Consider the following 57,671-nt stretch of genomic DNA (forward strand, 5'->3'; position numbering starts at 1 on the left):
GAACCAATCAATCCAAGTCCAATAAAAGCAACTTTTTTAAATAAAGGTTGTGACATAACGATTTTGAACTACCTATTTCACAACGACATCAAAGCACAGCAATCGGATATGAACCCAGTACACGTACTTCTTTAACCAGTGGGCGAATATCTTCAATCGCCGCTTTAACATTGTCCTGTTCCACATGACCTTCAAGATCAATGAAGAATACATAAGCCCATTTTTCAGGTAATGCTGGACGGGTTTCAATACTGGTCAAACTAATGTTGTGTTTTGCAAATGGTGCAAGAATTTCCAATAAAGCCCCTGCACGGTCATGTGCTGAAATCAGTAATGAGGTTTTATCATTGCCACTTTGTGGTACTTTTTCACGACCAATGACCAAGAATCGTGTGGTATTTTCAGGATTATCTTCAATATTGCCGTGGAGAACCTCTAAGTCGTAAATACTTGCAGCCACATCAGATGCAATTGCTGCTGAATGCCATTCATTGCGTATACGGCGAGCAGCCTCTGCATTTGAGCTTAAAGCTACACGTTCTACACCCGGATAATGTGCATCCAACCACTTACGACATTGCGCAAGGGTTTGTTGATGTGCATAAATTTGTTTAATACTGTCTTTACGGGTATTTGAAGAAATCAGGAATTGGTGATGAATACGCAATTCAACTTCACCAATCACATTTAAATGTGATGCTTTAAAACAGTCTAAAGTATGGTTGACTACACCTTCAGATGAGTTTTCAACTGGAACTAAACCATAATGTGCACTGCCCGCTTCAACTTCACGGAACACTTCATCGATCGTTGGTAGTGGACGAACCACAGCATCCTGACCAAAATGTTTTAATACAGCAGAATGGGTATAAGTACCGACTGGACCTAAAAATGCAATACTTTGTGGTGCTTCAAGTGCCAAACATGCAGACATAATTTCACGGAATAAACGTGCCATGGTTTGATCTGACAATGGCCCTTCATTGCGCTCCATAACTTGACGTAAAACCTGTGCTTCACGTTCAGGACGATAAAATAACGGATTCTCTTCTGCTGCAAATTTTGCTTTAGCAACTGATTCGGCCAGTTTTGCACGGCGATTGATAAGTTGTTGGATTTGCTGATCTACAGAGTCAATATCTTCACGGATTTGAGCAAGATCTAGAGAAGTCGTTTTTTGATCATCGTTGATCATTGTTATGTCGCCCTTTAAAGTCGAGAATTACGAGAAGTCTATGTTTTAGACCACTGACAGTATAACAATAGTTCAGTTTAATTTGTTGGGCAATAGTGCATTTTTCAATGTTTCACTTCCAACTTATATATTGAATAAAATGTCATCACTTTATAAATTTTCTGACCACAAAATGAATTACAAAGCAGCTATAGAATTTTAAACATTGCGCTCTATGATAAAAAGCATAAGCGCATTTCGAGTCATAGAATATGAATAAAAAAATCGCTGTTCTCATTACCCATGATTTCGAAGATGCGGAATATCATCATCCCGTTGAAGCTTTTCGAGCTGCAAGCCATTCTGTGCGCAATATTGAAAAGTCTGCGGGGAATATTGTGTATAGCAAACAAAGAAAATCTTCGGTCAGTATAGATTTAGGCATTGATGAAATCTCTGTTCGGGATTTTGATGCGCTGATGATTCCGGGTGGCTATTCCCCTTATCATCTTAAAGAAGATGAACGCTTTATTGATTTTTTACGTAATTTTGCCAATGCGCAAAAACCTATTTTTTTATGTTGTTACAGTAGCCATTTGCTTATCGATGCACAAATTGCCATTGGACGGCGCTTAACCTCAATTGAAGATATCCTCAAAGAACTTAAAGAAGCTGGCGCTGTGGTTTTTGATCGCGAAGTGGTAAACGACAACAATTTATATATTTCTTCACGTTCAACTTTTGAGTTACCTATCTTTATCAATGAATGTTTAAATGTATTAAGTGCTTAATCCCTAAACCTTGATAATAAAAAACCTTCTTTAAATAAAGAAGGTTTTTTATTTGAATACTTTATCGTTGCTATTTATTTATGCATTATCGACCAATGATGCCACGCGCCACGATTTCTTTCATGATTTCATTTGTTCCACCATAAATACGCTGAATACGTGCATCTACAAAGAAACGAGAAATTGGATATTCCGTCATATAGCCATAACCACCAAACAGTTGTAACAAGCTATCGATGATTTTCATCTGCATATCAGTACTAAAACTTTTTAAAGCCGCTGCTGTTTCAACATCCAATTTACTTTGTTTATATAAAGCTAAGTTTTGGTTATAGAATGCTGCTGTTGCCAACTCATCAATTTTTGCTTGAGCCAAAACAAAACGCGTATTTTGGAAGCTGCCAATTTTCTGACCAAATGCTTGACGTTCCTGTACATACTGAGTGGTAATATCGATTGCACCACGAATTGCACCAAGTGCTGTTGCTGCAATTGCAGTACGTTCACGAGGTAACTCTTGCATCAAATAGGCAAAACCTTGACCTGCGCTACCTAACAATTGATTTGCTGGAACTTTAACATTATCAAAGAACAGTTCTGAGGTATCTTGCGAATGCAAACCAATTTTATCGAGGTTGGTGCCCTTTTTAAATCCATCTAGATGTGTATCAACCAATAAAAGTGACACACCTCTTGCACGCGCTTGTGGATCAGTTTTTGCTGCCAATACCACTAAATCTGCATGCTGACCATTTGAAATAAACGTTTTAGAACCATTCAAAATATAATGGTCACCATTTAAAATTGCACTACTACGCATCCCTTGTAAGTCTGAACCCGCGCCCGGTTCCGTCATCCCTATTGCGCCCACCACTTCACCTGACACCATTTTCGGTAACCAGTATTGTTTTTGTTCTTCGTTGGCAATATGCAAAATATAAGGAGCTGCTATTTCTGAATGACATGAAATTGCGGTAGACAAGGCACCATAACCTGCACGTGCAGACTCTTCAACTAACATCAATGAATATTCAGTTGGAACGCCGTAACCACCATACGCTTCAGGCACATCCACACAAAGATAGCCATTTTCACCCAATAATGACCATACTGAACGTGGCATTAAACCTTCTTTTTCCCATTGCTCATAAAATGGAGCAACGTGTTCACTCATAAAACGTTTAAAGTTATCACGAAAAAGTTCTAAATCTGCATCATATGCCAACATGTCTTGTATTCCTTTCAATCTGAGTTTTTGATTTTATGATCCCTAGCATGCTAATCATTTTTTACGGACTTGTCATGACCACATGAGGTCATTTTTTCTGAGCATTTTTGCGAATAAAGAAAAGACTTTTCTATAAAAAAAGAGTAATCAGCTTTCACCAATTACTCTTTAGGTTGTCAATAAACAATTAAAACTTAGAATTTATCGTCTTTAAACATCGGTAAAGAAGAATTTAGCTTGGTGATCTCACTCATCAATTTATTCACGACAGATGGAATTAAGGCATCTGCCATTTGTGCAGCCTGCAAACCTAACTTCTCGCCAAGTGTTGGCTTACGACGTGTTTGAATCACATATACATCATGTTGTGGCAGTAAGCTCAGCAAATATTCATCTGAAGTTTGCAATTTATCCACTAAATTTAAATTACGCGCATCTTCACCATACCAATGTTCACCTGTAGCAACTTTTTCCACATTGAGTTGTGGGCGATATTTTTCAACAAAATGCTTAAATAATTGATGTGTTTGTTGTAACTCTTCTTCAAATTTTGCTTTACCTTCTGGAGTGTTTTCACCAAACATCGTCACAGTACGTTTAAACTGACCAGCAGTATATAGCTCAAAATCAACATGATGCTCTTTCAACAGTCTATTAAAATTGGGCACTTGAGCAACAACACCAATCGAACCAACCACAGCAAAAGGTGCAGAGACGATTTCACTTGCGATACATGCCATCATATAACCGCCACTCGCAGCTACTTTATCCACACAAATCGTCAGATTAAAGCCTGCATCACGTAAACGAACTAATTGTGCAGCTGCAAGACCATAACCATGCACCATACCACCTGGGCTTTCTAAACGTACGATGACACGATCACGCCCTGCTTTTGCTGTCGCAAGAATTAAGGTAATTTCTTCTCGTAAATTCTCAACCGCTGAAGCTTGTACATCTCCTTTAAAATCCAATACATAGATTTTTTGATTATTCTTTTTACGTATACGAGCTTCTTTTCCAAACTGTTGAGTCAGTTGAAACAGTTCCAATTTCGATGCAGTAGACTGAGCAATTCTTTTTCTTTGCTCATTAATTCGAGCATTTAAATGACTAATGCGAAGTTCTGCGGGTACTTTAGGTAAATGGAATAACATAGAATTTATAATCTCGAATATTTGAGGAAATACTTTTCTAATAAGATGCGGACGGATCAGGTAAATTTCAATACACTTTTTGAAAAATTCGACAAAGCTAAACTCACTTAGGCTTTATGCAGTATAAGAGTCGGTCTTATTTCGACTTTTGAAAATACAATAACCAAATTTAAGTTATGAATAATATAGCTTTTTTTTATAATTTAAAACGCATTAAAATTCGAATAAAGATGCACATTGTGAATAAATTAAGATTTTATTAATAGTTTTTACATCTAAGTTAAGCTTTGATGATTTCATTATATTCAGCGACTTTATCTTGAAAATAAGCCAAATGCCACTTAGTAGAACTTTTGCTGGCTTTTCTTATGACAAATTCACATAAAAAAACATAGACATGTTTATATCAAACGAATAATACAAATAAACATATATCACACATTTTTAAAATTTATATTAGCTTATTTAGCAGCTCTTTTTATCTAAATAACATATTTGTTATTTTGATTAAACTATTTAAAATCAACATGTTAAAAAGAATAATTACATTTTTAAAATTTATGAACATTTGCGTGTCATTTCTTTAAAAAATGTTTAATTTTATCAACATCAAGGATAAGGATTGAGTATGGATATCTCCTCACACGATGAACACCTCCCCCCTAAAAAACAAAAGTTTTATCAAATCCTCTATGTTCAGGTTATTTTTGCCATTGTACTTGGTATCCTTCTTGGGCACTTTTGGCCAGATATTGGTGCAAGTTTAAAACCATTAGGTGATGCATTTATTAAACTGGTCAAAATGATTATTGCACCTGTTATTTTCTTGACGGTTGTCACTGGAATATCAGGCATGAAACATATGGGAACTGTAGGACGAGTAACCGGTAAAGCGATGCTTTATTTCCTAACATTCTCTACACTCGCATTAATCGTCGGGATGATTGTTGCCAATATTATTAAACCAGGACAAGGTTTAAATATTGACCCTACATCATTAAAATCAGAGAAAGTTGTTGAATACGCTGAAAAAGCACATGACGCTTCGATTGTCGACTTCTTGCTGAATATTCTTCCAACAACCATCGTTAGCCCATTAACCAGTGGTGATATTCTACAAGTTCTATTTGTTGCCGTATTATTTGGTTTATCCTTAGCTGCGGTAGGCGAAAAAGGTCAACCGATTGTAGACTTCTTAAATAACCTTACAGCACCCGTATTCCATTTAGTTGGAATGCTGATGAAATTTGCTCCGATTGGTGCTTTTGGTGCAATGGCATTTACAATTGGCAAGTATGGTATTGAAAGTATTGGAAATCTTTTACTTTTAATTATGACGTTCTATATCACTGCCTTACTCTTTATTTTGGTTATTTTGGGTGCAGTGGCGCGCTACAATGGATTTAGAATTACAGATCTAATTCGCTATATCAAAGATGAATTATGGTTAGTTTTAGGGACCAGTTCATCTGAAGCCGCACTTCCATCATTGATGCGTAAAATGGAAAAAGCAGGCTGCGAAAAATCTGTAGTCGGCTTGGTTATTCCTACTGGTTATTCATTTAACCTAGATGGTACCAACATCTATATGACGATGGCGGCGCTCTTTATTGCACAAGCCTGCAATATCGATTTGAGTATTCAAGACCAAATCTTATTATTGCTCGTTGCAATGCTAAGCTCTAAAGGCGCTGCTGGTGTTACAGGTGCTGGATTTATTACCTTAGCAGCCACATTATCTGTTGTTCCAGCAGTTCCTGTTGCAGGTATGGCTTTGATTCTAGGTATTGACCGCTTTATGTCTGAATGCCGTGCACTGACCAATTTAGTCGGTAATGCGTGTGCAACGATTGTTGTGGCACGTTGGGACAATGCTTTAGACAAAGACAAACTGGCTACTGCATTCGCTCATCCGAGTAAAGCACACTATGACGCTAAAGCAGTTGAACAACATCGTGAAGATCCAATCGATTAAAAACATACTATAAGCAATCTTGGTAATAAGAAGGAGCTTTTGAGCTCCTTTTTTATATAAAGCAACTATGAATAGCTCAGAAAATTACAAATAACAATCAACTGCTATTCGCATATAAAATAAAGCCCTAACTGAAAAATATGTTTAATACACAAAGTTTAAAATGATGTATGTCTTAAAAAAGCCTTTGTCTAATTTCCCGCTCTTATAAGCTCAAATAATTAAGCATTTATTTCATGGCACTTATATTGAAATATGAACGCATAGCTCATCTATTCCTACCTCTTAAATTATTTAGCCTTACCCATTCTTATTAAATTGGTTTTATTAAAAAATACTAGACTTAACTAAAACTGCATTACATCCCTATTTCAGCACCCAACAAAGAAAAGATTTAGACAATCAATTTATTATTTGGCAGCTTAGGTTTTTAATTTTTTTATCTACCATTCTCATAAATTTAATTCATTGTCTCAAATTTTTATATGCTTTATCTATAGAAAAAGAGCCTTACGGCTCTTTAATTTCACAACTAAACTGGACTTAATCAGTGCTCGACTTAACCAAAACGACCAGTAATATAAGCTTCAGTCAATTGGTGATCTGGTTGAGTAAAGACTTTCTCTGTAGAGTTCACTTCGATTAAGTCTCCTAAATGAAAGTAGGCTGTACGGTCAGAGACACGTGCTGCTTGTTGCATGGAGTGGGTTACAATTGCGATTGTATATTGTGCAGAAAGCTCAGAGATTAACTCCTCAACTTTTGCTGTCGCAATCGGATCAAGTGCAGAACATGGTTCATCCATTAAAATCACGTCTGGGCTTACAGCAATTGTTCGCGCAATACACAAACGTTGTTGCTGACCACCAGAAAGACCTGTGCCTGGCTGACTTAAACGATCTTTAACTTCATCCCACAAACCTGCTTTACGCAAACTATTTTCAACAATCTCTTCTAAATCATACTTATCTTTGGCTAAACCATGTAGTTTAGGCCCATAAGCAACATTATCAAAAATTGATTTAGGAAACGGGTTTGGTTTTTGAAATACCATTCCGACTTGAGCACGAAGCAATACAACATCTAGATTTGGATCATAAATATCTTGATTATCTAAACGCACTTTACCTGTTACACGACAAGTATCAATCGTATCATTCATACGGTTTAAGGTGCGTAAAAATGTTGATTTACCACAACCTGATGGACCAATAAATGCAATCACTTCATTTTCATAAACTTGAAGATCAATACCCTTAATCGCTTCAGCTTCACCATAGTAAACATGCACATCTTCAGCACTAATTTTCACAGTTGTATTTTTTTCTTTCTTCGGCGTCGAAGACTCAAACTGGGATACAAAAGAAGTGCTTGCTTGCTTTTGCTTACTGTCAGTCGATGTAAATTGAGATTGTTCAGAATTCACGGTTGTATCCTGTCTTAAGGAATTTTTAGTTTCTACAGTGTTCATCTCTATTCTGCCCTCTTTTACCAGCGAACTTCAAATTTCTTACGTAACCAAATTGCAAAGCTGTTTAGACCGACCATGAGTGCCAATAACACAATGATGGCTGCAGCCGTACGCCCTTCGAAGAAGTTACGTAATTCATTACCTTGCCATAAGTAAACTTGAACAGGTAAAGCCGTAGATTGGTCTAATGGAGATACTGGAATATTTGCAACGAAAGCACTCATACCAATTAAGAGTAATGGTGCTGTTTCACCCAATGCATGAGCAATACCAATAATCGCACCTGTCATAATCCCTGGCAGAGCCAAAGGCAATACATGGTGGAATACTGTTTGTAAACGAGAAGCACCTATACCTAACGCCGCTTGACGAATTGATGGAGGTACTGCTTTCAGTGATGCACGAGTGGTGATAATTACTGTAGGCAAGGTCATTAAACTTAATACCAAACCACCGACCAAAGGTGCGGATATAGGCAAATGCATCCAACCAATAAAAATGGCAGCGCCCAATAATCCAAATACAATCGATGGAACCGCTGCAAGGTTATTGATGTTTACCTCAATAATGTCTGTGATAAAGTTTTTTGGTGCAAACTCTTCGAGATAGATCGCACTTGCCACGCCCAATGGAATAGAAATCGCAATCACAATTAACATCATGAACAATGAACCCATAAATGCACCTGCTAAACCTGCTGTTGCAGGTGAACTTCGTGAATCAGGGTTAGTGAACATTTGTGTGTTAAAAGTTCGGTTAATAATACCTTTTGCGGCCAAATCATCTGAAAGTTGACGTACTTCTGGGCTAAGTTGTTGTTGCTCATCAGGTAATGAACGATCGATATGACCTGCTAACCAAACATCAATATTAGCATCAGCAAGGAAGTTGAGTTCGACTGTTTTACCAATCAATGCAGGATCTTTGAAGACCATATCACGGATACGATAAGCTTCTGAGCTGGTGTAAACACCCGAAAGATCATCTCGACGGCTTTCAAGTGTAGGATCTTTTGCAATGATTGCATTTACAATCAAGGCATCCCAATCAACCATACCCATTTTAGTTTGCCAGTCTACATAACGCTCTTGAAAAACAGCAGGAGACTCCCCTACTTTTTGCGTTGGTTTTGGTCCTGCATCAATCATAGCGGGATCAAAATATACAGGTACAGTCATGCTTGCTTGCCAAAATGCTGGCAACCCTTTGTATAAAATACTTCCAAATAAGATTGCTACAAATGCCAAGCCAGTAATCACTGCTGAAAAGCCAGCAATACGGAAGGTCTTTTCTTTACGATGGCGTTTTGACAATGAGCTAGCAATTTTAGCTTTACGTTTTTCTCGCAACTCAGCAGCGGCTTGAGGATCAAATACATTTTGATCCACAGGAGATGTATTTGATGTACTCATTCGTATTGCTCACGATATTTACGCACAATATAAAGTGCGACAATGTTTAAACACAATGTAATGGTAAATAAAGTTAAACCCAGTGCAAATGCAACTAATGCCTGCGGACTTGCAAAGTCTGTATCACCTGTTAATTGTTTTACAATCGTTACTGTTACTGTGGAAACAGCTTCAAGTGGATTGATATGTAACAATGGACTATTACCAGCAGCGAGTACTACAATCATGGTTTCACCTACCGCACGAGATACTGCGAGTAAGAATGCACCAGTAATACCTGGTAAGGCAGCTGGGAGAACCACTTGGCGAATAGTTTCAGATTTGGTTGCACCTAAACCTAACGAACCATCACGCAAAGCTCGCGGCACTTGAGTAATAATGTCATCTGATAAAGAAGATACAAATGGGATAATCATAATCCCCATTGCAAAACCCGCTGTTAGTGCGCTAGTCGCATTAACTTCAACGCCAATAGAATCACCAATTGATTTGAAGATTGGACCAAGCACCATCATGGCAAAAACACCATAAACAATGGTTGGAATACCCGCTAAAACTTCAATTGTTGGCTTTGCCCATGAACGGAATCGAGGTGAAGCATATTCAGCAAGATAAATTGCAATCATTAGACCCAGTGGAACAGCAACCAGTAGTGCAATACCACTGACCATGAGTGTTCCCCAAAGTAATGGTAGCAAACCATAACTTCCTTCGGCATTTCCTGAAGTACTAAACCCAGGATTCCACTCTGTACCAAAGAAGAAGTCGATTGGACTTACAAACTGGAAAAAGTGCATCGCTTCACTGAACATCGACATCACAATACCCACAGTTGTGAGAATCGCGACACCAGAACAGAGGATCAAAACAACATTAATAGTTTTTTCAACTTCGTTACGTGCACGAAATTGTTGACTAATTCTTTTTCTTGCCCAAATCAATCCAAGGATCGCAGCACACGTTACCACAGCAAACTTTGCAAACGAGCCAATTCTTTCAAATTTTGAGAGTTGTTCTGCAGCTGCAACCTCATAAGCTGCTGGCGTATCTGTCACACCAAAGCCAGAGGCAATTGCTTTAATACGATCTACCAGTACATCTACCCCAGCTGTATCTAGCGATGAAGCAACAGTTGCTGGAACATTTTTTAAAATTAGATGTTGTAAAACACTTGGTTCTACCAAATTCCAAACAATCAAAATTAAAAAAGCTGGGATTCCACACCACAACGCCACCAAAGAGCCATAGTAGCCAGGACGCGAATGTAAAATTGCAGTGTTATTTCCCTTACCTGCTAGGCTTCGGCTTTTTCGTAGCCCGATTTGATATGCGATAGCGATTAAAGCCAATAACACGCCAATGAGTAGCAGATTCATGTATTCTCCACCGTTTTTTCAATTTCAATGCTTTGAAAAAACTCTACTTAGCAAGGAAAGCCGATGGTAGTCACCCACCATCAGCTCCATTATTGCGGTTTTATTATTTACCAGCTTTAAAACCAGCTAATACTTTTGCACGTTCAGCATCTGACAATGAAATCAAACCAGCTTTGTCTAACTTAGAACCTTTACCAGATACCTTCTTGTTAAGGAAGTATTCAGTATATTCTTTTAAGCCTTTGATTGACTGTAAGTGTTCACCTTTTACATAGAAGTATAAAGGACGAGATACAGGGTAAGTACCATTTAAAACAGTTTGCTCAGAAGGAACAACGTTGTTCACTGTCGCAACACGTAATTTATCTTTGTTTTGGTCATAGAAACCTAAGCCAAATACACCTACCGCACTTGGAGATGTTTTTAAACGTGCTAGAGTTTCAGTATAATCACCAGCAATTTCAATTACTTTACCGTCTTTACGGAAGTTAGAACATGCTTTTTTCTGTGCATCTTTGTCTAACTTTTTGAAGTAATCGTAAGTTTCGCAACCCGCTTCAACCATTTTTTCTTGGAACACTTCACGTGTACCGTGGTTAGAAGCTGGAACAACTAAAGTAATTGGCTCATTTGGAAGCGATTTATCAATTTGGTTCCAACGTGTATATGGGTTTGGTACCAATTTACCATTTGATGGTAATTCAGCTGCTAGGGCTGCAAATACGTGTTGTGGACGTAATTTATAAGCTGCTTTACTTGCATTTGAAGCAAAAACGATACCGTCATAACCGATTTTTATTTCTTGGACTTTGTTTACGCCAGCTTTTTTACACGCTGCGATTTCAGTATCTTTAATTTTACGTGAAGCATTTGCGATATCAATTGTGTTATCGCCTACACCTGAACAGAACTGTTTAAGACCAGCAGAACTACCGCCTGAGCCAACTACAGGTGCCTTAAATTGAGGGAAAGTGTTACCAAATTCTTCAGCAACAATACTCGCATAAGGAAGTACAGTAGAAGAACCAGCGATTTGGATGGTATCACGAGCATTTGCTGCTACTGCTGCCCCTGAAACTGCTAATGCAAGTGCGATGTGATTAATGCGCATTCTTTTCTCTCTTAAATAAACTGCAATTTTGAAGTACACCACTTCTTGTTGTGTAGTACTTTTCGGATAATTGCATTTTGATTTTAAAATATGACAAATAAGTTACAGCTTTATGACGCTTTTATGATATTTGATAATTCACATTTGATTTTATTAAAAATCTTTTAAATTCAATATGTAATCAACTGTGTGCTATTTTTTAAATTTGAGGATATTACAATTCAAATTGTAATATTTCATGTGTATGTCACAAAAACTGTATTAACGTTTACATACTTAAAGCGACAATATACGTCGTATCAACCTTATTTACTCATCTAAAAACCTTTAAAATAAATAAAAAAGAGCAATTTAAATAATGAGATTAAATCGTAAAGAATGGCATGAAACTTTTCTAAAAATGGTAGCCTCAGCTAGCATGATTACATTCATTATCTATATGAGCTGTTGGATCATTTACTTTTTATTGGCACAAATTAGTCAATACAATCTGATCCAAAATATTGTCATTAGTTTTAGCTTCATCAGTTTATTTATATTAACCATGCAAACCTTACGCTCAATGTATCAAGTCTACTATTTGCCTTTAATGAATAGTTGCAGGTTAAATTATCAAAAAATTATTTTCTTTTGCAGCAGTTTCTCCATCGCACTTATTGTACTCAGTTCTTTTTTATTAAATTTTGGAAAAATGTTAAAAGATTATTACAGCTAAGCCTATATATGGAAATCCACCTCTTATCATACTTAGTAGTCAATCATGTGTTCTCTTTTTTTCCATCATTACGCATAATAATTGAAATTTCAAAGAACACAGCATTGTTTTATATTCAAATGAGCATTCCATAAAAGATTTGAATATGAATAGCAAAACGCTGAACAGCTTTAACCCAGACCTCCCCGTTCATATGAGCTTCTCCGAACATGACTGGCAACTCTTAGCCCAATATTGGTATCCAATTGCATTTGCAAGAGATATTACTGAGCAACCACTCGGAACCATGTTGCTGGATATGCCATTGGTCATTTATAAAATAGGTGCTGAAATTATTGTTGCCAAAGATGCCTGCCCACATCGCGGTGTTCCGTTAAGCATCGGAACAAATGATGGTCAAGGTATCGTTTGCCGTTATCATGGTTTACGCTTTGGTGAAAATGGTAAATGTAATCGAATCCCTGCTCATCCCAATCATAAAATTTCGGACCGTTTCCACCTAAAAACCTATGCTGCTGTTGAACGTTATGGATTAATCTGGTGTTCACTTTTAGCAAAAGAACAGGATATAGCCAATATTCCAAATATGCCGCATTGGGATGAGACCGCGTACCAACAACTGGTTTGTCCTCAAGTCGATTTAAAATGCTTTGCTGGTCGACAATTGGAAGGCTTTATCGATGTTGCCCATTTTGCATGGGTACATCCAGAAACTTTTGGTGACCCAGAAAATACAGAAGTGCCTGATTACACTACGCAAGAAACAGACTATGGTTTTAGTGCTGATTATATCAGTAGTGTAGGTCGTTACCCGATTGGTCTAGATCAATTAGGACAAGCGGATTTTCAATGGTTACGCCATTTTGAAATTCATTTGCCTTTTACCGCAACATTAACCATTCATTTCCCCAATCAAGCGAAACAGGTCATTATGAATGCTGCCTCGCCCATGACAGCACGTAGTACTCGATTATTTGCCCCCATTTGTCGTAACTATGATCAAGATTTACCAATAGAAGATGCTTATGAATACAACCTTAAAATCTTTGAAGAAGACCGTTTGATCGTTGAGACACAAAAACCAGAATATCTACCTTTAGATTTATCCATTGAGGCGCACTTCCCTGCTGATCGCAGTTCAAGTATGTATCGCCGTTTATTAAAAAAAATTGGATTTAGCCCATTCTTCGCTGCATAAATCAGTTTCATCACCATGTTTTATAGAAGTCGATCTGGCTTCTTTAAAACAATAAAACCTGAATGTATCGTTCTATATATTTATTATTTTTCAAGTTGATTAAATTTAACTCAAAAGTTTCTATTAAAATTGCACTCTTCGTTTAAAAGATTAAAATGCAAATTACATAAACGAAGTGACTCCAATTAGGTGGTATAACATGCAACAAATGTGGTCAGACATCGATACCTATATCGAATCACATTTAATTCCTGAAGACCCAATCCTCATACAAACATTAAAAAACACTGAGGATAAAGGATTTCCAGACCACCTTGCTGTTGCCGCAAATCAGGGCATGTTATTGCAAATGTTGATTCAAATGAACAAGTGCAAACGTGTTTTAGAATTAGGTACTTTTGCAGCGTATAGCACCATGTGGTTAGCCCGTGCGCTACCTGAAGATGGCTATATTTTAACGATTGAAGGTCGTGATACACATGCTGCTTTAGGTCAAGAAAATATAGATCGTGCTAATCTAAAGCAAACCGTTGAATTAAAATGTGGTCGCGCAGCTGATATTTTAAAGAATTTGCCTGAAAGTACTAAAGCTTTCGACTTTATTTTTGTCGATGCAGATAAACAAAGTTATCCTGAATATTTAGAGCTAAGCTTAAACCTTTCACATTCTGGAACAGTCATTGTTTTGGACAACGTGATTCGTGCTGGTGATATTCTTGACCCAGCGAATATTAAACCAAGTATTGAAGGGATTCGTGACATGTATAAAGCTATGCAAAACCATCCTAAAATTCTGTCATGTACTGCTTTACAAACAGTTGGCAGCAAAGGACATGATGGTTTTGCCATTGCAATTGTGAAATAAACCATTGTAACCTAAATTTAAAAGCTGCTATTTATATAGCAGCTTTTTTGTAGCTATGATTTTAACAAATCTATTCAAGCTTAGATCATCTTCCTTAGAGTTATCCCCTGAACTTGTTTGTAGAATTGTGGATAACTCAATAATGATTTAATAAGCCTATGAAAATAAAATATTTTTAATTGTCGATTAATTTTCAACCAGTTAAATTCACAGTTCATTAAAAAGCTATTGCATTTCAAAATGCAATATTTTTATTAAATTTTTTAATCAAAAAAAATGCCACAAATCCCATTATTTGTGGCATTCCATTTCTTCTGTTTCATCCATCTTTTGACTTAATATCGACGGTGAAGTTGCTTTTTTTTCCTAAGATAAAACTTATTTTGCGACTAACAATGGAACAGAGGCATTTCTAAAGATTGAGGTTGTCACACTACCTAAAAAGAACTGATGAATCTTACTATGACTAAAAGCACCTAGCACAATCAATTGAATTTGATGTTGATTTTGATAATCCAAAATATTTTCAGCAACATCACCATAACGATATTCTACTACTACATCCAGACCCGCATCTTTTAAACGTTGCGCAGGCTCATTGAGAATTTCAGGATGATCACCGACATAAAGTAAATGACATTGTAAAAGTTTAAGTAAATCACTTTTTTCAACACGTTTTAGCATTTTTTGACATGTTTCAGAAAGCTCATAAGCAAAAATAAAACGGGTTGGGGGTTTAAATGTTTGCCCAACAGTTAATACAGTACTTTTCGTTCCACGAATAAAGTTTTCAACATTACTGCCCAATATTTTATTCTTCTCAGCTGAACGCTCACCAACTCGACCGATTACAGCGATATCATCTTCAGTCAACTCATTAAAGCTTTGTTCTAGAAAATCACCTTTGGCTTGAATTTGAATAGGTCTGATATTGTATTTTTCTTGAATCATTTCTGAAATATGCTTAAGTAAATTATTGCTGTAATCCAGTGCTAATTCACTTTGCTTTTGTTCAAGCTCAGCCAGCTCTTTAAGCAACATCGCATTACTTTCGAAGCCAATTACCCCACTAATTTCCCCTAAATGATAACTTGCAGGGTAATAATCCAATACTTGCAATAAAACCAGTTCACGACCAGTTTTTTGAGCAATCCATGCGGCTGCTTCTGCCAATGCATTGATGCACGGAGAAGAGTCAATACAAGCCACTACTCTGTTCATTTTAACCTCGCTTTAGCTTTACAGCTTTGGGTCTATATTATTTAAATTAGCACAAGTTTTTATAAGTTTGGACAACTTTATGTAATTAATTCCATAATTTAATTATGTATTTGTACAAACTGTGCATTCATTCACGATAACGAATAAAACGTGCTGGGTTTCCAGCCACAATTTCTCTTTCAGCCACATTTTTAGTGACCATACTATTCATTCCAATTATGGCATGTGAAGCAATTTTTACCCCATCTTTTACACCAACGTGTGCCCCCAACCAAACATCTTGACCAATTTCAATGCCTTGGGAAGTCACAGCTTGTTGATAAACAGGAATACTCAAATCCATACCATGATCAAAAGCATAAAGATGACAATAGGCGGCTATACGGACTTGATCATGTAATTTAATACCGACTTTACCCCCATCTAAAATACAATGATGGTTGATCGCAACTTCATTACCAATCTCTAACGGCCCATGCAACGTACAATCCGCTGCAATAAAAGTATTATCCCCAATGAGAATTTTCCGACCAGGCTCAGCAAAAATATGAGCCAAAGGTGAAATAAAACAATTTTTACCTATTTCAACAGTTTCCATTGCCATCAAATACGCTTGGTACTGCTGCTGCCACTGCTCCGCCCAAACTCGATTTTTCGGTTTAAGTGAATAATACAGCCATGGCATATAGTTTAAGCGATGCTTATGTTGTTCACGATATTTTAGTAATGGATCTTGCTCATTCATCAATGTCTTCCAACAATTTAAGTTGCTCACGCCCACGCGTTACATCTTGAACTTTTAACTTAAGTGGATCAATTTGATGTATTTGTAATAATGCCTCAACTTCAACACCATCAGCGGTATATTGTTCTTTATACTCAATGTCTTGGGTATTTAATTCATACTGAAAAATCGACCATTCGCTGAAGTGGCATTGAAAATAAATTTTCTTCTTTTCAATCAGTTCTATTTTCTCAGCCAAAAGCAAACATTGCCCTGAACAGCCGCCATAAGCCCGAACTAAACCACCTGTACCTAATTTGATGCCACCATACCAGCGATTGACCAATACAATTGTGTTGGTTAAATCATTACCCTCAATGGTTGCAAGGATTGGTCGGCCTGCTGTACCTGAAGGTTCACCATCGTCATTAAAACGAACATTATGACCTATTTTCCATGCCCAGCATTGATGTGTTGTTGTTAGATCTAAATGTTTTTCCAGAAATATTTTAACTTGCTGCTCATTTTCAACAGGTGCTGCAATGGCTTGAAAGCGACTCTTTTTAATGTCTTCCTCAAAAATCGTTTCAGATACAAGTGTATAAACCATAATGAAAATAAAGTATTCAAACTCAATATATTGTCATTATAACGTGCTTTTAAAATACATGGGACAATAAAAAACCCTAAGCGAACTTAGGGTTTTTCAATTTACTGACTAAATTATAGAACAAGCTGATGATTTTGAAGCAAGAGTTTCAAGATATCATCTTCCGTTTTGCCATTAAATGCAGCACCTGATTGCGCTAAATTATCCAATTGGAGTAAATCGGTTTTGCCAGTGTACGTAGTTCCTGCACCATCACGATCTAGGGTGAGAGTGACATTATTACCATCAACTCTTACACCAAGATAGTTTTTCAGATAGTTTGCCGATGCTGTTAAATCGGTTGTGATATTTGCACTATTAAAACCAATCAGTAAATCAGAAATATCTATGATGTCTGCATTCGTATCAGTGTTCACATTTCCTGAATGGAAGTCTGTCCAATGATCGACGCCATTTCCACCACTTGCACTCGCACTTTCTAATACATGATATACAAGCACATCTGAACCTCCATTACCCGTAAAGGTATCATTCAGTTCACCACTAATCAGTGTATTGCGGAGAGCATCACCAGTGGTTAGTGCATCAACTGTTACTGTAAGAGATGCTGTATGATCTTGACCAAAAACAGAGAGTTTATAATCGAATACTTCTTGACGACCGATTACTCCCGCACTTGGTGTATAAACATAGCTTCCATCACTTTTCACGAACAGACTGCCATACTCACCTTGCACTGTCACACCATTATATCCAACCTCTACAAACTGACCATTACCCGTATCAATACTAAATTTAGCATAAGATGGATTATAGGTATCGTCTGTCAACATGTTGCCAATAATTGGAGCTGCGGTTACTGGGCCAATTTCATTATAATGGGTAATATCTTGCGCTAAGCTCACTGTTGCAGTAAATCCAAGACCAGTATTACCTGATGCAGATGCTTCGATTGTATATTTACCTGGTGGTAAATTATCAATATCTACAGTCAACGAACTTCCAAGTGCATTGAGTAAAGGTGTACCTGTTTTTGTACCAACGATTACACCACTTGCATTCTTGATTGTTAAAATAAAGGTTGGCAATACAGAAATTGAAAGTGCTGGCACATTAACTTTGATTTGTACTTTTGAAGTATCAGTATTCGCAATATCAAATGTTGTCGAAGTATAACTACCACTACCTCCGACACCAAATATACCAGCTGAAACATTAAATGTACCTTGATTGGCTGGACTTACTGTTTGTACCACATTCGTTACAGCACCAATAGCGACATGCTCTGCATTGTCTAAAATAATTGGAGGTGGAAGAGATATATCATTTTGAGGGTTTGCATTATCCCAAACCACGCCAGAGTTATCACCATCAATACGAATATTTAAATTCGCTGTTGCTTCACTGCCATTAAAGTCCCTGATCGTGTAAGTAAATGTATCTACCTTGCCAATATCTGCAGCATCACCATTACTCACATATTTATAATGTCCGTTTGGAGAAATATAAAGTGTTCCGTAAGCACCTACAACAACCGTGTTTGCACCTGATAATGTGACTGCAGGATCACCCACTTCATTGGCCACTTTAGTAACAAATGTTGTTGTATTTACTTCATCTGCACCATCCACACTTGAAATTACATTTCCTTCAATGGTACTTGAACCCAAATATTTATTGGTTTGATCTTGCATGGTTAATTCAACACCACCAAATAACTGGGCAGATGCTGTCGAATCCAATAAATTCAAAATTTGTTGCAATAAACCAGAATCCGTTGGTTTCTCTTGTAGCGCGATTGTATAAACGCCGGGTGGTAAATTATCTATATTAATCTGACCAGAATAATTAAAGATAATGCCCAACAATCCAGGTGGCGTTAGTTTTACAGCATCTTCCACAATGAAGTGCTCTTTTTGTATAACGCCGTTTTCATCTACATATTGACGTTCAAGTACAGCATTGAAAAACTTATCAGCTGTTCCTAATAAAGCACCAATAAGTCCACCTATCGCAGCACTTACAACGCTACCGCTCACATTGACATGAATACTGGATGTGCTGTTTTCTTCAACTTCAAAATTAAATGGTACGGTATTACCTAAAGAGATATTTAGTCCGAGTAAATTTACACCTAATAATTGAGAAGCTCGTCCTTGTTCACCAACATCATCACCTACAGATTCATGATAATTTTTAACAGTTGCAAGGTCATCATTTGCCACAACTTGATCTACATGATCTGGTGGAGTCAACTCTCCAGGATCTGCTGGTGTTCCTGCAATATTAATAATGATTTGAGCAATATCCGATGTTGTTCCATTAGACAGTTTATAATCAAATATTTCAGTTTTTCCTAAAGCCGCCTCTCCAGCTGTCACAGTATAAGTAAAGACTCCTGTTAGAGTATTAATTTCAAGGTTGCCATACTCTCCTTGAATCGTAACAGTACCTGATGCAACAGATGAACCATCTATTTCAATAATCGAACCACCACTGACTACATCTTGCCCATTGCCATTATCAGCAAAAACATTACCTGTTAATTCATAGTTAGCAAAAACTTCTTCAGTTCCAGTTACACTGATATTTGTTTTTTCATAAATCGTTAACAAGTTTGACAATAGAGGAGCAACAGCAGCATCAACAATGTAATCAATTACTCCAATTGGTAATACGTCCAGTAGCTGGTTAACTACGCTTGAAAGTGGTAAGCCAATTGTATTAACAGGGATTAAAATTGTATTGACTAAAGCAAGTATTGGAGCACCCAAAACCGGGCCGAGTACTGCAGTAATTGCTGCCCCGATAGCTGCAGCATTTGAAGCCCCCAGAATTTCCCCTTCACCACCAAGATCACTAATAGCAACATCTTTGAGTAAGGTTGTTAGAGCACTATCATCTGCCTGAACGGCTACCGTATAATTACCTTTTGGTAAATTAGTAAAATCAAGCTTAATTGAATCGTTGCTATTTACGACACCAATGATTCCAATACCACCAACAGTGACAATACCACCTTGACTCGTACCACGTGCAACCTCCACTGGTCCATTGGTAGTTTGCTGATAAATAACAATCTGAACAGCCTCACCGACCGAAATCAGATCTTGTTGCGAAACCGTGACAGAAATATTACCAGTCGACCCCTTACCTGCATTGCCTGTTGTTTGTGGAATTGAAAAATCTAGACCGGTAGCATTATTCCCCAAGATATCAACCACTGCGATATCTGAACCAGCAACTTCTGTACGATCAATACGAGTTTCCTGACCTAGATCCAATGCAAATTCATCATTTACAGCATTAAGTGGCGGAATAACAATCGAACCATTGTCTACTGCTGTCGCTGGCAGCGTTGCTGCATCATTGCCTGCTGCATCTTGAATCGCATTAACATCATTCCCCGTGGTTGGATCGGTATAACCCACCTCAACCGTTTGACCAACAGTCACTGGGCTACCCAAGGTTAACACGACGTTATTGCCAACGATCTCTACCGAGATAATCGCAACGGCTTGACCATTTGCTGTCACTGTGAAGTCGCCAGCAACAGGTGGATGTAATGGATCTAGCGCTTCATTGTAGTTCAGCGTTAAGGTCGTACCCAATGGATCAACTGTCGCATTGACAAATGTTGGTGCTGTAGTATCGCTCGGAATAATCGAACCATTGTCTACTGTTGTCGCTGGCAGCGTTGCTGCATCATTGCCTGCTGCATCTTGAATCGCATTAACATCATTCCCCGTGGTTGGATCGGTATAACCCACCTCAACCGTTTGACCTGCTGTGACTGCTGTACCTAAGGTCAACACCACACTAGAACCATTCACTGTAACCGCTGTTACAGGTACCACCTGACCATCTGCGGTCACCACGAAACTGTTCAATGGCGGTAAGTTGGTGCCGTCTAGCGCTTCGCTATAGGTCAACGTCAACGATGTGCCTGTTGTATCGAGTGCTGCACTGACAAATGTCGGTGCTGTGCTATCCCCACCTGGAATAATCGAACCATTGTCTACTGTTGTCGCTGGAAGCGTTGCTGCATCATTGCCTGCTGCATCTTGAATCGCATTAACATCATTCCCCGTAGTTGGATCGGTATAACCCACCTCAACCGCTTGACCTGCTGTGACTGCTGTACCTAAGGTCAACACCACACTAGAACCATTCACTGTAACTGCTGTTACAGGTACCACCTGACCATCTGCGGTCACCACGAAACTGTTCAATGGCGGTAAGTTGGTGCCGTCTAGCGCTTCGCTATAGGTCAACGTCAATGATGTGCCTGTTGTATCGAGTGCTGCACTGACAAATGTCGGTGCTGTGCTATCTCCACCGCCAGGCACAGTTGAACCATTGTCCACCGTTGTTGCTGGAAGTGTTGCTGCATCATTGCCTGCTGCATCTTGAATCGCATTTGGATCATTACCCGTAGTTGGGTCGGTATAGCCCACTTCAACCGCTTGACCTGCTGTGACTGCTGTACCTAAGGTCAACACCACACTAGAACCATTCACTGTAACAGCTGTTACAGGTACCACCTGACCATCTGCGGTCACTGCAAAGTCGCCAGCAACAGGTGGATGTAATGGATCAAGTGCTTCACTGTAGGTAAGGGTTAATTGTGTTCCTGTACTATCTACATGTGAAGATTGGAATTGCGGGTTTGTAACGTCACCTGCAGTAATTTCAAGCGCTTTTGGATTACCAGCACCATCTGTCACAGTGACCGTAATTTTTTCACCATCTGTAAGTGGTCGGGTTAACTGGACATTATTAACAATACCATTTCCCGTTGCTGTCCCTGTTCCAATTACATTGCCATTAGTATCCGTAATTTTAACTTGACCTGCTTCATTTGAAGTAACTTCAACATGTGTCGCGTCTTGAATGCTTGTAGTAATCACTGGTGCAGTTACATCACCTGCTGTAATTTCAACTGTTTTTGGATTACCCGCGCCATCTGTCACAGTAACCGTAACTTTTTCACCATCTGTAAGTGGGCGAGTTAACTGAATATTATCAACAGTGTTATTACCAGTGACGGTACCCGTACCAATTACATTACCATTTCCATCTGTGATTTTAACTTGACCAACTTCATTTGAAGTAACTTCAATATGAGTTGCATTTTGAATAGTTGTCGTAATAATAGGCGGTGTCACATCACCTACTGTAATTACTTTTTCTGTTTGATTACCTGCTGCATCAATAACATCAACAATAACCTTACTACCGTCATTTAAAGGTGTGTTTAAATCAACTGTTAATTTTCCATCAGCACCAATTACACCCTCAGCAATTGTTTGTCCAGCTTCATTTTTAATTATAACTTTACTACCAGGTTCATTTGAAGTGACTTGAATTGTGTCATTATCAACAATATTTACTTCAACATCAGGTTTTGTAACATCCCCAACATTTATTGTTTCAGTTGTTTTATTTCCCGCATTATCTGTTGCTGTAATTGTAATTTTTTCATTATCAACTAAAGGTCTTGTTAAACTAACTTCAAGCCCACCTGCTTGATTTAGTTGTCCTGATCCAATTATTTTACCACTCGCATCCACTATTGTAATTTTACTTGCTTCATCTGCAGTGATTTTGATTTTCTGATTATCTAAAATATCATAGCTTAGTTTTGGTCCTGTTTTATCACCACTTCCCGAATGACTTGAACTACCACTGCTCCCTGATGCGGCTGCAATACCGATTACTCCAGCTGCAGCTGCGACCCAAGCCCATGCTGGCACAGCAGAGTGTTCACCAACAAGGTATTCATGAAAATCAGCAATCCCCAAATAATCAATTTTAGTTACTGTACCACTTGCATCAAACTCAAGAAAGTTAAGTAAATAATGCTTTCCATCTGAAGTTTCTATTGTAAATTCTTTTGGTTTTTCACCAATAAAGAAATCCTCAATAACGACTTTTTCTCCATTTTGTAAATAAACCTCCAAATTATTATTAACTTTTACAATTTTGGCTATTTCTGCGCTATCAAGATTTACTTTATACACTGAGTAGTGTTTATTAACTAAATCCTGAGTAAGAACCTTAGCCGTTCCTTTTTCATAAATAGTGATATTTTTCATAATATTTTTTCCGTCTTATAATTTACTGTTATGCAAAAAAGATAAATAAGTGAGATAAATTTCACAAGTGTATATTTTTGATATTAAAATCAGATAAGCATATAAAAAACAGCACTTGTCTATAATGGCTAAATGATTGGTCTTTTTAAAACCATTAATTTGTGATGTAATTATCATTTAATTAAAATCATACTTGTTTATTTTACTAAATTATTTCGATTCAATTTAATTATCACTTTATATTCATTATTAATATTCATAATGATCAATTTTATAAATTTATTTAAATTTGATTAATAATCTTGCCTATTTTAAAAAAAATAAACTATTATTTTCATACCACTCATAGTATTTAAAAGTATGTAATTCCCATTTAAATTTTATGGGTATTATAGAAACTTAAGAATTTAGCTTAGATTAATTTTTAAACAAAACATGTAACACATTTCTTAATTAGTGATAGATGTCACATTAAAACTATGTTGTTAAATTTTAATGAAATAATAATTAATAAAATATTCAATCAAAACTGATCTTTTTTCAAATATACCGCACAAAAAGCAAAAAAAAAATGAAGGAGTTCCTTCATCTTTTTAAAAAGGCTGAGTAGTTAGACGGTAAAATCATCACCTAAATATACTTGGCGCACGGTTTCATCTGCCAAAACATCTTCTGGTGTACCTTCCGCAATCACAGCGCCTTCGCTCACAATATAAGCATGCTCACAAATCGCTAAAGTTTCTCGAACATTATGGTCAGTAATCAAAACACCGATCCCACGATCTTTTAACTGGCGAATTATATCTTTAATATCACCTACAGAGATTGGATCGACACCTGCAAAAGGTTCATCCAAAAGCATGAATTTTGGATCTGCTGCAAGCGCACGTGCGATCTCAGCACGGCGACGCTCACCACCCGATACGCTCATTCCAAGTGAATCTTTAATATGGGTGATTTTAAAATCTTCCAATAATTCTTTAAGACGTTGCTGGCGCTGCTGTTTATCTAAGTCTTTTCGTGTTTCAAGAATCGCCATGATATTTTCAGCAATCGTTAACTTTCTGAAAATTGAAGCTTCCTGAGGAAGATAACCAATTCCTTTACGTGCTCGCTGATGCATAGCTAAATCAGAAATATCTTCATTATCTAGATGAATTTCTCCCTTATCCATTCGCACCAAACCAACGACCATATAAAAGCTGGTAGTTTTCCCTGCACCATTCGGCCCAAGCAAACCCACAATCTGTCCACTTTGCATACTAAATGAAACGTCTTTAACCACCCAGCGTTTACTATAAACTTTAGCTAAATGTTTAATACAAAGTACTTGAGGCTGATTTGATGCTGTCATTAATCACGCGCTCCAGGAAAAGACTTGGTACTATTTGGCGGGATAATAATTTGTACACGTCCTTTCGGTGAACCTGTGCTATTTGAACTACCGGAAGCTTCAATATCGCCTTTGTTCATACTATATTTTAATGAACTACTGCGAATACTTGCTCCATCTTGATATAAATAAGCATTACCAATTAAATTAATAATACCTGTTTCAGCATTATAAATAATTTTTTGTGCTTCCCCACGAGCAACACCCTTTGCCGTATCAACTTGTTGTTGAAACTTTGCTGGGCCCCCAGTGGCAGTAATGGTGCTAATTTGCTTATTTTTATTTAATTGAGCCACAATTGAAGCAGCTTGAAGCTTCATTGTACCTTGCTCAATGATGACATTACCAGTATATGTCGTTACACCCGCAGCTTCATTATAGGTTGCTTTATCTGCAACCAATGAGATTGGTTGATTACGATCTGATGGTAATGCAAATGCTGCTGCAGACAAGCCCATTAAACCGGCAGTGCAGATCGCTTTTATTAGGAAAGATTGTTTCATTAAAAAAGGCTTAGTTAGGTACATACTTTCCTCGAATATGTGCAAATTCATATTGACCTTGGTTTAAATCAGCTTTTAAACCCTGACTAATAAATTCTGCATCAGGTGCATTAACAGTCACTTGGTGAGTCGTTTCAAACTGACGTATTTTAGGATACCCCGTTAACTCGTCTGTCTGAAATTCCATGGTCCCTCGTTCACCAATCTTGGTCGCTTTAACTTGTCCAGATAAAACGACTTTTTCATTGTCATTAAATCCTCGTGCTTGTTTTGCAAAAAAAGTTGAATCAACTTTATTTTGATGAAACATCGAAGCATTGAGGTTACTCAGTGTTGAAGTTTTTCTTTGTAAATCTTGTTCTAAACGATCCACTTGAGCACGAACATAAAGATTGCCCTTTTCATCTGTTTGGACCAACTGGATACCCTCAGCAGTATACGTCATGCTTTTTGCTGAATTCGCATCCAACTTTTTGCTTTTCCCACTGTAATAGTAATAGCCACCACTGATTGCCGCGATGACAACTGCAGTCACATATAAAACCTTAGTATCCATAAATTACATTCAACATTTGATCAATCTGAATTTACGCTATTAATGCGGTATAGCTGTATATTTTTCAAGTAATTCTTGGTAAGTGCCTTTTGCCATCAGCAACATATCACAGACTTCACGCACAGCTCCACGCCCACCCATCGCCTGAGTGACTAAATCTGCTCGACGACGCACTTCAACATGCCCGTTGGGTACAGTGACTTTCATCCCTGCAATTGCAAAGGCTGAAAGATCTGGCCAATCATCACCCATATATAAACAGTCTTCAGGATCTAAATTGAATTGAGCACAAGCTTCTTTAAGTGCAGCACCTTTGTCTTCACGACCTTGAAAGACCAAATCCACGCCAAGATCAGCCATACGTTTTTCAACAATATTGCTTTTACGTCCGGTGATAATAATGACTTTAATTCCAGATTTTTGCACCAGTTTCATACCTAATCCGTCGCGAATATCAAAGGATTTAATTTCATCCCCTGTATTGGTCAATGTCACAAAACCATCACTCAAAATACCATCTACATCTAAAACCAATGCTTCAATATGACGCGCTTGTTCCAGTAAAACATAAGAAGCCATTGATTAATTTACTCCAGCTTGAATCAGGTCATGCATACTAATTACACCAATCACTTTATTGGCATCATCAACGACGATAAATTGACTAATTTTCTTTTCATTCATTTTTTCTAAAGCTTCAACTGCACGTGCTTCTTTTGAAATGGTTGAAGGGTTTTGAACCATGACCGCGGAAACAGGCAAGTTCACATCAAAACCTTGCTGTCTATCAATTAAACGGCGTAAATCACCATCAGTAAATATGCCCAATAAGCTGTCATTTTCATCGACAACCGTGGTTAAACCTAAACGCTTATTGGAAATTTCGTACAAAACTTTATTCATTGGTGTATCAGGAAATACTTTTGGTAAATCAGTGCCTGTACGCATCAAATGTTTTACATGTAACAACAGACGTTTGCCTAATGCACCTGCAGGATGTGACATTGCAAAATCATCTGCAGTAAAACCACGTGCATCTAATAGCGCCACAGCCAGTGCATCGCCCAATACCAATGTTGCAGTAGTACTTGAGGTTGGCGCCAAACCTAATGGACATGCTTCTTTAATATTTCCAAGTGTCAACGCAACATCTGCATTTTGTGGCATAGGTCCTTTGTCATCACCACTGATGGTGATCAAAGGTACTTCCAAATACTTAATCAGTGGCATCAACATCATAATCTCATCACTCTTTCCAGAGTTTGAAATTGCAATCAACACGTCACCTTTGACCAACATACCTAAATCGCCATGCCCTGCTTCACCAGGATGCATAAAGAATGATGGTGTGCCTGTTGATGCGAAAGTTGCTGCCATTTTTCGCCCAATATGCCCAGATTTCCCCATACCCGTAATCACTAAACGACCTTGGCACTGTAAAATAATTTCACATGCGCGCGTAAAACGCTCATCAATTTGAGTCGCTAAAATCTCTATGGCATGTTCTTCAATGCGTAAAGTTTCAAGTGCAACTTTTTGAAAATCAACTTGATTTGATTTATTTTCAGGATTCAAAATGGGCTAACCTTAACTCAATAAAGAGTTTTGAATATCGAATGGAATATTTTTGCTATTTTAGCATAGCAATACAATAGGCTGCTTTCCTAAATGTATAAATTTCATTTTCTTAGAAAAATAACGTATAAAACTTTATGAAATATGGAGCTTAGGTTAAGATTAATCATCATTTTGTTGAAGCCTTTAGAAAACCTATGCAACCATTTGTTCTTTACAACTCTGAGCAACGAAAAAAAGTTGAATTTGTTCCCCGTAAAGAAGGACATATCGACATGTATGTGTGCGGTATGACAGTTTATGATTACTGTCATATAGGCCATGCTCGGGTGATGGTTGCTTTTGACTACATTATTCGTTTTTTACGTAGTCAAGGTTGGAATGTTAAATACGTTCGTAACATCACAGATATCGATGACAAAATTATTGCGCGTGCCAATGAAAATAGTGAAAGCATTACAGCTTTGACCGATCGTTTTATCAAGGCGATGAATGATGATGCCGAAAATTTAGGATGCTTAGCACCCGATGAGGCACCCCGCGCAACAGATTATATCGATCAAATGCAGAATATGATTGGCAACCTTGTCAATAAAGGCACGGCTTACCCTTCTGCAAATGGCGATGTCTATTTTGAAGTTGAAAAATTTAAGAACTATGGCCGACTTTCAGGACGTAAACTTGCCGATATGCAAGCTGGCGCTTCTGAACGTGTTGATGTTGAAGTTGAGAAGAAACATCCATTTGACTTTGTGCTATGGAAACATGCTAAAGAAAATGAGCCTTCATGGGCTTCACCTTGGGGCAATGGCCGTCCAGGTTGGCATATTGAATGCTCAGCAATGTCAACTTGCTGCTTAGGCAATCATTTCGATATTCATGGGGGCGGTTCAGATCTTTTATTCCCACATCATGAAAATGAAATCGCGCAATCAGAAGCTGCAACAGATGAACAATATGTAAACTACTGGATGCATGTTGGCTTTATCAATGTCGATGGCGAAAAAATGTCTAAATCTTTAGGCAACTTTTTTACCATTCGTGATGTGATGGAGAAATTTCATCCTGAAGTGATTCGTTATTTTATTGTGTCATCACACTATCGTAGCCCTGTAAACTTTTCGGATTTTGCACTAAAAGAAGCAAAAACTACGCTTTCTCGTTTTTATCATGCATTTAAAGCGTATCAACAAGTCTATGGCAATAAAACCACAGACCTGTTAGATGAAACGCTAGTCGAGCGCTTTAATTCAGCAATGCGTGATGACTTCAATACATCTGAAGCAATTGCAGTTTTATTCGAAATTATTAAAGAATTGAATCGTGCGGTTAAAGAAGAGAATGCAGCGCAATCTACGCTTTATTATTCTACGTTACGCCACTTGACTAATATCCTTGGCTTGGTTCAATACAATGTAGATGACTTTTTAAAATCAGATATTGGTCAAGAAGCACTTGGCTTATCTCAAACGGATATTGAGGATTTCATTCAACAACGTGTTGATGCCAAGAAAAATAAAGACTTTGCCCGTGCAGATGAAATCCGTCAGTCTTTGCTTGCTCAAGGTGTAGTACTGGAAGATACACGTCAAGGTACCATTTGGCGCCGCGCGGATTAATCTCTAAGAGCTTTATTAAAAAGAAAAACCTGATCAAACGATCAGGTTTTTCTTTTTAAAGTCGTTGCTAACTAAATATGTTTTAAACGGTATATCTCTTGCCATTTTTTTAGTCGTAGTGTGACCTTACTTAAGTTTAGTTTTATAAATGGTTCATTAAGATTTTTAACATCGCTAATTTGCTTATATAAAATCTAAATTATTAAATATATTGAAAAAATAAATATTTTATTGAATATGATGGACTATAGTTTTATTGAATCAGCGAAATAGCTGATATACTCTGAGTCCAGTTCTTCATCAGCAGTTTTGGATCAATAGAATGAGTTCAGTGCGCCAACAGAATTTTCTTCTTCGCAAAGAGAAAATTTTAGCAATGGCAGAAACCTTATTGCTTGATAATAATCAGGATATTACGTTAAGTGAGCTTGCTGCTGAACTTGATATCGCAAAAGGAACGATCTATAAACATTTTAAAAGTAAAAACCAACTGTATCTTGAACTGATTATTTTGAATGAAAAACGACTTTTAGATATTTCTAAAGCCTACCATCACGATATTAAAATCTATGTATCTGAATACATGTTATATAACATGTTAAATTCGAATCGAACAATTTTACTGCATGTGATTGAAGAGCGTCTAACCAATAATGAACGTAAACTCAAAGACTTATTCGAAGAACTTTATAGCATACGTGAACAACGTATTTTAGAAATTAAAGATCTTTTCGGAGCACATCTCAAAGCCTTAAACAGTAGTATGTCTATCCGTGATTACTTGTCCTATATCTGGACAGTGACTTATGGCGCATCATTATTGTTAAATTCTACGCACTATCAAAAATCCATTGGTTCACGTGAACGCTTAATCAAACTCTATGTCAATCAAGCATTGATGACACCTGATAAGCTAACCGATTCAGAGCATCAAGCAAATTAATGTTAAAAGGATAACTGTTCTTAAGCTATTTAGTTTTAAAAAGTCCTTTTAAAATTTATTTTGATTTTTTTCTAAAAGCTACAGTTCTAAATTATTATCTAAAGACCGTTAAACAACAATTAATTACACTTTTAAGTTGATACTGTTGAACTGGTGATAGCTCTTCTAAGTCACAATATAGCTGTTTAAAAAATGATATACGTCATACACTTTCGTCATATAACTCGAGTTCAATACATCAAGATAAGCTTGAACAACTTGATGGGAAAAATGACCTAATTGCAAAAGATATTCCGCTTTCCTGTGCATATTGTTTATACACACATCCATTCAACTGCTGACCTGCGTATAAATCTCGTTTAAACTTTCTGAATCAAAAATATTAAGCTTTTTCATCAATAATATTTTATCAAGTTGTTGATACCAATCATTCTGGATGTATCAATTCGAGAAACCCTTAAACTTCTGGCTGATCAGAATAGTTCAATAACTGACTGGGTAAAGGCATTGAATTCACCTGACTAAAAATCTCATAACACATATGTCTTAACCACTGATGGCTAGTTTTATGATGACATGACATATGCCAATACTGCTTAATCGAATAAGTCGGAAACGAAATGGGTGCTGGGAAAATTTGTAAGTTTCCTCGTGACAACAAGACTTCACTCAAATAATAAGGAACGGTTGCAATCGAGTCAGTATCTTGCACCACCAATCCAACGCCTAGATAACTCGGGATACGCATCAACACATTACGTTTTAAATCTAAATTTAACAGCTCATTGGCGATGTGGTAATGCCCAACACCTGCATCAATATCGATGTGTGATTCACTCAAATACTGTTCAACGGTCATGCTTTGTTGAGTTAATCGTGGATGATCTTTTGATGCAATCACCACATAAAATTGTTCGAATAATTTTTGTTGATAGAAACCATTTTCTAATTGCGGTAAAAACCCAATCGCCAAATCAATTTCACCATTTGCCATCTGATAACTGGTTTCAGAGGTGATGGCGCGAACATTTAATTTAACATGTGGTGCATGTGCTTTGAGATATTGAGAAATTTTAGGCAATAAAACTAAGTGAGAAACATCTGTCATCGCGACAGTAAACTGTTGCTGAGATGCTGTTTCATCAAAATCCACACTAAAATTATTAATAATTTCAACTTTGCTCAGCGCTTCACTGATCAAGGGATAAAGTTGTTTAGATAATTCTGTAGGCGCCATTTCATTACCAATCCGTAAAAATAACGGATCGTTATAATGAACACGAATTTTATTTAGAATATTGCTTACTGTAGGTTGGCTCATCGCTAAATGATCTGCGGCAACAGAAACACTTTTAAACTTGTAGATATAGTAAAAAATACTGAGCAACTTACAATCTAACTCATACACGAAATTACATCTCACTCATTTTCTAGATTCAATATTATATCTTCTGCTTTTTTATAAAAATTTCCAATGTTTTAATGTACCGATTTTAAACAATCAACTCAGGATTTTAAAATCGGCACGGATTATTGGCGTGATCAGCTCAGCAATTATTCTTTAACAAACAAATCAACCATTAACTCATCCTCTGAATCAGCATAGCGATATTCATTAAAATCTGTAATACCATACTCTCGGAGGATTTCTTCATCAATCAATAAGCGTCCTGTTAAGGCGCGTTTTTCACTGTTTAAAATACGATAAGCGGCATCTGCCATAATGTTCGGTTTACGAGCTCTGCTAAATAATTGCTTACCGCCTAAAGAAAACTCAATTGCAGCTGTGGCAATAATCGTTCTCGGCCATAGTGAATTTACACTCACCCCATAACCGGAAAACTCTTGATTCATCCCTAAAGTCAACATACTCATGCCATATTTAGTAATGGTATACGGTGCATAGCTAGCAAACCATTTTTCATCCAAGTTTAACGGCGGTGAAAGATTTAAAATATGCGGATTGTCACTGTTTTTTAAATAAGGTAGTACAGCTTGACTACATACCATCACAGCACGTGTATTGATCTGATACATTAAATCGAAACGGTTTGGGTCAAGCGTCTCTACGCCAGACAGTTTAATCGCACCAGCATTGTTAATTAAAATATCAATTCCACCGAAATGCTTTGCTGCTTGTTTCATGGCAAGCGCAACCGCATCTTGATCACGTACATCCAGTTGAAGTGCTAAAGCTTGACCACCTACCGCCTCAACTTCTTGAGCAACAGTAAAAATCGAGCCCCCTAATTTAGGATGCTCTTGTGTAGATTTTGCAGCAATCACAATGTTCGCACCATCTTGTGCAGCTTTTAGTGCAATCTCTCGCCCTATTCCTCGGCTTGCACCGGTAATAAAAAGTGTTTTTCCTTTAAGCGACATGATTTCCTCGTTGTATTTGTTTTTGCTGTACTAATCTACTTAACTTTGTTTTCACCTCATAGTACCAAATCTACCATTTTGTATACTCATGAGTACAATAATTATTATTCTTTATAGTCTTTATAAAAATCAAAAGCTTGCATAAGCAAGCCTTGGACTAAAGGTGGTGAAAATTTAAATTCTAGGCAGCACCAACTTTTGGACTTGTTCCAATTTGCCAAACAAAAGGCAATGGTTCACGATTAACTTCCCAATCACCAATCACTTTTTCCTTATATACGACTGGATTATGTGAAGATACGACCCGTGCATTGCGCCAGAAGCGATCAAGTTGTTTTGTGGTGGTACTTGCAGATGCACCAAGCGCATTAAATAACTTACTGGTTAACTCCAAGACTAAATCAGAAATAACCACCTGCCCTTGTGCTGCCTCTAATTCAGCATCATTATTTGCTTGAATATTTTTTACTTCGGATTCACTAAAGTGACTAATATATGCACGCTGCAAAGCTTCTGCTGTTTGCGTGGTGATACTTTGACTTGCATAGGCTTGTGCGGAAGCTTTACCAATCACCTGTAAAATCTGTGGATCATTACGTACTAAGTCAGCATTGCCATGACTAAAAATACGATCACGCTTTTGTACTTCATGAATAAATGTTGCAACTGCTGACTGTGCAATACCCGATAAGGTTGCCAAATGAATGACTTGGTAGAACGCAGTCTGATATTTAAAACGTTGCTCAAAAGGCAAAATATGGTCTGCTTCGATTGCAACATTGCTTAACGTTAGAGTGCCACTTCCCGTGGTTTTTTGACCAAAACCATCCCAATCATCCAGTACTTCAACACCAGAAGCATGTCGAGAAATCGCAGCAATAACATGCTGATCCGTACGTTCATCATAGGCAAATAAATCAACCCAATCCGCAAAGATTGTGCCTGTTGAATAGTACTTCTTCCCATTGACCAGCAATTGATTATTATTTTGAGTTACACGGGTAATCACATCACCAATTTTTACATGACCGATTTCAGTCCATGCATTCCCCACCAAATCACCTTGAACAAAGCGTTTAAACCATAATTCTTGATTCTTAAACTTATGTGCATTTAATCGATCTTCAACAAAAGCGAAATGCCCCCGCAATGCTTGCACAATATTTGAATCGGCCTTTGCAAGTTCAGTGAGCAATTGAAATAACTGAGGTAAAGACACCCCATCTCCACCAAACTTGACTGGCACACGTAATGCACCAAAACCTGCATTTTTTAGCCAATCTATTTGCTCATACGGCAATATACGCTGTTGCTCGCGTTCAACGACACCCTGTGAAATTTTTTCAAAAATTGCACGATATTTTGACGCAACCGTCTCATAGTCTGCTGAGATTGATAAATCTTCAATAAAACGGTTTTGAATATCTAAGTTACCCATTTTTTCTCTCCATCATTTGCTTATTTTTATTCTTAGCTCCACGCATGGCGTGGTAAGTGAATGTTATTGAGATAATAATTACCGACTAAATTAAATTTCCAACGTACAGGATCATGCAAAGTATGGGTACGTGCATTACGCCAATGGCGATCTAAATTTAATTCAGACAATGTTGAACGAGTACCTGATAATTCAAATAATTTGTTAGAAGCCAGAATGGCAATTTCAGTTGTTAATACCTTGGCTTCTGCAACCAGTAATGCCGCCTGATTAGCATTCTCTTCAGATGGATCGGCAATTGCTTGATCAATTGCATCACCAGCCAAGTCTAAAACGGCTTCGGCTGCACGTAATTTAATTTTTAACTCCCCTATACTTGCAATGGTATACGGATCATCGCTCGCTTTTTCTAAACCTGAGTCAATCCAAGGGCGTGAATGTAAGCGTACATATTGAATCGTTTCATCAATTGCACCACGCGCAATACCAGCATCCACTGCGGCTTGAATGAATTGAGAAATCGCACCTGCTGCTGTAGGTCTTTCAAAAGCTTTATGGATCGGCACAATATATTTTTCATCAACTTGAACTTGTTTTAGTACTACAGTTCCACTCGCTGTAGTTCTCTGTCCAAATCCAGACCAATCATTGACAATTTCCAGACCTGTACTTGTTCGTGGCGTTAAGGCAACCACAGGTAGCCCATCTTCATTCACTGCAACGACAGGTACCCAATGTGCCAATAGAGCCCCTGTAGCAAAGAATTTTTGACCATTAATTTCATAACCTTGAGTTGTTTTATGTATTTTGGTTTCTAAGTCAGCAACGGTCTTGCTACCTTTTTCTGAAAAGGCATTACCCAGACGTCGACCTTTTAAAATTTCAGCAAAGAAAAATTGTTGCTGTTCAAGACTGGCATCTAAACGGAGATGCTCTATAAAAGCCCAATGATTTTGCGCAATTTGTCCAAGTGAAGGATCTACACTAGAAATAGTTTTAACCACATCTGCTAATGTACGATATTTCACTTCAGCCCCACCAAAAGCATGTGGAATATTAATCCCCCATAAACCACTTTGTGAGTAGAGCTGTATCTCCTCAAGTGGCAAACGTCGTTCATAATCACGTTGTGATGCTTCTTTGGCAAACTCTTTGGCTAAATTTTTCGCTACTTGAATAGCTTCTTCATCCGATTGAATAACATGTGCATCATAATTCAATTCAAAAAATTGCAAAGGAACGGCCGTCTGAGAAGAAAAGTTTTTTTGGTTTAAATCAGTCATTGTTGTTACTCTTTTAAATAAGCATGGATTTAAACTAGCATTCTTTTTTTATGCTATTTATACGAATAAATGCATTTATTATTCAAAACAAAATTATAAATTTATCACTAAAATTCATATCCATTAAAACCATAAAAAAAGCCCACATTATGTGGGCTACGTTCTGACTAACGAGCTAAATGATTATGAAATAAATGACTAATTTAAAAACCATTTAAAGATCAATTTTAGAACAATATCAATCAATACAACTCATATTGCTAGATAATGGCAATGTATGCTCCACAATCAGATGAATTAATATTTTATCTCAGAGTATAATTTTAAGATTAACTGGCTTGTGCCAATCTATCCGTATTCGCTTTGCGATATTGTGAGCCTCGATGATTCTTTGATAAATAAGCACCTTGTTCAAATAGTTTTTCTCGTAAAGTACCCTGACGATATTCTGTTTGATAAGCACCACGACGTTGTAGCTCAGGTACAATAAAATCTACAATATCTATAAAAGTTTGATGTGCCAAAATATAGGCTAAATTAAAGCCATCAACATCTGTATCTTCTGCCCATTGTTGTAACTCATCAGCAACCGTTTGTGCTGAACCGACCAACACAGGACCATTTCCCCCCACACTATTCCAATGGGCAATTTCTTCAATTGTCCAAATACGGTTAGGGTCCGCATTGACATAAGCATCTAACATCGATTGAATCGCATTGGTTTCAATATACTCAACCTTATCATGAGGTTGATACTGTGAAAAATCTACACCAGACCAACCAGACACTAAGGTCAAAGCACCGTTATAACTTCCATACGACTGATATTCTTTAAATTTTTCCTGAGCTCTTTTATCCGTTTCATCAGTTACAATTGACAATAAGGTGTAAATTTTAACAGAATAAGGGTCACGTCCTTCCTGTTTTAATTTTTCACGAATACTTTGAACAATTTTCTTGGCTGCTATTTTTGATGGTGGTGCAATAAAAATACATTCAGCATTTTGGCTTGCAAATGTTTGCCCTCGAGCAGAAGCACCTGCTTGATAGAGTACAGGTGTGCGCTGTGGTGAAGGTTCACAAATATGAATACCAGGAACTTTAAAGTATTTCCCTTCATGTAAAATGGGATGCACTTTTGTATGATCTGCAAAGATTCCAGCCTGTTTATCTCTTAAAACCGCATCATTTTCCCAAGATCCTTCCCACAACTTATATAGCACCTCTAAATACTCATCGGCAATATCATAGCGATCATCATGATTTAATTGCGTATTTAGTCCTAAGTTTTTAGAACCACTTTCCAAATAGGAGGTGACAATATTCCACCCCACTCGACCTTTGGTGAGATGATCTAATGTACTGATTCTTCGCGCAAAAGGATAAGGATGTTCAAAAGATATTGATGTAGTCACACCAAAACCTAAATGTCGGGTCACCGCAGCCATCGCTGGGATAATTTGCAAAGGATCATTGACTGGGACTTGCACTGCACCAGTCAATGCATGTTCTGCACTTTGGTGGTAAACATCATATATCCCAAGTACATCGGCAATAAAAATGCCATCAAATAGCCCGTTTTCCAAGATTTTAGCGAGGTCAGTCCAATATTCAATATCTTTATATTCTGTTGAGCGATCTGAAGGATGACGCCATAAACCAGGAGATTGATGTGCAATACAATTCATTTCAAAGGCATTAAAGCGGATCTGCTTAGTCATTTCTCTTCAACTCATCTTGAATATTATTTTTATCCTATGCCATTTATCTTTATTCTTTTATCTCAATATCTTCAATTATTATCATGATTGCTTTTATCTAAAATAATGAAATAAATATACTTTTTTATACAAATTGGTTTATTCACCATAATTATCGTCAAACTAACTAATTATTCATATAAGTGATTTTCATCAAATCCCTGATCATAAATGAAGCCTATCTTTTTGTATGCGCTTTATGGAACTGCTGGTTATCAATTCATTTTTTGTATTTTTGAATCATAGATGGTGATCCTACCGTGAGGCGACAGAGAAGCCGCCGTTGGGCGGGGGTAGAGGACGTCCCTCTCTCTCAACATGAGCAAAAACAAAGCAGAGTTTTGTTTGCAGCGCAAAGTTTGGCATCCCCCTATGAAATGTGTGGCATTGCTAACTTTTTATAACCAAATAACTTATCCGCCATGCAGTTGATTTAATTTAAAATATTATTTGAGGGAAATTATATTCTTGTGTTTGAGTTTTTTGATAAGTTGGCTATATATTGGCTTTCATCAATCTGTAAGCATCGATTAACCATTTTAAAAAATTAAAAACACATCTTCTTTAAAAAGCATCTACATAGCTTCAAAGAGCTGTACAAATAAACTATGCAAAAGCCAGAATCTAAGCTTAGTTGAAGGTTAATCACTTAGCATAAAATCTAAAGAAAAAATCGATGCTAATTTTTAATCTTTTTGGCTAGCAATTGACGTGCTTTAAAATCTTTGTAGAAGTATAAAAATAACCCGAAAATCAAAACTGCCGCGCCGATAAACACATTCATAGTTGGTTTTTCATTATTGAGCATCGCGCCTAAAAACATGGCAATCATTGGGGTCATCACTGTAGTCAATGATAAAGTTGTGGCTTTAATATTTTGAACCAATTTAAAATAACAAAACATCGCCAGTAATGAAGCCATAAATACGGTATAAATTAATGCCAATAGTGATTTAGTTTCTGGAATATGCGTAGGCGCATACTGCCAAATAAAAGGAATAATACACATTGCAGCCAACGTAGAAACCAAGATTGAACCTGTTGCTTGCGCCATTGGCATGACATCTGCATTCACTTTTTTTACCCAAAAGATGGAAAAAGCATAAGTAAATACACTCATCAACATCAGCATAATTCCAACGGGATGCACATGTTGGCTGGCGCCGCTACTGGTACAAATAATGGCTAAACCGACAACAGCAAGCAGCATGCCAAGCCATTGAATCCCATGTAATCTCTGACTAAAGCCAAAACGACCAATAAGTCCTGCCATAATCGGGGCTAATCCAAACATCAAAGCAATAATACCTGAACTTAAATAACTGGTTGCGGCATAGGTAAAAATTTGTGAACCAATCAGACTAAATGAACCAGCTAAATAACTATGTAAAGCAATTTTATTACACGGTAATTTAACTTTTAAAATCAGCAACAAAAATAAAGCAATCGGCAAGGCGATAAAAAACCGCAAAACCAAAGCCCACATCATATGTAAATCTGCCACACTCCATACAATTGCCAAAGGCGTACTTGCCCAAATGAAGACCAATAAAATATAGGTCGTCATCAGGTTGGATTTAGAGGGCATATAGATTCCTAAATGACTGCTGGGTGTGAATTAAATTGTTGGATTCAAAAATTAATTTTACATTGATCTTTGCAAATTCAATTAAATCTTAATCAAGCAACGGGAAGCTCTATTGATATAAATATCTATTGAAAAGCAAGTTCGATTAATTCAAAAGGTCGAAAAAATTCAGTTGCAGATGATTTTTAAATCAAGCATTAGACTTATATCGAAGTCTTACGTTTCTGCTTGAGAATCGTCTGGTCTAAGCTACTCGAAAACTCACGTTTATCACGCTCAGAAATCGGTGGCGGCCCACCCGTTTGTACACCAGCACCACGCAAGGTATCCATAAAATCACGCAAATGTAAACGAGCTTTGACATTGGCTGATGTATAAACCTCTCCACGTGGGTGAATTGCTACACCACCCTTTTCAATGACCTGTGCTGCCAAAGGAATATCCTGAGTAATCACAATATCATGCTCACTCATACGATCAACAATTTCTTGATCAGCTTGATCTGCACCCGACATTGCTTGAATTGAGTTGATCCGTACAGACGGTGTAATACCCACAGGCTGGTTTGCAACAAAAGTAACTTCTAATTGATAACGGTCTGATGCACGTAAGATCACTTCACGAAGAATTTTAGGTAAAGCATCTGCATCGACCCAAAGTTTAAATGGCAGCACACAACATCTCTGATAAAGATTTTTAAACATTTTAGCAAAATGCCGTTACGCTGTCCTATGCATATTCTTTTATTTATTGCGCAAATCTTTAACGACTTCGAAATCCAATCAAACTTTTCATCTGTATTTTGGTGATTAAAAGTACAATTTAAGGCGTGGTTGATGGCAATTGAGTTTAATATTCTGGTTTTTCTTATGATTTTACATTTCAGGACTTGAAATCTAGCAATCATCCTCGATTTAATAGCATAAGAGAGGCATTTAAAATCGTGAAAATGAACAATCAAAACAGACCTGAAACAATTATCATAGAAGATCAGAATTTTGGTAGCCATGTCGAACATTGGAGTCTATTGACAGAAAACCCAACGTCCGAAGTACCCAAATGGTTAGGTTTGGCTTTGGATGCACCAGTGATGCCCATGGGGCTTTGTTCAAAAGAATGTGATATGGATGTATCAACTTGGTTAATCCAAGGTCCAAACGGTTCTTCTGTACAGCTCTGTCAAGTGATTGATGTCGAGAATAACAAACCTAAAGCTGTAAAAACGGCTTTCCCCAGTTTTGAAAGTCCGTATCAATTAAATGCTTCTATCGACCGTATCATTACCTGCAAAACCAACACTCAAGCAGTGCTTAGCTTAAAAGTAGGTGAAAATAGTGTGGTCTATGCATTTGACAGTTTATACAGTGTAAATGGACACCAATATTCTCAAGATCAACAGTATAAAGTTCAACTGAATGCATGGGCTTATGAGCTCGAAAAAGTTTCAGACCATGAACAAATCATTGTTGATGATCCTGCTTCAATCAAACACCATCGTGCATTAAACGATATCCTTTCACAAAATAATGGTATTACGCCTGAAAATCTTCAAGAACAAATTGATGCATGGGAAGCGAAGTCAGAAGATGACAAAGCTCCTGTTACTGTTGATTTTTCTAAAATGGTGGCATACCTATACGGAGAAACTTTAGGACAAGAGGATGAAGCTTGGTTTCAAGGAAAAGTTGTTGGCAAAACTGAAATGCAATTTATGCAACAAAACTACACACTTTATGATGTCACTTTAATTCTTGAAGAGAACCAACCAGCAATCTTAATCCGTATTGCAACTAAAGATCCTGCTTTCAAAGATTTTGAAATTGGACAATATATTCGTGGCAATATTTGGATTCAAGCAAACATTTATTCAGCTGCTTGATTCAAAAACAGATTGATCAGCATGATGGGAAACCCATCATGCTTTTTTATTACATGTTTTGTAACATTTCTATTATATCTAAATACATCCCTGCAATTTTTATGTTTTTGAATTCAAATTTACTACTTATCCACAGTTTAAATTCAAAATCAAATAATCAGGTCTGTTTAAAACTATTTAAGCTGAAGAATATTGACTGTTTATTTAAATAATAAATACATTCCCCCTATTTAAAGAATCCCCAGAAAATAAATTTAAAAACAGAAGCTTAAACATAAAAATTAAACCAATAAATATCATGATCTTGTTAAAAAATAGACTCTATTTTTATACTTAATTCGGATTATTTTTCATATAAAGACTAAAAAATAGGCAAGTTATCCACAATGTACCCACAAAATCATAATTATAAATTCATAATATTTTTATTGATCGCGAGATAATAAATACCTCAACATATTAATAATGTAATTTAGCACTTTATTTAACCAGTCAATTATGTTAAAAATACGACGAACCAATAGGATTTAAACAATAATTTAAAAATCTAGGCTCAGTAATGAAAATTATACCTGAACAATCGACTAGTCTAATCAATCAAGTGAGTGGTTTTCACTTACGCTTGGATAAAGGAGCCTGCTGCTTTTTTGTTCTAGGTATGTTTTTAGCTGCAATGATGATCCATATATTAGGCATATTCCCGACGACTTAATGTTTTACCGCATTTATCTCATAAAAAAAATCCCTCACTCTGGAGGGATTTTTTTTATGTCTAGGACTTTAATTCCCTCCTCCTCTGTTTACTCAATCAAGGGGGGAGAAATTAAGGTTCTGATCGCACAACAAATCATTTAAATGTTTTGAAGTATGATTAGCCGTTACGTTGAGCAAAGTCATCCATAAAGTTGACAAGTGCTTGTACACCTTCTACAGGTACAGCGTTATAAATACTAGCTCGCATACCGCCTACTGAACGATGGCCGGCAAGATTGAGTAAATGATTTTCTTCAGCTTCTTTCAAGAATAATTTATCCAGTGCTTCATCTGCCAAAGTAAACGGCACATTCATGATTGAACGGTTTGGAAGTGCGATCGGATTGTTATAAAAATCACTAGAATCAATATAACCATATAGTAATTTAGATTTTTCAAGGTTGGTTCTATACATTGCGTTTACACCGCCCTGCTCAAGCAACCATTCAAAAACCAAACCAGACAAATACCAAGCATAAGTAGCGGGTGTATTCACCATAGAATCATTCTTCGCTTGCGAACCATATTTTAACAAGCTTGGAATTTCAGGTTTTGCTTGATCCAATAAATCATCACGCACGATCACAAGGGTTAAACCTGCAGGACCAATATTCTTTTGCGCTCCAGCATAGATCAAACCAAACTTAGATACATCTAGTGGCGCAGATAAAATACTTGATGAAAAATCAGAGACTAAAGGTTTATCTGTTTCTGGAATATTGGCAAATTGAATACCGCCAATTGTTTCATTTTCAGCATAATGGACATAAGCCGCGTCGTCTGACAAGTTCCAGGTACTTTGCTCAGAAATTGCAAGCTTTCCATTTATGCTTGTTGCCGCCTCAACGATATTGATATCGCCGTAGCGTTGCGCTTCTTTAGTGGCTTTTTCTGACCAAATTCCCGTATGGATATAATCAGCTTTGGAATTTTTACCCAATAAATTGAGCGGAATTGCAGAAAACTGAAGTGATGCACCACCTTGTAAGAACAATACTTTATAGTTCTCTGGAATGTTCATCAATTTACGTAAATCAGCTTCTGCTTTTTCAGCGACAGCCACATAGTCTTTGCTACGATGGCTCATTTCCATGATGGATAAGCCTTTACCATGCCAATCCAATAACTCAGCCTGAGCTTTTTCTAAAACGGCAGTAGGTAATGCAGCAGGACCAGCACAGAAATTGTACGCGCGCATGATTTTTCCCTTTTTAAAAGTGAAACGAATGAAATAGGCGCATTTAACCACAAATCGACCTTTCTTGCAGTAGCTTTGTCAGTCAATATTTCAATATGTTTAAAGATTTAGAGTTGATAATTCAATTAACTATAGACAATTAGAGAAGCAAAATATTGTAGCTAGACTGCGCATTGATATTTTAATCATCATCCTGAAACAATAATTTATTGCCATTCTGATTTTATTACTGACTGCACAAAGCTAGAATATCCGTTACTCATATCCATATACGGATAAAAACTCAATTTATAAGCTTAACTCAGTTATAATTTATCCAGCTTAAACTTTATTCATTGGTAGATGGTAAATGCCAGCCTCAAATCATCAGGATTGGATTCGGACAGCATCAGAAACAGATCGATTTGAACGTATCGAAGCATTTTTTAATGATCATGCCTATGAACCGCATCGGCATGATACCTATGCCATTGGTCGCACCCTTTCAGGCGTTCAAAGTTTTCATTATCAAGGTGTCATGCAACATAGCCAGCAAGGTATGACAATGGTGCTGCATCCAGATGAAAAACATGATGGCGAATCAGGTACACAAGAAGGTTTCCGCTATCGCATGGTGTATATAGAACCTGCAAAAATTCAATCTATTTTAAAGGGTAAACCTCTACCCTTTATCGAACATGGGATCAGTACAGATCCTCGATTATTTAAAGCCACCAATACTTTTCTACAAAGTATTGAAAATCATATGGAAGTCTTGGAAGAAGAAGATGCGCTGTATGATCTGGCCATGGCTTTAAATGAAATTTCTTTTCAACCATTATCACAACGGCTAAGTTTTGATTATCGTGCAGCAGAAAAAGCCAGAGAATTTATTCATACATTATCTGAACGAAATATCAGCTTGGATGATTTAGAAAAAAATATTGGTCGCGACCGGTGGAGTTTATCACGCGACTTCCGTTTATTGTTTGGAACCAGCCCACATCGTTATTTAACCATGCGCAGGCTGGAAAAAGTTAAAATCAATTTAATCAAAGGGGCTTCTTTAGTTGCAGCTGCAACAGATGCAGGCTTTTATGATCAAAGCCATATGACTCGACATTTTAAACAAGCATTTGGACTCAGCCCTGCGCATTGGAAAAAGATCAATCATTTGCCTTAGGTGTAAAACACATACAGATTCAGTTCAAGATTTTGATTTATCAAAACAAATGCATTCCTATAATAAAATCTCGAAGCATTCCAAGTCCTGTAATAATCAGCATGATTGCCATAATTTTATTTAAATAATTAAACCATTTAGGATCAGAAATTTTATCCCCTAAAAATTTACCCGCCAAAGCATATACGAACGGCGCTCCAGCAGCACCAATAGAAATGATTAAAGATACAACGAAAATCATCACGCCAGTAATTTTAGCCGCAGGATACATAATTGTCGTGACGGGTAAAATCACCAGAATTCCTTTAGGATTAAATAATTGAATTAAGAAACCATTTAAGAAAGTCAGTTGGTATTCGGCTTTTTCAGTTGTTTCTAAATATACTGTCAACATTTTAACGGCGATATAAAAGGTATATACCGCCCCGACCAAAGAAATATAGTCTAGCCAATTGTGAGGAATAACAGCCTCACCAACATAGCCCAAGGTCAAAAATAGAAATAACATTGCACAACCCACCCCAATGAAAAAACCAATGGATTGTTTAAGCTGCCCAAGCAGTCCTGAATTCAATCCAATGAAATTTACAGGACCAGGGCTATACATCACACTCAAGGTATAAAGAAAGATTTCCACAACAACACTCAACTTTGATCTAGACGAATTTCAAAAGATCAAAGTAAGTCTGTGGAAATATTTTGTATTGTACGTTTGTGCAGAACTAGCTTTTATTTTCTACATAGCGTGCAAAATTATCTAAAATTACTTGCCAACCTGCTTGCTGTTGTTCAATTGGATATACCGTTTCAGGATCAAAACTAATCCTCACCACAACAGCATCATTTTTCTGTTCAAAGTAAACTTCAGCATTTCGTTCGCCAAAAGAATAAGCAATTTTTTTAAGGGGAATAATTTCAGTATATGTACCCGAAAAATCAAAGCCCATACTGCCATCTTTAGCTTCCATACGATTTGAAAATTGACCATCCACACGTAGATCATTTTTAGAATTGACTGTGTGCCAATCTGCTGAAGCGGTATTCCATTGTTGTATATCCTCTGGATTATTATAAATATCCCAAACTAATTCGATTGGTGCTGTCACCACAGACTCAACGGTAATTCTTGCCATTTTTTTCTCCTTATATCTATTTTGAGATTCAATTTATTGATTGAATTATCATGGTTTTGATTATAATTTAATCACATCTATACTCATTATCGAAACTACAAAAACCACACATATTAAAGTATACATTTAGATTATTTATTCTAGTCATTCAAGGTTAGAATAGTCTCAAATTTAAACAAATGCTGATGATTTTTCAGATGAAATTTAGAACTTGCTATTCACTTAAAGCATTATCAAAATTGATACAAGTAAGCAGCTTTGTAGCCTTAAATACGGCCTTTGTATCCGTCACGTTTGCTGAAAATCTAAGCTATGTACAAGCAGAACAATATTTACTTGAAAACTCTTATACCACCCAAGCCAATCAAGCACTCAGTCAAGCTTCTAAACTTCAAGCAGAAGCCGTCAAAAATATTGGTCTACCTCGCATCGATTTAAATGTACGTGCCTATAAGTTTCATACTGAAACAGATATTCCACTAAATGGGGTCAAAAATAATCTAGAACAGACGCTTTCACAAGGGGTGAATGATCGGGTTGATCAATGGCAATCTGAACAGAACATTCCATCGAATATCACAGATCCTTTAAAACAAGGACTAAACCAAGGAATTCATAGTGGTATTGGCTTAATTCCAGATACAGCCAATGTTGTCCTTGAAGATCAAGTTGTTCGCCCTACAGTTTCTGTGATGATGCCAATTTATACTGGCGGGATTACCTCGACAACAAAGCAGATTGCCAATTTAAAAGTTGAACGTAGTCAACTCGATGCTAAACAACAGCAAGATACACAACGTTTTGAAGTGATTCAGGCGTATTTTAATGTGCAATTACAACAACAGCTATTCAATGCCAGTCAATTCAATCTGAGTGCAATGCAACAACACTATGACAATTCACTCAAACTTGAAAAACAGGGATTTATTAGCAAAGGACAACGCATGCAATTTGAAGTTGCGCGCAATAATGCCCAGCGTTCAGAACAAAATGCTTCGGCAAATTTACAAGCCAGTCAGTTCCAACTTCAAAATTTATTGCATAAATCCAAAATTGATCAATTGACGACACCTTTATTTGTCAATCGTCAGCAAAGCCAATCACTCAACCAACTCCTTGCTTCTTATCCTGAAACTTCAAGCCTAGTTCGAAAAATGCAAATGGATACACAGCTTGCCAATCAGAATGTCAAAATCCAGAGCGCCGCAAAAAAACCAACCCTTTTTGCGTTTGGAGAATATAGTTTAGATCAAAACCAAAATTGGATTGTGGGTGTTGCTGCTCGCTACAACCTATTTTCAGGGATTGATAAGAACAAAAATGTCCAAGCAGCTGAATTACAGAGATATGCAACAGAGCTTATGACAGCGCGCACCCAACAAGAGATTGAGAATATTATCTACAAATCCTATAGTGAGCTCGCCACAGCACAGCAGTCCAATCAATTACTACAACAAAATGAACAAGCAGTGTTAGAGAATTTAAGAATTCAACAATTATCATTTAAAGAAGATATGGGCACCGCCACTCAAGTCATCGATGCACAGAATCAACTCAGCCTACTCAAAACCGAAAAAGCACTCAATGCCTATAAATACGTGCTCTCCCTAGCAACTTTGCTACAAAGCCATGGTTCTATTGAACAATTCAAAGACTACGTCAATCAAACTAATACAGATTATATTCGTTAAGATGGAGCATAAAATGACAAAACAGCATGACCATCACAATGGACAAAATGATTCATCTTCAACTTCGCAAGCTGATGCAAACTCAGATATTTCATTAAATGAAAATTTAGTTCATCCAGAAATGAATACACAAAACAATACAGATCCGACCGCTTTATCTGATGCAACTGTAGCGCAACAACCTACAGCCGACCAAATTGAATCTGAAAAAGACACACCAATCAAAGATTCGGCACAGGAACAAAGTGCTGCGACAAACATCAACAACGATCAAAAACCTTCTAAAAAGAAAACTATTCTGGTCATTGGCGCAATAATTTTTATTCTATTATTGGGATTGATTGCGTTTGGTCTATGGAAAAGTTATCAGCCTAAAACAGTAGATGTTCAAGGACGTGTTGAAGCTGAAACATTACATGTCAGCACTAAAGTTCCGAGTCGGATAGAAGGCATCTTTGTCAGCGATGGTCAAAAAATTAAAAAAGGACAACTGTTAGTTACTCTAAGTAGTCCAGAAATTGCTGCAAAAAAACAACAAGCCCTGGCAAGTTTACAATCCGCCTTAGCCTTACAATCGACAGCAGACAGAGGTTCTCAACAAGAAAATATTGATACCTTATATGCCAATTGGCAAAGTGTAAAAGCGCAAGAAAATCTTGCAAAAATGACCTACCAACGTGGGGCTAACCTCTTTGCACAAGGGGTTATCTCGCGTCAACGACGTGATGAAATGCATGCCGCTGCACAATCAGCCACTCAAATGAGTGAAGCTGCTTATCAGCAATATGCACGTGCAAAACGCGGCAGTACCACTGAACAAAAATCTGGGGCTGATGCACAAGTCGAGATCGCGAAAGCCGCTGTTGCGGAAGCCAATGCTTTAGATGCAGAAACCAAACTATACTCTCCTGTAAACGGCACTGTATCTAAAACTTACGGTAAACCCTCAGAACTGGTGGCTATTGGTGTTCCTGTTGTGAGTATTATTCAAGATGAAGAAAATTGGGTCAGTTTAAATGTCCGTGAAGATCAATACACCCAAGTTTATCAAGCAAAAAGCTTAGATGGTTTTATACCCGCACTCAATAAAACAGTGTCATTTAACATCAAAAATATAGATGCTGAAGGTGAGTTTGCAACCATTAAAACCACACGTCAGACAGGTGGTTATGATATTCGTAGTTTTAAAGTTAAGCTTACACCCGCTGAAGCCGTACCTGAATTAAAAGTAGGCATGAGTGTGATCTTTAAATTAAAAGAGAGCCAATAAGCATGTGGACGGGCATGTTAAGAGAGCTTCAATATTTGCTCAAGCATAAATGGGATTTATGCTTAGTCACACTTGCCCCGCTCTTTGTGATTATTTTATTCAGTAGTATGTTTTATGCAGGAAAAGCTGAACATTTACCGATTGCAATTATTGATCAAGATCAAAGTGAACTTAGTCGCAATATAGAAAAGTATCTTAGTCATAATCATACGGTTTCAATTTACACTGTATCAGACAATCCCAATGAAGTTGAGTATCTGCTCAATCAGACCAAGATTTGGGGATATGTGCATATTCCAGCAGGTGCTGAACAACGTCTGGTTCAAGCACAAGATTCACAGATCAGTATTGCTTTTAATCAGTCTTATTTTAGTATTGGCAATGGGATTTCTTCAGCGATGCTTCTCTCTACAGTTGAAGCGATTGCTGATTTTGCAAAGAATTCATATTTTGAAAATAAAATTCCTTATGCTGAACTTTCCACAGCAAATATAAAAATTTCTCCCCTGTTCAATCCCAATCTCAGTTATGAGTTCTATTTAGAACCCTTTATGATTCCAGCAATTTTGCACTTATTGCTGTGTTGTTGTGTGGCTTTTGCAGTGGGTCAAGAATTGAAATACGGCACATTAAATCAATGGGTTCAAGACAAATCTGTACTAAATGCACTTCTGGCAAAAAATATGGTCTATGTGTTAATTTTCTGTTTTTGGACTTGGGTATGGCTGTTTTGGCTGGTGGTAATCCGAGGTTGGTTCATTGCTGGTAGTTTATGGATGATTTTACTTGGACAGTTCTTACTTTATTCAGCCTATGCACTGATCAGTAGTAGCGTCGTTCTCGCAACTAAAAATTTATCTAAAACTTTTGGATTTATTGCAGTCTATGGTGGCTCTTCGCTAAGTTTTGCAGGTGTCACGCTTCCCTTAAATAATGCACCAATTTTTACCAAATTTTGGGCCAACATTATTCCCTATACACCTTATGCGAAATTACAAACTGAGCAATGGGTTGTTGGCAGTCCTAGTTTTATTTCGATGGTTCCTTTAGCCATCCTTGCTGCATATTGTATTTTCTATTTTGCATTATCAAGTTTACTCCTCAATAAAAATTTAAGGGGAGTAAAACATGATTAAATTCTTTAAAGAGCTCGCTCGATACTATGTAGACACTTTTAAAAATATTGGGAAAAACTCGTCTATTTTGACCACTATGGTGCTTTCAGTATTTTTTTATAGCATTTTTTATCCTACAGCCTATAAAGCGCAAACTGCTGAAAGTTTGCCGATTATTATTGTTGATGAAGAACAAAGCTATCTGAGCAATACCATCATTACTGAAGTTGCCAAAAGTCCCAATATAAAAATTACTGAAATCACTGGAAATTTTGAACAAGCAAAACGGATGGTTCAAGAGCAAAAAGCCGATGGTATTTTGTTATTACCTGAGAACCTATCCAATAGTGTGGTTCGAGGTGAGGCTGGTGGTATTGGTCTATATCTCAGTAGTGCTTATTTTCTTAAAACCAAACAGATTGGTTTAGGCTTAGCCACTGCAATTGAAAATGCCGTTGCAGAACAAGCCGAAAGGTTTGGCAAAATTTCACATTTCCAAGTCGCGCTTCCGATCCATCAAATTCCGCTGTTTAACACACTTTCAGGATATGGCAGTTATATCTTTCCTGCAATTGCGCCTCTGATCATTCACCAGACTATTGTTCTAGGATTGTGCATGTTGATTGCGGGGTATCGTGAAAGACGATGGCGAGCCACAACTACTGAGTTTTTGGGAATCTATTTAGCAGCACTCACGATTGGTTGCCTCGGCTGCTATTATCTATTTGGTTTCACTTACTGGATCAATGACTATCCGAGAGGCGGCAATTTTTGGGGCATGTTGTTTTCCGTTCCGATTTTTATTAGTTGCGTGATTGCAATGGCAATGCTTTTAGCCAGCTATCTAGATATTTCAGAACGTGCTGGACATCTGATCGTTTTCACCTCAATTCCATTGTTTTTACTGTCAGGTGCTGCTTGGCCCTTGCAAGCAATGCCAACTTGGATGCAGTATTTTGCTCATCTCTTCCCGTCCACTCAAGGAATTAATTTATTTATTCAGTTAAATCAAATGGGTGTGCCGATTCAGGTGGTTATTCCAAAGTTAATTTATCTCGTATGCTTAACAGGAATTTTGATGATATGGGCATATATACGCCTAATGCAAACATATAAAAAATAAAAATAGTTGTGTGAAATTTAATTTATATAATGAATTAAAATTAACAATAAAATCGAATCCTTTAATCAAACTGAACTATTTTTAATCATTTGAACGCATTTTTGATAAAAAAGTTAGTACTGCTGACGCAAATAGCGTCAGAATAGGCCATTTTCGAAATACTCTGAATACTCAGAATCTCCCACCCTAAGGCGCCCACATGCTTTAGCGGGATTTCTTTTGTGTTTTTTTGATAGAGTTTTCCTTTTCGCCAAAATCTGAATTTTAAGGGCTCAGTATGAAGAAAATGAGAATTAGCCTTGCTTGGCAAATTGTTATTGCGCTCTTCTTAGGTATTCTTGTTGGTGCTTTTTTGCACAACGCACCTGAAATTCGCGGTGACATCATTGCAAACTTTTTACAACCATTGGGTAAGATTTTCATCAATCTGATCAAAATGATTGTAATTCCACTTGTGCTTTCCATGCTGATTTTAGGAATTGCCAATGCGGGTGACAGTAAAAGTGTCGGTAAACTTGGCTTTAAAACCATTGTTTATTTTGAGATTATTACGACAGTTGCAATTATTGTAGGCTTAGTTGCTGCCAATGTATTCCAACCTGGTGCAGGCATTGATATGTCTACACTGACAACCTCTGATATTTCGCAATATAAAGAAACGACACAGGAAGTCAGCCATGAAGCTCATGGCTTAGTAAATACTGTTCTTTCACTTATCCCACCGAATATTTTTGCTGCAATGGGTGATGGGCACATGTTGCCGATTATTTTCTTTGCAGTCATTTTCGGTATTGGTCTAGGTTCATTGTCTAAAGAAACCAAGCAACCGTTGATTGACGTGTTAAAAGCTGTTTCTGAAACAATGTTCAAAGTAACTCACATGATCATGATGTTTGCACCATTTGGTGTATTCGGCTTGATCGCTGCGACTGTAGCAAACTTTGGTTTTAGTTCATTATTACCATTAATTAAACTTGCTGTTTTAGTTTATGGGGCAATCCTGTTCTTTATCTTTATTGTGCTTGGTTTTGTGGCTAGATTCTGTGGTTTTAGTATCTGGACAATTATCAAAATCTTAAAAGATGAACTTATTCTTGCCTACTCCACTGCAAGCTCTGAAACCGTTTTACCACGTATGATGGAAAAAATGGAAGCTTATGGTGCGCCAAAATCAATTACCAGTTTTGTTGTTCCTATCGGTTATTCATTTAACTTAGATGGTTCAACACTCTATCAAAGTATTGCTGCTATCTTTATTGCACAACTTTACGGTATTGATTTAACCATCACTCAACAGCTTGTTTTGGTCTTGACCCTGATGATTACCTCTAAGGGTATCGCAGGCGTTCCTGGTGTGTCTTTCGTGGTTCTATTGGCAACTTTAGGCAGCGTGGGTATCCCACTAGAAGGCTTAGCATTTATTGCGGGTATTGACCGTATTTTAGATATGGCTCGTACTGTATTAAATGTGATTGGTAATGCACTTGCTGTTCTTGTAATTAGTAAATGGGAAGGCAAATTCGATACTGAGAAACAAAAATCTTATAATTTTGATGCCACACATTAATTTTTTAAGATCAGAAAAACCACCTTCGGGTGGTTTTTTTGTACATGCTTGACTGAGATTACCTACCTTTTAGACTACTTTCAATTCCACTAATCGCTCCAAAAGATTGAATATATGATATGCAGAATAATTAACTTTCTAGCATTGATCAAGATACTGTTTTAATGGCGTTTTACCCTTCTTTAAAATGATTTTAATCTGCGCTTTTTTACCTACTTTGACAAATTCTTGGATGATATAACCATCTTTTTCAAGGCATAAATTCCAATCATAAACTTGCACCCCATGAATTACTAAGCTTTCAACTTTCCATTCGGCCTGTTTTTCAAAATTCACTATCCCCAATTTATTTGTGAATTTTTCATCATATTGATCATCTATTTTTGCAGGATGTACTGATGTTACTAACACGATTTTTACATCAGGAATTGCTACTCCCTGCTCATTTACAACAGTCACAGTCACTTGAGGCTTCTGTGTTTTATATATCGGGTAACAGCTAGTTAAAGAAATCAGTATTGGTACTAGAAATATGCTTCTTTTCATGATCTCATCTATTTAAAAAATTTTGATTTTTCTAAATCAATTCTCTCATATTAATAATTTTTTTTATTTTCATCATCTGACATTTTTGTATTCCCATATAAGCTATCCAAATAAGGCGGCTTATATTTACTTTAAATTATTAAATAGTTACCTTTATATTTTAGATTTCATAGAAGAAAGACCAATGAGAAACAGCTATTTAATTGCAGTCATGCTATCAAACATATTTTTAAGTCAAGCACATGCTAAAAACGATGATGTAGCACAATCTTCTGAATATATTTCTAGTGGCGCAGAGGCTGGAATTGTATCTATTGATGCTATACAGGAAGCAGCTTTGGAAGCTGAAAATGTTGATTTTGACATATCAACAAGTACAGCTGCTTCAGATGCGGCGGCTGCAGCCGCTGATGCTGCAGAAGCTGCTGAACGAGAAGCACAAGCAACAGAAAAACCATCTAAATCAAAATGAATAGAAAGTGCTATTTGCAGTAAACATGCAAATAGCTTGCTCTTGTGTTTATCTCATGAACATATCTTTATCAGAGATAAAAACCACAATAAAGTGCCTTTTGTCATTAGCAACTAAAAACTCTCAATCAGAGAACGTACTCATTTCGTTAGCTACGCGATTAAATATGCACTGAGAATAATCAGCATTTGTATAGCTAAAATAACACTAAACCATTTCCAGCCTTTTTGGCGAAGGATGACTTTATCTGCTGTTGAATAATTGACTGTTCTTATCATTTTATCACCTCATTCTTGCTACATCATGGAACATCTTTGGGGCAAAACATCGGTCTTTTAATAGACAATTTATAACATGCAAAAAATAAACCAACCCTAAAAGTGTAACAAATTTCCAATACCTTCATTGATGTTCATTCGAGGCTTCCCAGTAAAATTTTTTTCCGAATGACAATGAGTTAATCAATTTTCTTTGTTGAATCCACTCAATATGAGGAAAACAATAACCATCCGATTCAGCAAAAAAACGCTGACCTTTTTGATCTATCAACTCGACTTGCACACAAAAATAATCCCCATATAACGTCGAGGGCTTTAAAAGATGACCGTGATCGAAGTCAATTTTAACCATGGCTAAACTTAAATCAGTAAGAAATTTATGATGGACACTTAAGTAATCAACTAAATATTTAGAAAATCTTTGATGGACTTTCTCTAAAAAATTATCGTTAATGTCATGGTGCTGATTCAATAATCTAAAAGTAAAACTAAAGGTATTTAAATGTCTTGCATGCGTATACAGTACGCCTATACCCCAAAAGCCATAATAATCATGATAGCGATTGCTAAACTTATCCAAAATAACTCTTGTCACATCCAATAATCTTTTTTTCATTTTTAGTAAGTATTCAATATTTTCAACCATCATAGATTAAAAAAGCCCCTTACGGGGCTTTTACAATTCATTGACCTAGGATTTAATTAACCAATAAACTTACGCGCATTACGGAACATACGTAACCATGCACCATCTTCCGTCCACTCTTCAGGCTTCCAAGAATGCTGAATTGCACGGAAATTACGTTCAGGATGCGGCATCATAATCGTTGCACGACCATCTTTTGAAGTCACCCCAGAAATCGCTTCAGGAGAGCCATTTGGGTTCAGTGGATATTGTTGAGTCGCATTACCCAAGCTGTCTACATAGCGTAAAATCACTTGATTACCTGCATTTAACGCAGCAAAGTTTTCAGCAGAAGTTTCTGCACGACCTTCACCATGTGCAACAGCGATTGGTAAAATAGAGCCTTCCATACCTTCTAAAAGAATCGATGGAGATTTCTCAACTTTCACATTCACAACACGGGCTTCAAATACTTCTGAAGTATTACGGCGGAAACGTGGCCAGTTGTCTGCACCCGGAATGAGTGGCGCAAGCTGAGCCAACATTTGACAACCATTACAAATACCTACAGAGAAAGTATTGTCCCGGTTAAAGAATTTCTCAAATTGATCACGAAGTTTAGGATTAAACAGCACAGACTTAGCCCAACCACCACCAGCACCTAAAACATCACCATAAGAGAATCCACCACAAGCAACCAGACCTTCAAAGTCGTCTAAATCTACACGACCTGAAAGTAAATCACTCATGTGAACATCAACAGTATTAAAACCAACTTTATCGAATGCCGCAGCCATTTCAACATGACCATTCACGCCTTGTTCACGTAAAATCATCATGTTTGGACGGCGTTCATTGATATAAGGAGCTTCAACAGGCTCATTTAAATCAAATGTTGGTAATGCAATTATACCTTTATGATTTTTATCACCAATTAATGCAAATTCTGAATCAGCTGTTTCTACATTATCACGTAAACGTTGAATTTGATGAGAAACTTCAGTCCAAGCTTGTTGCAATTCAGCGCGATCAAGTATCAAACCGTTCACTGACAATTTATCAGAATCATTGACAGTACCAACAACGCTAATCGCTTCTTTTAAACTTGAAGTTGCAACTTCATCTGTCAAACTTGCCCAGTCTGCTTTAGAAATTTGCAATACTGCACCAATTTCTTCGGCAAATAAGCTTTCAGTAGATTGATCTTCAAGTGCTACACCTAAGCGTGAAGCAAACATCATTTCAGCAACAGTTGCCAATAAGCCACCATCACCAATGTCATGATACGCCTTGATCAAACCGCGATTATTCCAATCTTGAACCAATGCAAAGAATGCTTTGAACTCATCAAAGTTATCAACATCAGGTGTAACAGAACCAATTGCCTTATACACTTGTGCAAGGATCGAACCGCCTAAACGGAACTGACCTTTAGATAAATCAATACGTACTAGAACTGAATCTTCATTTTTCAATTCAGGTGTCAATGTTTTACGAACATCCAACACAGGTGCAAATGCAGTGATGACACCAGACATTGGTGAAGTCACAGATTTATCTTCGCCTTCGTCATTCCAAGTCGTACGCATCGACAATGAGTCTTTACCCACTGGAATTGCGATACCCAATGCAGGACACATTTCCATACCGATGGCTTTTACACCTTCGAATAATGCTTGATCTTCACCTTTTTGACCTGCGGCCGCCATCCAGTTAGCAGACAGTTTAATATCACTGATCTGTTCAATATTGGCACACATGATATTGGTGATGGACTCAGCCACGGCCAAACGTGCAGAAGCAGCAGGATTTAACAATGCAACAGGAGGACGCTCACCCATTGCCATTGCTTCACCGGTATAGCCTTGTAAGCTTGTTGTGGTTACCGCAGCATCCGCAACTGGAACTTGCCAACGGCCCACCATCTGATCACGCGATACCATACCCGTGATTGAACGGTCACCAATGGTGATTAGGAATGATTTTGAAGCCACTGTCGGGTTTTTCAATACACGGAAGATTGCATCTTTTAAATCGACTTTAGATGCATCAAACTCATCACCTTTACGTTGAATCGTTTCGTATGTACGACTCATACGTGGCGTGCCACCAAGCATGACTTGCATTGGCATATCCACTGCTTTGTTTTCAAACAATGGATCGTTTACAGTCAATTGACGTGCTTCAGTCGCTTCTCCCAATACCGCAAATGGGCAACGTTCACGGGCACAAATCGATTCAAATAACTCTAATGATTCTGGTTTAATGGCAAGCACATAACGTTCTTGTGCTTCATTTGACCAGATTTCCATTGGTGACATGCCTGGTTCAAGCGATGGGATTTTACGAAGATCAAGAGTTGCACCCAATTCGTGATCATTCACAAGTTCAGGCATTGCATTGGAAACACCACCCGCCCCCACATCATGTACAGATACGATCGGGTTAAAGTCTTCCATTCTCCAACATGCATCAATCACTTCCTGACAACGACGCTCCATTTCTGGGTTTTCACGTTGTACAGAAGCAAAATCTAGGTTTTCACCTAATTTACCGCTATCTACAGAAGAAGCTGCACCACCGCCCAAACCAATGAGCATCGCAGGACCACCCAGTACAATCAGTAAATCGCCGGGCTGAATTGCATCTTTTTCAACATGGTCAGGACGAATATTTCCGTAACCACCCGCAATCATAATCGGTTTATGGAAACCTTTTACTTCGCCATTAACATTTTGCTCAAAAGTACGGAAGTAACCATTTAACGCAGGGCGACCAAACTCGTTGTTAAATGCTGCACCGCCTAAAGGACCATCAATCATGATCTGAAGTGGTGATGCCATACGAGATGGTTTACCGTAGTTTTCTTCCCAAGGCTGTTCAAAACCTGGAATATTAAGGTTAGAAACCGTAAAGCCTGTTAAACCTGCTTTTGGTTTACCACCACGGCCTGTTGCACCTTCATCACGAATTTCACCACCAGAACCTGTCGCAGCACCTGCAAATGGAGCAATTGCGGTTGGATGGTTGTGGGTTTCCACTTTCATAAGAATGTGGGCAGCTTGGCTCTTATATTTATAAATATGGTGACCCGTGGCTTCATCTTTTTTCGGATAGAAACGCTGTGTGTCAAAACCAACAATTACAGAAGCATTATCTTTATATGCTGACAAAACATCTGTAGGTGATTCTTTATAGGTATTTTTAATCATTTGGAACAATGATAATGGTTGTTTTTCACCATCAATTGTCCACTCTGAACCAAAGATTTTATGACGACAATGTTCTGAGTTTGCTTGAGCAAACATCATCAACTCGATGTCATGTGGGTTACGCCCCATCTTATTAAATGCTGCAGTTAAATAATCAATTTCTTCATCTGACAATGCAAAGCCAAACTCAGAGTTTGCTTTAACCAGTGCATCTTTACCTTGCCCCAAAATATCAATTGAGTTTAAAGGTTTAGGCTCAGTTTCAGAGAATAAAGCTGTTGCGTCATCAATTTTATTGAAAACGCTTTCTGTCATACGGTCATGTAAAATTTGTTTTACTTCATCAGAAATTTCAGAAATTCCCTTTAAAGTAAACAAAACACCGCGTTCTAAGCGGTGTACAGGTGTATTACAGTTGGCAAAAATATCGGTTGCCTTAGATGACCACGGTGAAATTGTACCGACACGTGGCGTGACTAAAATCTGGACTTCGTCACTTGCAGCCTGACGAACTTCAAACGATGCGCCATCGTTTAAAAGCTGTAAAGCAGATTGCTGTTGTTGCTCGTTGAGCGTTTGGTCGAAAAGGTAAACCCATTGGCTTTCTATTGATTGAACAGAACTGATCGACGCAAGGCGTGTTAATAGTTGTGTTTGCTTAAAAGAAGAGTGTGCAGGTGCACCGGCAACGATAAACATGCTGTTTTTGGCTCCACGGGCAGGTTTTGGCAACCCACCTCAATGTGACTTGAAGAGAGCGCATATTCTACTGTGAAAGCAAGATTTCAGCTAGTCATATCCCACTTAAAAAACGCTGAAATCTTGGTTTTAAATATCCGATTTACTTTGACTTTCGTCTTTAAACATGATTCGTAACAATTGAATTATTGAGCTGTATAATGAAACTCAGCCGTTTTAGGATCTTCTTTCGCAATGATTCCGCTTTTTTGATAAAAGACTTTTCCACAAGAAATCTCAGGATCGATTTCACCATCAATATCATAGGATAATCGGACATTGATATGTTCTAAATATGAGTTTTGAGATGCAGAGTCAATGAAAAATACATCTAAACTTTCCATGTTATAGCACACATAGATTTTTTCAGGATGCGAGTTTTTATTCAGATCAATTGTATAGGTATGATCCGCATTTTGAGTCATTCGATCAAGCTTGAGGGCCACCGCATTAACCAAATCGCCACTTTTATTAATCGCATACGCATAGTTTGCCGTATCATTTTTATAAGCTTCGTTGCAGTTTTTAATTGGTTGCCCAATCTTTACCTTGCTAGGTGTAAGATCCTCTATTGTAAATTTAGCTTTTCCATTCAACATACTGCTCGGTAAGATACTCCAATACTGTTTATTTTGAGCATTTGGATCATCTGTCCAAATACAATTATTTGTCAGATGACCATCTGGCGTTTCTTGAAAAGCAAAAGTCGCGAAAGCTTGATCTACTGGTTCAGGCTTGGCAGG

Annotated in this window: 46 protein-coding genes (2 of these 46 cut by a window edge); 14 read left to right on the forward strand and 32 right to left on the reverse strand. The window is 37.3% G+C overall.

Translation table 11 applies throughout. The features are described 5' to 3' along the window. Positions 1 to 56 carry the beginning of a bifunctional prephenate dehydrogenase/3-phosphoshikimate 1-carboxyvinyltransferase gene (locus AC4CUY_RS12980; RefSeq protein ID WP_336954411.1) on the reverse strand. It extends 2,191 nt beyond the left edge of the window, so 56 of the gene's 2,247 nt are visible here — the first part of the coding sequence; its start codon is at positions 54 to 56; its stop codon lies off the left edge, out of view. A 32-nt stretch (positions 57 to 88) separates the two neighbouring features. Beyond that, a complete protein-coding gene (gene pheA / locus AC4CUY_RS12985) occupies positions 89 to 1,195 on the reverse strand; it encodes a prephenate dehydratase (protein ID WP_004719240.1) in 1,107 nt (368 codons plus the stop codon). Between the two features lie 251 nt (positions 1,196 to 1,446). On the opposite strand from pheA, the gene AC4CUY_RS12990 reads away from it, so the two are divergent. Next, positions 1,447 to 1,965 carry a DJ-1/PfpI/YhbO family deglycase/protease gene (locus AC4CUY_RS12990; RefSeq protein WP_336954410.1) on the forward strand — a complete coding sequence of 173 codons (519 nt, stop codon included), beginning with the start codon at positions 1,447 to 1,449 and terminating at the stop codon, positions 1,963 to 1,965. 85 nt (positions 1,966 to 2,050) lie between these two features. On the opposite strand, the gene AC4CUY_RS12995 is transcribed toward AC4CUY_RS12990, so the two are convergent. Both AC4CUY_RS12995 and sohB read right to left on the reverse strand, forming a co-directional pair. Next, positions 2,051 to 3,193, reverse strand: coding sequence for an acyl-CoA dehydrogenase family protein (locus AC4CUY_RS12995; protein WP_490774218.1), 1,143 nt, complete (start codon positions 3,191 to 3,193; stop codon positions 2,051 to 2,053). A gap of 194 nt (positions 3,194 to 3,387) precedes the next feature. Beyond that, positions 3,388 to 4,359: a protease SohB gene (gene sohB, locus AC4CUY_RS13000; protein WP_490774668.1), complete on the reverse strand. Its 972-nt coding sequence runs from the start codon at positions 4,357 to 4,359 to the stop codon at positions 3,388 to 3,390. 619 nt (positions 4,360 to 4,978) lie between these two features. Here sohB and AC4CUY_RS13005 point away from each other — a divergent pair. Then, the gene (locus tag AC4CUY_RS13005) at positions 4,979 to 6,325 is read left to right on the forward strand and encodes a dicarboxylate/amino acid:cation symporter (protein ID WP_419301466.1); all 1,347 of its coding nucleotides are present in this window, start codon (positions 4,979 to 4,981) and stop codon (positions 6,323 to 6,325) included. A 559-nt stretch (positions 6,326 to 6,884) separates the two neighbouring features. Here AC4CUY_RS13005 and pstB read toward each other — a convergent pair. From pstB to AC4CUY_RS13025, 4 genes are all read right to left on the reverse strand, one after another. Further along, on the reverse strand, positions 6,885 to 7,796 hold the full coding sequence (pstB, locus tag AC4CUY_RS13010) for a phosphate ABC transporter ATP-binding protein PstB (protein WP_336954409.1): 912 nt from the start codon (positions 7,794 to 7,796) through the stop codon (positions 6,885 to 6,887). Positions 7,797 to 7,813: 17 nt separating this feature from the next. Further along, the gene (pstA, locus tag AC4CUY_RS13015; RefSeq protein WP_419327736.1) at positions 7,814 to 9,208 is read right to left on the reverse strand and encodes a phosphate ABC transporter permease PstA; all 1,395 of its coding nucleotides are present in this window, start codon (positions 9,206 to 9,208) and stop codon (positions 7,814 to 7,816) included. Further along, complete coding sequence (gene pstC / locus AC4CUY_RS13020) at positions 9,205 to 10,584, reverse strand: phosphate ABC transporter permease subunit PstC (RefSeq protein WP_336954407.1); 1,380 nt, start codon at positions 10,582 to 10,584, stop codon at positions 9,205 to 9,207. Before pstC ends, pstA begins: the two co-directional genes overlap by 4 nt. Before the next feature lie 103 nt (positions 10,585 to 10,687). After that, positions 10,688 to 11,695, reverse strand: a complete 1,008-nt coding sequence (locus tag AC4CUY_RS13025; RefSeq protein WP_096734464.1) for a substrate-binding domain-containing protein — start codon at positions 11,693 to 11,695, stop codon at positions 10,688 to 10,690. 860 nt (positions 11,696 to 12,555) lie between these two features. Here AC4CUY_RS13025 and AC4CUY_RS13030 point away from each other — a divergent pair. Together AC4CUY_RS13030 and AC4CUY_RS13035 are read left to right on the forward strand one after the other, a co-directional pair. After that, on the forward strand, positions 12,556 to 13,608 hold the full coding sequence (locus AC4CUY_RS13030; protein ID WP_490774219.1) for a Rieske 2Fe-2S domain-containing protein: 1,053 nt from the start codon (positions 12,556 to 12,558) through the stop codon (positions 13,606 to 13,608). A gap of 199 nt (positions 13,609 to 13,807) precedes the next feature. Beyond that, on the forward strand, positions 13,808 to 14,473 hold the full coding sequence (locus AC4CUY_RS13035) for an O-methyltransferase (RefSeq protein ID WP_336954405.1): 666 nt from the start codon (positions 13,808 to 13,810) through the stop codon (positions 14,471 to 14,473). Positions 14,474 to 14,851: 378 nt separating this feature from the next. Here the strand turns inward: AC4CUY_RS13035 and AC4CUY_RS13040 are convergent, their stop codons facing one another. From AC4CUY_RS13040 to AC4CUY_RS13080, 9 genes are all read right to left on the reverse strand, one after another. Then, complete coding sequence (locus AC4CUY_RS13040; protein ID WP_336954404.1) at positions 14,852 to 15,694, reverse strand: universal stress protein; 843 nt, start codon at positions 15,692 to 15,694, stop codon at positions 14,852 to 14,854. Between the two features lie 127 nt (positions 15,695 to 15,821). Continuing rightward, positions 15,822 to 16,439 (reverse strand): acyltransferase, encoded by a 618-nt coding sequence (locus AC4CUY_RS13045; RefSeq protein WP_336954403.1) that lies wholly within the window; start codon positions 16,437 to 16,439, stop codon positions 15,822 to 15,824. Beyond that, positions 16,432 to 17,028 (reverse strand): IMPACT family protein, encoded by a 597-nt coding sequence (locus AC4CUY_RS13050; protein WP_336954402.1) that lies wholly within the window; start codon positions 17,026 to 17,028, stop codon positions 16,432 to 16,434. Before AC4CUY_RS13050 ends, AC4CUY_RS13045 begins: the two co-directional genes overlap by 8 nt. Positions 17,029 to 17,141: 113 nt before the next feature. Then, the gene (locus AC4CUY_RS13055) at positions 17,142 to 23,126 is read right to left on the reverse strand and encodes a BapA/Bap/LapF family large adhesin (protein WP_490774220.1); all 5,985 of its coding nucleotides are present in this window, start codon (positions 23,124 to 23,126) and stop codon (positions 17,142 to 17,144) included. A 610-nt stretch (positions 23,127 to 23,736) separates the two neighbouring features. Beyond that, positions 23,737 to 24,480 (reverse strand): LPS export ABC transporter ATP-binding protein, encoded by a 744-nt coding sequence (lptB, locus tag AC4CUY_RS13060; RefSeq protein ID WP_336953962.1) that lies wholly within the window; start codon positions 24,478 to 24,480, stop codon positions 23,737 to 23,739. After that, positions 24,480 to 25,022, reverse strand: a complete 543-nt coding sequence (gene lptA / locus AC4CUY_RS13065; RefSeq protein ID WP_336953963.1) for a lipopolysaccharide transport periplasmic protein LptA — start codon at positions 25,020 to 25,022, stop codon at positions 24,480 to 24,482. Before lptA ends, lptB begins: the two co-directional genes overlap by 1 nt. 10 nt (positions 25,023 to 25,032) lie before the next feature. Next, the gene (lptC, locus tag AC4CUY_RS13070) at positions 25,033 to 25,578 is read right to left on the reverse strand and encodes an LPS export ABC transporter periplasmic protein LptC (protein ID WP_336953964.1); all 546 of its coding nucleotides are present in this window, start codon (positions 25,576 to 25,578) and stop codon (positions 25,033 to 25,035) included. A gap of 39 nt (positions 25,579 to 25,617) precedes the next feature. Continuing rightward, positions 25,618 to 26,157 carry a KdsC family phosphatase gene (locus AC4CUY_RS13075; RefSeq protein ID WP_004822583.1) on the reverse strand — a complete coding sequence of 180 codons (540 nt, stop codon included), beginning with the start codon at positions 26,155 to 26,157 and terminating at the stop codon, positions 25,618 to 25,620. 3 nt (positions 26,158 to 26,160) lie between these two features. Beyond that, positions 26,161 to 27,153, reverse strand: coding sequence for a KpsF/GutQ family sugar-phosphate isomerase (locus AC4CUY_RS13080; protein ID WP_419327953.1), 993 nt, complete (start codon positions 27,151 to 27,153; stop codon positions 26,161 to 26,163). A gap of 197 nt (positions 27,154 to 27,350) precedes the next feature. On the opposite strand from AC4CUY_RS13080, the gene cysS reads away from it, so the two are divergent. Both cysS and AC4CUY_RS13090 read left to right on the forward strand, forming a co-directional pair. Further along, positions 27,351 to 28,772 carry a cysteine--tRNA ligase gene (gene cysS, locus AC4CUY_RS13085; protein WP_490774221.1) on the forward strand — a complete coding sequence of 474 codons (1,422 nt, stop codon included), beginning with the start codon at positions 27,351 to 27,353 and terminating at the stop codon, positions 28,770 to 28,772. A 322-nt stretch (positions 28,773 to 29,094) separates the two neighbouring features. Next, complete coding sequence (locus tag AC4CUY_RS13090) at positions 29,095 to 29,715, forward strand: TetR/AcrR family transcriptional regulator (RefSeq protein WP_004822589.1); 621 nt, start codon at positions 29,095 to 29,097, stop codon at positions 29,713 to 29,715. A gap of 457 nt (positions 29,716 to 30,172) precedes the next feature. Here the strand turns inward: AC4CUY_RS13090 and AC4CUY_RS13095 are convergent, their stop codons facing one another. From AC4CUY_RS13095 to AC4CUY_RS13125, 7 genes are all read right to left on the reverse strand, one after another. Beyond that, positions 30,173 to 31,123 carry a LysR family transcriptional regulator gene (locus AC4CUY_RS13095; RefSeq protein ID WP_490774222.1) on the reverse strand — a complete coding sequence of 317 codons (951 nt, stop codon included), beginning with the start codon at positions 31,121 to 31,123 and terminating at the stop codon, positions 30,173 to 30,175. 146 nt (positions 31,124 to 31,269) lie between these two features. Continuing rightward, the gene (locus tag AC4CUY_RS13100; protein ID WP_336953969.1) at positions 31,270 to 32,097 is read right to left on the reverse strand and encodes an SDR family oxidoreductase; all 828 of its coding nucleotides are present in this window, start codon (positions 32,095 to 32,097) and stop codon (positions 31,270 to 31,272) included. A 181-nt stretch (positions 32,098 to 32,278) separates the two neighbouring features. After that, positions 32,279 to 33,535 carry an acyl-CoA dehydrogenase family protein gene (locus AC4CUY_RS13105; RefSeq protein ID WP_419327951.1) on the reverse strand — a complete coding sequence of 419 codons (1,257 nt, stop codon included), beginning with the start codon at positions 33,533 to 33,535 and terminating at the stop codon, positions 32,279 to 32,281. A gap of 32 nt (positions 33,536 to 33,567) precedes the next feature. Further along, positions 33,568 to 34,818, reverse strand: a complete 1,251-nt coding sequence (locus AC4CUY_RS13110) for an SfnB family sulfur acquisition oxidoreductase (RefSeq protein ID WP_419820255.1) — start codon at positions 34,816 to 34,818, stop codon at positions 33,568 to 33,570. Positions 34,819 to 35,147: 329 nt separating this feature from the next. Next, positions 35,148 to 36,539: an LLM class flavin-dependent oxidoreductase gene (locus tag AC4CUY_RS13115; RefSeq protein ID WP_336953973.1), complete on the reverse strand. Its 1,392-nt coding sequence runs from the start codon at positions 36,537 to 36,539 to the stop codon at positions 35,148 to 35,150. Positions 36,540 to 37,257: 718 nt separating this feature from the next. Next, a complete protein-coding gene (locus AC4CUY_RS13120; RefSeq protein ID WP_490774223.1) occupies positions 37,258 to 38,166 on the reverse strand; it encodes a DMT family transporter in 909 nt (302 codons plus the stop codon). 203 nt (positions 38,167 to 38,369) lie between these two features. Beyond that, positions 38,370 to 38,870 carry a YaiI/YqxD family protein gene (locus AC4CUY_RS13125; RefSeq protein ID WP_336953975.1) on the reverse strand — a complete coding sequence of 167 codons (501 nt, stop codon included), beginning with the start codon at positions 38,868 to 38,870 and terminating at the stop codon, positions 38,370 to 38,372. 245 nt (positions 38,871 to 39,115) lie between these two features. Here AC4CUY_RS13125 and AC4CUY_RS13130 point away from each other — a divergent pair, with 245 nt between their 5' ends. Further along, positions 39,116 to 40,045, forward strand: a complete 930-nt coding sequence (locus AC4CUY_RS13130; RefSeq protein ID WP_419360542.1) for a hypothetical protein — start codon at positions 39,116 to 39,118, stop codon at positions 40,043 to 40,045. Positions 40,046 to 40,916: 871 nt separating this feature from the next. Here AC4CUY_RS13130 and serC read toward each other — a convergent pair. Next, positions 40,917 to 41,996, reverse strand: coding sequence for a 3-phosphoserine/phosphohydroxythreonine transaminase (gene serC, locus AC4CUY_RS13135; RefSeq protein ID WP_336953976.1), 1,080 nt, complete (start codon positions 41,994 to 41,996; stop codon positions 40,917 to 40,919). A gap of 349 nt (positions 41,997 to 42,345) precedes the next feature. Here serC and AC4CUY_RS13140 point away from each other — a divergent pair, with 349 nt between their 5' ends. After that, positions 42,346 to 43,158 carry an AraC family transcriptional regulator gene (locus AC4CUY_RS13140; RefSeq protein WP_336953977.1) on the forward strand — a complete coding sequence of 271 codons (813 nt, stop codon included), beginning with the start codon at positions 42,346 to 42,348 and terminating at the stop codon, positions 43,156 to 43,158. Between the two features lie 40 nt (positions 43,159 to 43,198). Here AC4CUY_RS13140 and AC4CUY_RS13145 read toward each other — a convergent pair whose 3' ends face one another. Together AC4CUY_RS13145 and AC4CUY_RS13150 are read right to left on the reverse strand one after the other, a co-directional pair. Continuing rightward, entirely contained in the window at positions 43,199 to 43,795 is a 597-nt protein-coding gene (locus AC4CUY_RS13145; RefSeq protein ID WP_336953978.1) for a LysE family translocator, read from the reverse strand. 85 nt (positions 43,796 to 43,880) lie between these two features. Next, positions 43,881 to 44,291, reverse strand: coding sequence for an SRPBCC domain-containing protein (locus tag AC4CUY_RS13150; protein ID WP_419820252.1), 411 nt, complete (start codon positions 44,289 to 44,291; stop codon positions 43,881 to 43,883). Between the two features lie 197 nt (positions 44,292 to 44,488). Between AC4CUY_RS13150 and AC4CUY_RS13155 the strand changes: the two genes are divergently transcribed. From AC4CUY_RS13155 to gltP, 5 genes are all read left to right on the forward strand, one after another. Then, complete coding sequence (locus tag AC4CUY_RS13155) at positions 44,489 to 45,982, forward strand: TolC family protein (RefSeq protein ID WP_336953980.1); 1,494 nt, start codon at positions 44,489 to 44,491, stop codon at positions 45,980 to 45,982. Positions 45,983 to 45,995: 13 nt separating this feature from the next. After that, the gene (locus AC4CUY_RS13160) at positions 45,996 to 47,252 is read left to right on the forward strand and encodes an HlyD family secretion protein (RefSeq protein ID WP_419327943.1); all 1,257 of its coding nucleotides are present in this window, start codon (positions 45,996 to 45,998) and stop codon (positions 47,250 to 47,252) included. 2 nt (positions 47,253 to 47,254) lie between these two features. Beyond that, positions 47,255 to 48,388 (forward strand): ABC transporter permease, encoded by a 1,134-nt coding sequence (locus AC4CUY_RS13165; RefSeq protein ID WP_419327942.1) that lies wholly within the window; start codon positions 47,255 to 47,257, stop codon positions 48,386 to 48,388. Beyond that, positions 48,381 to 49,490, forward strand: coding sequence for an ABC transporter permease (locus tag AC4CUY_RS13170; RefSeq protein WP_419327941.1), 1,110 nt, complete (start codon positions 48,381 to 48,383; stop codon positions 49,488 to 49,490). The genes AC4CUY_RS13165 and AC4CUY_RS13170 overlap by 8 nt, the downstream gene beginning before the upstream one ends. 277 nt (positions 49,491 to 49,767) lie before the next feature. Next, positions 49,768 to 51,057, forward strand: a complete 1,290-nt coding sequence (gltP, locus tag AC4CUY_RS13175; protein ID WP_262086234.1) for a glutamate/aspartate:proton symporter GltP — start codon at positions 49,768 to 49,770, stop codon at positions 51,055 to 51,057. Between the two features lie 138 nt (positions 51,058 to 51,195). On the opposite strand, the gene AC4CUY_RS13180 is transcribed toward gltP, so the two are convergent. Beyond that, positions 51,196 to 51,522 carry a hypothetical protein gene (locus AC4CUY_RS13180; protein ID WP_336953984.1) on the reverse strand — a complete coding sequence of 109 codons (327 nt, stop codon included), beginning with the start codon at positions 51,520 to 51,522 and terminating at the stop codon, positions 51,196 to 51,198. A gap of 103 nt (positions 51,523 to 51,625) precedes the next feature. Here AC4CUY_RS13180 and AC4CUY_RS13185 point away from each other — a divergent pair, with 103 nt between their 5' ends. After that, positions 51,626 to 52,075, forward strand: a complete 450-nt coding sequence (locus tag AC4CUY_RS13185; RefSeq protein ID WP_483770861.1) for a hypothetical protein — start codon at positions 51,626 to 51,628, stop codon at positions 52,073 to 52,075. Between the two features lie 152 nt (positions 52,076 to 52,227). Here the strand turns inward: AC4CUY_RS13185 and AC4CUY_RS13190 are convergent, their stop codons facing one another. From AC4CUY_RS13190 to AC4CUY_RS13205, 4 genes are all read right to left on the reverse strand, one after another. After that, positions 52,228 to 52,353 (reverse strand): KGW motif small protein, encoded by a 126-nt coding sequence (locus AC4CUY_RS13190; protein ID WP_336953986.1) that lies wholly within the window; start codon positions 52,351 to 52,353, stop codon positions 52,228 to 52,230. Positions 52,354 to 52,477: 124 nt separating this feature from the next. Beyond that, positions 52,478 to 53,002 carry a hypothetical protein gene (locus AC4CUY_RS13195; protein WP_419360489.1) on the reverse strand — a complete coding sequence of 175 codons (525 nt, stop codon included), beginning with the start codon at positions 53,000 to 53,002 and terminating at the stop codon, positions 52,478 to 52,480. A 53-nt stretch (positions 53,003 to 53,055) separates the two neighbouring features. Continuing rightward, positions 53,056 to 56,889, reverse strand: coding sequence for a phosphoribosylformylglycinamidine synthase (gene purL, locus AC4CUY_RS13200; protein WP_419360491.1), 3,834 nt, complete (start codon positions 56,887 to 56,889; stop codon positions 53,056 to 53,058). Between the two features lie 185 nt (positions 56,890 to 57,074). Next, positions 57,075 to 57,671: the 3' portion of a hypothetical protein gene (locus AC4CUY_RS13205; RefSeq protein ID WP_336953990.1), read on the reverse strand. Its footprint extends 144 nt past the window's final position; only the last 597 of its 741 coding nucleotides appear in the window; its start codon lies beyond the right edge, outside the window; the stop codon is at positions 57,075 to 57,077.

It is taken from the genome of Acinetobacter sp. 778_lipA, from assembly GCF_058242985.1.

Excerpts from the sequence above, each read along its gene's own strand:
- gltP (WP_262086234.1), top strand. The coding sequence starts at position 49,768 with ATGAAGAAAATGAGAATTAGCCTTGCTTGGCAAATTGTTATTGCGCTC.
- AC4CUY_RS13160 (WP_419327943.1), top strand. The coding sequence starts at position 45,996 with ATGACAAAACAGCATGACCATCACAATGGACAAAATGATTCATCTTCA.
- AC4CUY_RS13130 (WP_419360542.1), top strand. The coding sequence starts at position 39,116 with ATGAACAATCAAAACAGACCTGAAACAATTATCATAGAAGATCAGAAT.
- AC4CUY_RS13035 (WP_336954405.1), top strand. The coding sequence starts at position 13,808 with ATGCAACAAATGTGGTCAGACATCGATACCTATATCGAATCACATTTA.
- AC4CUY_RS13030 (WP_490774219.1), top strand. The coding sequence starts at position 12,556 with ATGAATAGCAAAACGCTGAACAGCTTTAACCCAGACCTCCCCGTTCAT.
- AC4CUY_RS12995 (WP_490774218.1), bottom strand. The coding sequence starts at position 3,193 with ATGTTGGCATATGATGCAGATTTAGAACTTTTTCGTGATAACTTTAAA.
- AC4CUY_RS13150 (WP_419820252.1), bottom strand. The coding sequence starts at position 44,291 with ATGGCAAGAATTACCGTTGAGTCTGTGGTGACAGCACCAATCGAATTA.
- AC4CUY_RS13110 (WP_419820255.1), bottom strand. The coding sequence starts at position 34,818 with ATGACTGATTTAAACCAAAAAAACTTTTCTTCTCAGACGGCCGTTCCT.
- AC4CUY_RS13045 (WP_336954403.1), bottom strand. The coding sequence starts at position 16,439 with ATGAATGAGCAAGATCCATTACTAAAATATCGTGAACAACATAAGCAT.
- AC4CUY_RS13155 (WP_336953980.1), top strand. The coding sequence starts at position 44,489 with ATGAAATTTAGAACTTGCTATTCACTTAAAGCATTATCAAAATTGATA.
- AC4CUY_RS13050 (WP_336954402.1), bottom strand. The coding sequence starts at position 17,028 with ATGGTTTATACACTTGTATCTGAAACGATTTTTGAGGAAGACATTAAA.
- AC4CUY_RS13100 (WP_336953969.1), bottom strand. The coding sequence starts at position 32,097 with ATGTCGCTTAAAGGAAAAACACTTTTTATTACCGGTGCAAGCCGAGGA.
- AC4CUY_RS12990 (WP_336954410.1), top strand. The coding sequence starts at position 1,447 with ATGAATAAAAAAATCGCTGTTCTCATTACCCATGATTTCGAAGATGCG.
- AC4CUY_RS13140 (WP_336953977.1), top strand. The coding sequence starts at position 42,346 with ATGCCAGCCTCAAATCATCAGGATTGGATTCGGACAGCATCAGAAACA.
- pstA (WP_419327736.1), bottom strand. The coding sequence starts at position 9,208 with ATGAGTACATCAAATACATCTCCTGTGGATCAAAATGTATTTGATCCT.
- AC4CUY_RS13170 (WP_419327941.1), top strand. The coding sequence starts at position 48,381 with ATGATTAAATTCTTTAAAGAGCTCGCTCGATACTATGTAGACACTTTT.
- AC4CUY_RS13125 (WP_336953975.1), bottom strand. The coding sequence starts at position 38,870 with ATGTTTAAAAATCTTTATCAGAGATGTTGTGTGCTGCCATTTAAACTT.
- lptC (WP_336953964.1), bottom strand. The coding sequence starts at position 25,578 with ATGGATACTAAGGTTTTATATGTGACTGCAGTTGTCATCGCGGCAATC.
- serC (WP_336953976.1), bottom strand. The coding sequence starts at position 41,996 with ATGCGCGCGTACAATTTCTGTGCTGGTCCTGCTGCATTACCTACTGCC.
- pheA (WP_004719240.1), bottom strand. The coding sequence starts at position 1,195 with ATGATCAACGATGATCAAAAAACGACTTCTCTAGATCTTGCTCAAATC.
- AC4CUY_RS13165 (WP_419327942.1), top strand. The coding sequence starts at position 47,255 with ATGTGGACGGGCATGTTAAGAGAGCTTCAATATTTGCTCAAGCATAAA.
- lptB (WP_336953962.1), bottom strand. The coding sequence starts at position 24,480 with ATGACAGCATCAAATCAGCCTCAAGTACTTTGTATTAAACATTTAGCT.
- cysS (WP_490774221.1), top strand. The coding sequence starts at position 27,351 with ATGCAACCATTTGTTCTTTACAACTCTGAGCAACGAAAAAAAGTTGAA.
- pstB (WP_336954409.1), bottom strand. The coding sequence starts at position 7,796 with ATGAACACTGTAGAAACTAAAAATTCCTTAAGACAGGATACAACCGTG.
- AC4CUY_RS13190 (WP_336953986.1), bottom strand. The coding sequence starts at position 52,353 with ATGATAAGAACAGTCAATTATTCAACAGCAGATAAAGTCATCCTTCGC.
- AC4CUY_RS13025 (WP_096734464.1), bottom strand. The coding sequence starts at position 11,695 with ATGCGCATTAATCACATCGCACTTGCATTAGCAGTTTCAGGGGCAGCA.
- AC4CUY_RS13055 (WP_490774220.1), bottom strand. The coding sequence starts at position 23,126 with ATGAAAAATATCACTATTTATGAAAAAGGAACGGCTAAGGTTCTTACT.
- pstC (WP_336954407.1), bottom strand. The coding sequence starts at position 10,584 with ATGAATCTGCTACTCATTGGCGTGTTATTGGCTTTAATCGCTATCGCA.
- AC4CUY_RS13005 (WP_419301466.1), top strand. The coding sequence starts at position 4,979 with ATGGATATCTCCTCACACGATGAACACCTCCCCCCTAAAAAACAAAAG.
- AC4CUY_RS13075 (WP_004822583.1), bottom strand. The coding sequence starts at position 26,157 with ATGGCTTCTTATGTTTTACTGGAACAAGCGCGTCATATTGAAGCATTG.
- AC4CUY_RS13120 (WP_490774223.1), bottom strand. The coding sequence starts at position 38,166 with ATGCCCTCTAAATCCAACCTGATGACGACCTATATTTTATTGGTCTTC.
- lptA (WP_336953963.1), bottom strand. The coding sequence starts at position 25,022 with ATGAAACAATCTTTCCTAATAAAAGCGATCTGCACTGCCGGTTTAATG.
- AC4CUY_RS13105 (WP_419327951.1), bottom strand. The coding sequence starts at position 33,535 with ATGGGTAACTTAGATATTCAAAACCGTTTTATTGAAGATTTATCAATC.
- AC4CUY_RS13195 (WP_419360489.1), bottom strand. The coding sequence starts at position 53,002 with ATGATGGTTGAAAATATTGAATACTTACTAAAAATGAAAAAAAGATTA.
- AC4CUY_RS13090 (WP_004822589.1), top strand. The coding sequence starts at position 29,095 with ATGAGTTCAGTGCGCCAACAGAATTTTCTTCTTCGCAAAGAGAAAATT.
- purL (WP_419360491.1), bottom strand. The coding sequence starts at position 56,889 with ATGTTTATCGTTGCCGGTGCACCTGCACACTCTTCTTTTAAGCAAACA.
- AC4CUY_RS13040 (WP_336954404.1), bottom strand. The coding sequence starts at position 15,694 with ATGAACAGAGTAGTGGCTTGTATTGACTCTTCTCCGTGCATCAATGCA.
- AC4CUY_RS13115 (WP_336953973.1), bottom strand. The coding sequence starts at position 36,539 with ATGACTAAGCAGATCCGCTTTAATGCCTTTGAAATGAATTGTATTGCA.